This window comes from Anoxybacillus tengchongensis (genome assembly GCF_014201585.1).
GTDB lineage: Bacteria > Bacillota > Bacilli > Bacillales > Anoxybacillaceae > Anoxybacillus > Anoxybacillus tengchongensis.
On the sequence record NZ_JACHES010000016.1, the window covers coordinates 1 to 45232 of the forward strand.

Here is a 45232-nt window from a genome sequence, read left to right on the forward strand (position 1 = left end):
CCCGTTCCCATCCCGAACACGGAAGTTAAGCTCTCCAGCGCCGATGGTAGTTGGCGGGACACCGCCTGCGAGAGTAGGACGTTGCCGGGCAAATAAAAAGACCAAGACTAAATTGTCTTGGTCTTTTTGTTTTTTGTTTTATTGAATAAACGCAATGGGTAAAATATATGAGAAAAAGAAGGGAATCCTTGCATTTTTGAAGAAATCCGTATATATTAAAATTAAAGTCAAATATAGTCAAAGTCAACTGGCAGAGGAGGGGTTATGTGAGGAATATCTCTGATGTCATTGAGCAATATTTAAAGCAAGTATTAAATATGAGCGGAAAAGATATCGTTGAGATTAAACGAAGCGAAATTGCAGATAAGTTTCAGTGTGTTCCTTCTCAAATTAACTATGTCATTAATACACGGTTTACATTAGAAAGAGGGTACATTGTTGAGAGTAAGCGAGGTGGCGGTGGCTATATCCGTATAATGAAAGTAAAAACTCAAAGTGCCCCCCAGCTTATTGACCATTTATTGTCTCTTGTTCAAGACCGGATTAGCCAGACAAATGGAGAACATATTATTCAACGCTTATTAGATGAAAAGGTAATTTCAAAACGAGAAGCGAATATGATGTTAAACATTATTGATCGCACGGTTCTATCTCTTGACCTTCCCCATCGTGATGAACTGCGTGCGCGCATATTAAAAGCGATGCTGACATCGTTAAAGTATATGTAGAGAGGGTGAATGCTTTGATATGTCAAGAGTGTAATCAACGTCCAGCAACGCTTCATTTCACTAAAATTGTTAATGGGGAAAAAACAGAAATTCATCTTTGTGAGCAATGCGCTCACGAAAAAGGTGAAATGTTTATGTTCCCACATCAAGGCGCTTTTTCAATCAATAATTTAATTGCGGGACTATTAAATATGGATGCATCGCTAAAAGAACCGAAAGCCCCCTCTTTTCACAATGAACATATATTACAATGTGAGCGTTGCAAAATGACATATGCTCAATTCGTTAAAGTCGGTCGTTTTGGTTGTGCGAGTTGCTATGAAACATTTCGTAGCTATTTACCACCTATTTTTCGGAAGTTACATGGAGGACATGTAGCACATGAAGGAAAAATCCCGAAGCGAGTGGGGGGTACATTGTACGTTCGTAAGCAAATCGGCCAGTTAAAACAAATGCTACAGGAGCTTATTGCTAAAGAACAGTTTGAGAAAGCTGCTGAAGTGCGTGATCAAATTCGAGAACTCGAAGCAAAATTAAATACGGAAGGGGGCGCTTCATTACATGAATGAACATTTGTTTTTCCAACGCGCTCTCAGTCCATGGATGAACGAAGAGGGACCAGATTCTGATATTGTGTTAAGTAGTCGTATTCGTTTAGCGAGAAATATGAAACAATATTCGTTTCCGACCGTATTTACAAATGAAGAGGCTATACAAATTGTTCAATTATTTGAACATTTGTTTTCGCAAAAGCGTTTCGGTAATCTTGGTCCTTTCGTCTTATTAAAAATGAATGAATTACAAACTATTGACAAGCGTGTATTAGTTGAAAAACACTTGATCAGCCCTCACTTAGCTGAGGATTGTACATTTGGTGCATGCTTATTATCAGAGCAAGAAGAAGCAAGCATTATGATCAACGAGGAAGATCATATTCGTATTCAATGTTTGTTTGCTGGTTTTCAGTTGAGAGAAGCATTAAAATTGGCAAATGCTTTAGATGATTGGATTGAACAACACATCGATTATGCTTTTGATGAAAAGTACGGTTATTTGACGAGTTGCCCTACAAATGTCGGAACAGGACTGCGCGCATCCGTTATGATGCATTTGCCAGGCCTTGTGTTAACGCAGCAAATGAATCAAATTATTCCTGCAATTAATCAGCTCGGTTTAGTTGTTCGTGGCACGTATGGAGAAGGTAGCGAAGCGTTAGGAAACATTTTTCAAATTTCGAATCAAGTTACATTAGGAAAAAGTGAAGAGGATATTGTTGAAGACTTAACAGGTGTTGTTCGTCAATTAATTGAACAAGAACGAATGGCACGTGAGGCATTAGTCAAAACTTCTAACATACAATTAGAAGATAGGGTATATCGTTCTTACGGTGTGTTAACGAACAGTCGGATCATCGGTTCAAAAGAAGCTGCCCAATGTTTATCTGATGTACGGTTAGGCATTGATCTCGGATATATTACGAACGTGCCAAAAACAATTTTAACAGAGCTCATGATTTTGACACAGCCCGGCTTTTTACAAAAATATGCTGGTGGCGCATTACGCCCACAAGAACGGGATATTCGCCGTGCATCGCTCATTCGTGAACGATTATACCAATGGAAGTGAATAAAAGGAGGTTGATGAAAATGATGTTCGGACGTTTTACAGAACGAGCACAAAAGGTGTTAGCATTAGCACAAGAAGAAGCTGTTCGATTAGGACATAACAATATTGGTACAGAGCACATTTTGCTTGGTCTTATTCGAGAGGGGGAAGGAATTGCAGCAAAAGCGCTTATGGCGCTCGGGTTAGGACCAGATAAAATCCAAAAAGAGGTAGAATCGCTTATTGGGCGTGGAAATGAAGTTGGGCAAACGATCCACTATACACCACGTGCCAAAAAAGTGATTGAATTGTCAATGGATGAAGCTGGGAAACTTGGACATTCTTACGTTGGTACAGAACATATTTTGCTTGGTCTTATTCGAGAAGGAGAAGGTGTAGCCGCTCGCGTTTTAAATAATTTAGGAGTAAGCTTAAATAAAGCTCGCCAACAAGTACTTCAATTATTAGGAAGCAATGAGTCTGCCTCAGGACATCATGGGGGAACAACGCACGCGAATACCCCAACGTTAGACAGTTTAGCCCGCGATTTAACAGCGATCGCACGTGAAGGAGGTTTAGATCCTGTCATCGGAAGAAGTAAAGAAATCCAACGTGTGATCGAAGTATTAAGCCGTAGAACGAAAAATAACCCTGTTTTAATTGGGGAACCAGGGGTAGGAAAAACAGCCATTGCCGAAGGACTAGCTCAACAAATTGTCAATAACGAAGTGCCAGAGACGCTTCGTGATAAGCGTGTAATGACGCTCGATATGGGCACGGTCGTTGCAGGTACGAAATATCGTGGTGAGTTTGAAGATCGTTTGAAAAAAGTGATGGATGAAATTCGCCAAGCAGGCAACATCATTTTGTTTATTGACGAATTGCACACCCTCATAGGAGCTGGCGGTGCAGAAGGAGCTATTGATGCATCAAATATTTTAAAACCGTCCCTTGCTCGTGGCGAACTACAATGTATTGGGGCAACAACGTTAGATGAATACCGAAAATATATTGAAAAAGATGCTGCGTTAGAAAGACGTTTCCAACCCATTCATGTTGGCGAACCAACGGTTGAAGAATCGATCCAAATCTTAAAAGGACTACGCGATCGTTACGAAGCTCATCATCGTGTTTCTATTTCGGATGAGGCAATTGAGCAAGCTGTGAAGCTTTCAGATCGTTACATCTCGGATCGATTTTTACCAGATAAAGCGATTGATTTAATTGACGAAGCTTGTTCAAAAGTACGTTTACGTTCGTTTACGACACCACCAAATTTAAAAGAGCTCGAACAAAAACTGGAGGAAATTCGCAAAGAAAAAGATGCAGCTGTGCAAAGCCAAGAGTTTGAAAAAGCTGCATCATTACGAGATGCGGAACAAAAATTGCGCGAACAACTTGAAGAAACGAAACGGGCTTGGAAAGAGAAACAAGGTCAAGAAAACTCAGAAGTGACTGTTGAGGATATTGCAGCCGTCGTATCAAGTTGGACGGGGATCCCAGTCTCTAAATTAGCTCAAACAGAAACCGAACGATTATTAAAGCTAGAAGAAATTCTGCATTCCCGTGTTATCGGACAAGAAGAAGCTGTCAAAGCAGTTGCAAAAGCAGTGCGTCGCGCCCGTGCAGGATTAAAAGATCCAAAACGCCCAATCGGCTCGTTTATTTTTCTCGGACCGACGGGTGTAGGGAAAACGGAACTGGCACGTGCGCTTGCGGAAGCGATGTTTGGTGATGAAGATGCGATGATTCGGATCGACATGTCTGAGTATATGGAGAAACATTCGACATCACGTCTTGTCGGTTCGCCTCCGGGATATGTTGGTTACGAAGAAGGTGGACAATTAACAGAAAAAGTGCGTCGCAAACCGTATTCAGTCATTTTATTAGATGAGATTGAAAAAGCGCATCCAGATGTGTTTAACATTTTATTGCAAGTGTTAGAGGATGGACGTCTAACGGATTCGAAAGGACGGACAGTTGATTTCCGAAATACGATCATTATTATGACATCAAACGTTGGCGCTGACGCCTTGAAGAGAAATAAATATGTTGGTTTTAATGTACAAGATGAGAGTCAACAGTATAAAGATATGAAAGGGAAAGTGATGGACGAGTTGAAAAAAGCGTTTCGTCCGGAATTTTTAAACCGAATTGATGAAATCATTGTGTTCCATTCCCTTGAGAAGAAACATTTGAAGGAAATTGTATCATTAATGGTTGAGCAATTGAAAAAACGTCTACAAGAACAACAAATTGATTTAGAGTTAACCGATGCAGCAATTGAGAAATTAGCGGAAGAAGGTTATGACTTAGAATACGGCGCGCGTCCATTGCGTCGAGCGATTCAAAAACATGTTGAAGACCGTTTATCTGAAGAATTGTTAAAAGGAACGATTAACAGCGGACAAAAAGTTGTCATGGATGTAAAAGACGGTCAGTTTGTTGTGTTAACAAAAGAGACAGTAAAATAACAAAAAACAAGGTATGCTTACACGCATACCTTGTTTTTCATCATGAAAGGAATGGAATCATGGTTAAACGGAAAACGAAATTCGTTTGTCAACATTGTGGATATGAAACGGCGAAGTGGATGGGAAAATGCCCAGGGTGCCACTCGTGGAATACAATGGTTGAAGAAACGGAGATTGTGAAACCACATAGCCGAGCACTATTTGTGCATACAGAGGGGATAGTAGCTAAACCTGTATCGATTACGACAGTAGAAACGACGCAGGAACCGAGAATTGACACGAAGTTTACGGAGTTTAATCGCGTGTTAGGGGGTGGAATTGTTCGTGGTTCCCTCGTTTTGATCGGTGGCGATCCAGGTATTGGGAAATCGACATTGTTGTTACAAATTTGTGCTCAGCTCGCAAGCGATACCCACCCTGTATTATATATTTCCGGGGAAGAATCGGTAAAACAAACGAAGTTGCGTGCTGAACGGTTACATGTGGCAGCTGAACATTTATATGTTTTATCTGAGACAAATTTAGAACATATTATCCAAACGATAGATGAAATGAAGCCATCGTTCGTTGTCATCGACTCGATTCAAACGATATATCGCTCAGAAATTACATCGGCCCCAGGGAGTGTTTCACAAGTTCGTGAATGTACAGCAGAGTTGATGCGAGTAGCTAAAACGAAAGGTATTGCGATTTTTATTGTTGGGCATGTTACGAAAGAAGGGGCGCTGGCAGGGCCACGCATTTTAGAACATATGGTTGATACTGTATTATATTTTGAGGGAGAGCGTCATCATACGTATCGCATTTTACGGGCGGTGAAAAATCGATTTGGTTCCACAAATGAAATCGGTATTTTCGAAATGAAAGAAATAGGGCTTACAGAAGTCAAAAACCCATCAGAAATTTTTTTGGAAGAGCGTTCGAAAGGTGCTTCAGGGTCAACGGTGGTCGCTTCTATGGAAGGGACGAGACCTGTGTTAGTGGAAATTCAAGCATTAGTATCGCCGACTAGTTTCGGAACGCCACGTCGAATGGCAACAGGAATAGATCATAATCGTGTATCTTTACTAATGGCGGTGCTTGAAAAGAGGGTCGGCCTACTTCTTCAAAACCAGGATGCCTATTTAAAAGTGGCTGGTGGAATTAAGTTAGATGAACCTGCGATTGACTTAGCAATTGTGGTAAGCATTGCATCTAGTTTTCGTGATCAACCAACAAATCATACGGATGTTGTGATCGGAGAAGTTGGATTGACAGGTGAAGTACGTCGTGTATCCCGCATTGAACAGCGTGTGCAAGAAGCTGCGAAGCTCGGTTTTCAACGCATCATTATTCCGAAAAGCAACATCGGTGGCTGGAACATTCCAAAAGGTGTTGAAGTCATTGGAGTAACTAATGTAGAAGAAGCGCTATATTACGCATTAGGGGAAGGGAAAAATCGCCCAATATTTTAACAAAACCATTAAAAAATGATTAAAAATGATGTTCAGATTGGTTTCAAACATTGGAAACTGTTTATAATGTAATAGAGGAGGTGAAAAACGTGTTAAAACGAATTGTGCAAGCATCTTTTTTAATTACTGGGGGAATGTTAGGAATTATTTTCTTTCCTACTTTGTTAAAACTATTGCACCTAAACGATCTTCCTTATGTCGATAGCCCATATGTAGCCGCCCCAGTTGGTGCGATCATCGTATTCCTTCTCACGTTTTGGTTAGTTGATCATGTGGTTGGACTGATTCATTGGATGGAAGAAACGTTAGTCAAAGCACCTGTAACAGACTTATTATTCGGGAGTCTCGGTTTAATTTTCGGATTGATTGTAGCCTTTTTAGTCGTTATTCCATTAAACTCTATTCAAATTCCGCTTGTTAATACGATATTGCCGATTTTTCTTACGCTATTGTTAGGCTACTTAGGATTTCAAGTCGGATTTAAAAAACGCGATGAACTAATGAACCTATTTTCTTTACCGAATCGAAGTGGAAAGAAAAAAGGTAGCGAGGAAGAAGAAAAAAAGGGGAAATCGCTAAAAATTTTAGATACGAGTGTCATCATTGACGGTCGTATTGCGGATATTTGTCAAACGGGCTTTTTGGAAGGGACGATTGTCATTCCGCGGTTTGTTCTTGAAGAATTGCAACATATCGCTGACTCTTCTGATGCTTTAAAGAGAAATCGTGGACGGAGAGGACTAGATATTTTAAACCGCATTCAAAAAGAACTAGCAATTAACGTGGAAATATATGAGGGCGATTTTGAAGGAATTCAAGAAGTCGACAGCAAGCTTGTAAAATTGGCTCAATTGACATCAGGCGTTGTTGTGACAAATGACTTTAATTTAAATAAAGTATGCGAGTTGCAAAATGTTCCCGTACTAAATATTAACGACTTAGCGAACGCAGTAAAACCGATCGTTCTTCCAGGGGAAGAATTAAATGTTCACGTCATTAAAGACGGAAAAGAACAAAATCAAGGTGTTGCTTATTTAGATGATGGGACGATGATCGTTGTAGAGGACGGAAAAGACTACATCGGAAAACGAGTCGATGTGCTTGTGACGAGCGTCTTACAAACTTCGGCTGGAAGAATGATTTTTGCTAAATTAAAATTACTTGAAAAAGCATTATGAGCTGTTAGGAGATAGGAAAATGAATTATCATGTCGTTATACCGGCAGCTGGCCAAGGAAAACGAATGAACGCAGGAATGAACAAACAATTTATTGAGCTTGAAGGAATACCTGTTATTATTCATACGTTACGTGTATTTGAACGAGATGTTTTGTGTCAAGGCATTGTGTTAGTCATTAACGATCAAGAACGCGAACAGTTTGCTCATATGCTTCATCGCTTTGGAATAAAAAAAGTAAATGTCCTCGTTTCAGGGGGGGAAGAGCGGCAACAAAGCGTCTACAACGGGTTGAAAGCTTTGAATGATGCTGACATCGTGCTTATTCACGATGGTGCTCGTCCATTTGTGACGGTAAAAAAAATTCATGAACTCGTTCAAGTAACAGCAGAAACGGGAGCAGCTGTGCTAGCTGTTCCTGTGAAAGATACGATGAAACAAGTGATCGATGGCCACATTCAAAAAACGGTCGATCGATCGAGCTTGTGGGCTGTACAAACGCCACAAGCTTTTTCCATGCCATTAATTCTCGACGCTCATGAACGCGCAAAAAAAGAACAGTTTATTGGAACAGATGATGCAAGTCTTGTTGAGCGGATCGGTCAACGTGTCGCCATTGTAGAAGGCGAGTATACAAACATTAAATTAACAACACCAGAAGATTTATTATTTGCAGAGGCTATTTTACGTGCGAGAGGGGATCAATGATGTATCGAATTGGACAAGGGTTTGATGTCCATCAGTTTGCTGAAGGACGTCCGCTTATTATTGGTGGAATCCATATTCCGTATGAGAAAGGACTGCTTGGACATTCTGATGCGGATGTGTTGTTACATGCAATTGCTGATGCTTGTTTAGGAGCCATTGGTGAAGGAGACATTGGAAAGCATTTCCCTGATACAGATGAAGCATACAAGGATGCTGATTCTGCGCTTCTTCTACAACGGGTATGGAATCTTGTGCAGCAACATGGATATACACTTGTTAATGTGGACTGCACAATTATTGCTCAAAAACCAAAAATGGCTCCATATATCCCAAACATGCAAAAACGAATTGCTGAATTATTAGAAGGAAACGTTTCACAAGTCAACGTAAAGGCGACGACGACAGAAAAGCTCGGCTTTACAGGGAGAGAAGAAGGAATTGCTGCACAAGCCGTCGTTTTGTTACAAAAAAATAATGAATGATGGATTTTGTATGGCGTTTACGGTACAATGGGGTACAGAAATTAGGTAGATGGAGGTCATGACATGTCACAGGAAGTAAGGGTGCGTTACGCGCCGAGTCCGACGGGTCATTTACATATTGGTGGTGCGCGCACAGCGTTGTTTAACTATTTGTTTGCTCGCCATCATCATGGGAAATTTATCGTTCGTATTGAAGATACAGATATTGAGCGGAATGTAGAAGGTGGCGAACAGTCACAACTTGAAAATTTAAAATGGCTCGGTATTGAATATGACGAATCTGTCGATAAAGATGGAGGATATGGTCCTTATCGTCAAACGGAGCGTCTGCACATATATCGCCAATATACAAACGAATTGTTAGAAAAAGGCTATGCTTATAAATGTTTTTGTACACCTGAGGAACTAGAACAAGAGCGTGAGGCGCAAAAAGCGGCAGGTATTGCGGCGCCACAATACAGCGGAAAATGCCGTCAGTTGACACTAGAACAAGTCAAACAGCTTGAAGCAGAAGGCAAGCCCTATACGATCCGTTTAAAAGTACCGGAAGGAAAAGTATATGAATTTGAAGACATGGTGCGCGGTCGCGTATCGTTTGAATCGAAAGACATTGGCGATTGGGTGATCGTCAAAGCAAACGGTATCCCAACGTATAACTTTGCTGTTGTGATCGACGATCATTTAATGAAAATTACACATGTATTTCGCGGTGAAGAGCATTTATCAAACACACCGAAGCAGCTAATGGTGTATGAATATTTTGGTTGGGAGCCACCAAAATATGCACATTTAACGTTGATTGTAAATGAAAATCGTAAAAAGTTATCGAAGCGCGATGAGTCAATTATTCAATTCGTTTCTCAATATAAAGAACTTGGATATTTACCAGAAGCGATGTTTAACTTTTTTGCACTATTAGGTTGGTCGCCAGAAGGAGAAGAAGAAATTTTCACGAAAGAAGAGCTTATTCGCATGTTTGATGTTTCCCGTTTATCAAAATCGCCATCGATGTTTGATAAACAAAAGCTCACATGGATGAACAACCAATATATCAAAAAACTTGATCTGGATCGGTTAGTTGAACTATCGCTCCCTCATCTAATTCGAGCAGGGCGTTTGCCGGAGCAAATGACCGATCAACAAAAGCAATGGGCGCGTGATCTAATTGCACTATATCAAGAGCAAATGAGTTACGGTGCTGAAATTGTTGAGCTATCAGAGTTGTTCTTTAAACAGGAAATCGAGTATGATGAAGAGGCAAAAGCTGTTTTAGCAGGTGAGCAAGTACCGATTGTGTTAAAAGCATTTTATGAGCAAGTGGAGCAGCTTGCAACGTTTGATAGTGACCACATTAAAATGGCGATTAAAGCGGTACAAAAAGAAACGGGACAAAAAGGGAAAAACTTATTTATGCCAATTCGCGTAGCGGTTACAGGGCAAACGCATGGACCAGAACTTCCAGAGGCGATTCGTTTGCTCGGAAAAGAAACGGTGCTGTCCCGATTAACTCAATTCATTCGTTAACATTTCCTTGTTTATATAATAGAATAGGTGTAAGTCATATCGGTGAAAGCGTTGATGAGGAGAAGTAAAAAGAATCAGCATGTCAGAGAGAACCACCTTGGCTGGAAGTGGTTTATGTTTGATTCTTTTGAAATGCACCTCGGAGTCTCCTTTCGAACCAGAGACGTTCTGTAGTAGAATGGAGCGGATTCCCTTCCGTTATAAGGGCAAGAGTGAGCCTTAAAGGCTAAACAGAGTGGAACCGCGCAACGAAGCGTCTCTGTGTCATTGTACACAGAGACGTTTTTTTATTTGAAAGATAACAAAGGGGGAATGATGGTGTTTAAAACATTAAAAGAGGACATTGAAGTTATTTTTGAACAAGATCCGGCAGCAAGAAGTTATTTAGAAGTCATTTTAACGTATTCAGGGTTGCACGCCATTTGGGCACATCGCATTGCCCATGCACTTTATAAGCGGAAATTTTATTTTTTAGCACGCCTCATTTCACAAATTAGTCGCTTTTTTACGGGCATTGAAATTCATCCAGGGGCAAAAATTGGTCGCCGCTTTTTCATCGATCATGGCATGGGAGTCGTCATCGGGGAAACATGTGAGATCGGTGACAATGTGACGGTGTATCAAGGCGTCACACTCGGTGGAACAGGAAAAGAGAAGGGGAAGCGCCATCCAACAATTAAAGATAATTGTTTGATTGCTACCGGTGCAAAGGTGCTTGGTTCGATTACGGTTGGGGAAAATAGTAAAATTGGGGCAGGATCGGTCGTGTTGAAAGATGTGCCGCCGAACTCAACCGTTGTCGGCATTCCAGGTCGTGTTGTTGTACAAAATGGCGTGCGTGTGAATAAAGATTTAAATCATTGTGATTTGCCGGATCCGATTGCAGATCGCTTTAAAGAGTTAGAAGCAGAAATCGAGCAACTAAAAGCACAATTAGAAGAACTAAAGAAAGGAACGGTGAACCATGAGCATTCAAGTGTATAATACGTTAACGCGAAAAAAGGAACCATTTGTCCCATTAGAACCAAATAAAGTGAAAATGTATGTATGCGGTCCAACAGTATACAACTACATTCACATTGGCAACGCTCGCCCTGCTATTGTGTTTGATACGATTCGACGCTATTTACAATTTCGTGGATATGAAGTGCAATACGTTTCGAATTTCACAGATGTAGACGATAAACTCATTCGCGCAGCAAAAGAATTAGGAGAAGATGTACCAACCATTGCAGAACGGTTCATCGAAGCGTACTTTGAAGATATTACAGCGCTTGGTTGCAAAAAAGCAGACGTTCATCCACGAGTGACAGAAAACATGGATACGATCATCCAATTTATTGAACAACTCATTGAAAAAGGATATGCCTATGAAGTTGACGGTGATGTATATTATCGAACGCGCCGCTTTTCTGATTATGGTAAATTGTCCCATCAATCGATTGATGAACTAAAATTAGGTGCTCGGATTGAGATTGGTGAGAAAAAAGAAGATCCTCTTGACTTTGCGCTATGGAAAGCAGCAAAAGAAGGTGAAATTTACTGGGATAGCCCATGGGGGAAAGGACGTCCGGGCTGGCATATTGAATGCTCTGCTATGGTACGTAAATATTTAGGGGATACGATTGATATTCATGCTGGGGGACAAGATTTAACGTTCCCGCACCATGAAAATGAAATTGCTCAGTCTGAAGCGCTAACAGGAAAGCCTTTTGCGAAATATTGGTTGCATAACGGCTACATTAATATCGATAATGAAAAAATGTCGAAATCGCTCGGGAACTTTATTTTAGTGCACGACATTATTAAGCAAGTTGATCCGCAAGTGTTACGTTTCTTTATGCTTTCAGTTCACTATCGTCATCCAATCAACTATAGCCAACCGTTACTTGAAAGTGCAAAAAGCGGATTAGAACGCTTAAAAACAGCTTATGCGAACTTAAAACATCGTTTAGAAAGCAGCACGAATTTAACGACGAATGATGAACAATGGCTAGCGAAAATTGAAGGATTAAGAGGCGAGTTTATTAGCGAAATGGATGATGATTTTAATACAGCAAACGGGATCGCTGTTCTGTTTGAATTAGCGAAACAAGCCAATGTATACTTAATGGAAAAGCATACATCGAAACAGGTCATTCAAGCATTTTTACAACAATTTGAACAGATTTTTGATGTGCTTGGCCTTTCTTTACAACACGATGAATTACTTGATGAAGAAATTGAAGCACTTATCCAACAGCGAATTGAAGCGCGGAAAAATCGCGATTTCGCTTTAGCTGATCGGATTCGTGATGAATTAAAGGCAAAAAACATTATTTTAGAAGATACACCACAAGGAACGAGATGGAGAAGAGGATAAGACGATGTTACATTTGTTTAACAAAATTAAGGATTTTGAACAGTTAAACGGTTTAACGTTAGCTTATATTGGTGATGCCGTATACGAATTATTCGTACGGCATCACCTCCTTACCTTAGGGAAAGTAAAACCAAACGATTTACACAACTTAGCAAAAACATACGTTTGTGCTAAAGCGCAATCACAAGTATTGCAATGGTTGCTCAATCATAACCAGCTTTCTGAACAGGAAGTAGCTATTGTTCGAAGAGGTCGTAATGCAAAATCGGGGAGTACACCGAAAAATACAGATGTACAAACGTACCGTCAAAGCACAGGATTTGAAGCGTTAGTTGGTTACCATTTTTTAAGCGGAAATGAAGAACGTCTCCATCAATTAATACGTTGGGCGTTAGATGTACATCGCAACGATGAAGAAAGGGGGATGTGATCATGGATCTCATTATCGGTAAAAATCCCGTGTTAGAAGCGTTAAAATCCGGACGAGAAATGAATAAAATATGGATTGCTGAAGGCTCGCAACGTGGTCAAATGCAGTCGATCATTCAGCTCGCCAAAGAGATGGGTATTACAGTACAGTATGTCCCTAAAAAAAAGATGGATCAATTAAGTGACGGCAATCATCAGGGAGTCATTGCACAAGTTGCTGCATATCGATACTATGATATAGACGATTTATTTAAAAAGGCAGAAGCGCAAGGGGAAGCACCATTTTTTATTATTCTAGATGAACTTGAAGATCCACACAATTTAGGTTCGATTATGCGAACAGCTGATGCGGTAGGTGCTCATGGCATTATTATCCCGAAACGGCGCTCGGTCGCTTTAACCGCAACGGTGGCAAAAGCGTCAACGGGTGCGATTGAATATGTGCCTGTTGCGCGTGTAACGAACTTAGCGCGAACGGTAGATGAATTAAAAGAGCGAGGGGTTTGGGTTTTTGGAACAGATGCAAAAGGAAGCCAAGATTATCGTCAACTTGATGGGGTTATTCCGTTAGCCTTAGTTATCGGTAGTGAAGGGAAAGGAATAAGTCGTTTATTACGAGATAAATGCGATGTGCTCGTTCGCTTGCCGATGATTGGACATGTTACATCGTTAAATGCTTCTGTTGCGGCGAGCTTGTTAATGTATGAGGTGTACCGAAAGCGTCATCCATTAGGTGAGTAAAATGGACATTTTAATCGTTGATGGCTACAACATCATCGGTGCCTGGCCAGAACTACGCGAGTTGCGCGATACAGATTTATCGTTAGCTCGTGACCGACTTGTCGAGAAAATGGCGGAATATCAAGCATTTACTGGTTGTAAAGTCATTATTGTTTTTGACGCACACCTCGTACAAGGAACAACAAAAAAATATGTCGATCATCAAGTAGAGGTCATTTTCACGAAGGAAAACGAAACGGCTGATGAACATATCGAGAAATTGGCGAAATCGCTCCAGCAATTTCGGACAAAAGTATATGTTGCTACGTCAGATTATACGGAACAATGGGCGATTTTCGGCCAAGGAGCGTTACGTAAATCCGCTCGGGAGCTACTCATTGAAGTGGATGCGGTGCAACGAAATATTTCGACGAACGTTAAGCACATTCAACAAAAGAAGCCGATATCAAAAATTCCCCTGACAGATGAAGTCGCAAAAATTTTCGAAAAATGGCGCAGAGGGGAAAAATGAACGATTGACCCTGTAAAAAAATGTACTGTATAATACTTTTATCCATGTGCAGGGCGGGGGGATCGGCGTGAGCGCAAATGCAAATGAAAAGCAACAAAGCCGTTACGAACAACTAGACGATGAAATGATTGTAGAACTCGTACATCAAGGTGATAGTGAGGCGCTTGATTATTTGATTCATAAGTATAAAAATTTTGTCCGAGCGAAAGCACGTTCATATTTTTTAGTCGGTGCAGATCGCGAAGATATTGTGCAAGAAGGAATGATTGGGTTATACAAAGCAATCCGAGATTTCAAAGAAGATAAGCAGTCTTCATTTAAGGCGTTTGCGGAGTTATGTATTACTCGGCAAATGATTACAGCTATTAAAATGGCTACGCGACAAAAACACATTCCACTCAATTGTTACGTTTCATTGGACAAGCCGATTTACGAAGATGATTCTGCCCGTACATTGATGGACGTTCTTTCGGGAACGAAAATAACAAATCCTGAGGAACTAATTATTAATAGGGAAGAGTTCGATCATATTGAAGAGAAGATGACCGAACTACTTAGCGATTTAGAAAGGAAAGTGCTCCTTCTTTATTTAGAAGGTCGATCATATCAAGAAATTTCGGAAGAGCTCAATCGTCACGTGAAATCCATTGACAACGCATTGCAACGCGTGAAACGCAAACTAGAAAAGTATGTAGAAATTCAAGGAATTCGTTTATAATATTGACATAAAAAAATATTGTATGATACAGTTTTTAAGACGTAGTATGCCGGAGGAAAACGTATGCGCAAAAAAGTGATTTTAGCGTGTAGCCAATGTTTAAGTCGAAACTATTCAACGATGAAAAATGTTGCTCATCACGATGAGCGGCTAGAGATGAAAAAGTTTTGTAAAACATGCCATACGCATACGATTCACCGCGAAACGAAGTAGTTGATGATCCCGAGATGTTGGAGGGTTTCTTATGCAACGAGTAACGAAATTTTTCCGCGAAGTTGTTCGCGAGATGAAAAAAGTCAGCTGGCCGAAACGAAAAGAACTAGTAAACTATACGATCACCGTTTTAGCAACAGTGGCATTTTTTACTGTATTTTTTGCTGTTATTGATTTAGGAATTTCAGAGTTAGTTCGTTTTATACTTGAATAGTAATAGTATATCCATGGTATAATGAAAGATAACAAACAAGAAATAAAGCCCGGTAACGGGTTTTTATTTTGCCTAAAAAAAGATTTGTTTAGGGAGGGAAGGACGATATTGTCCCAGCGAATGGAAAAGAATTGGTATGTTATTCATACGTACTCGGGTTATGAAAATAAAGTGAAAACGAACTTAGAAAAGCGTGTTGAGTCGATGGGTATGCAAGATAAAATTTTTCGCGTCGTCGTGCCTGAAGAGGAAGAAACAGACACAAAAGGTGGTAAAAAGAAAGTTGTCAAAAAGAAGGTATTCCCAGGTTACGTGCTCGTCGAAATGATTATGACAGATGACTCCTGGTATGTTGTTCGCAATACACCAGGAGTAACGGGGTTTGTCGGTTCAGCTGGTGCTGGATCGAAACCGACGCCGCTTCTGGAAGAAGAAGTTTCCGCGATTTTAAAACGAATGGGCGTTGATTTGATCGAGTTAGACTTTGATTTCGAATTAAATGAAGCCGTTCGGATTAAAGAAGGTCCTTTTGCGAATTTTGTTGGAACGATCCAAGAAATCGAAATAGATAAACAAAAAGTAACTGTTCTTGTTGACATGTTTGGACGTGAAACACCAGTAGAGCTTGACTTTTCGCAAATTGAAAAAATATAATAGTAAACAACTTGCAAATGGGCAAGAAAAGTGATAATATTTTAAGGTCAGTATGTCTCAATCATTGAGACGAATGCGATGATTGTTTTCATATATGGAGTGGGAGGGAATATCCCTAATACCACATCACGGACTTAAGGAGGTGTGTCTCGTGGCTAAAAAAGTAATTAAAGTTGTCAAATTGCAAATTCCTGCAGGGAAAGCGAATCCAGCACCACCAGTCGGTCCAGCATTAGGTCAAGCTGGTGTTAACATCATGGGATTCTGTAAAGAATTCAACGCTCGTACAGCTGATCAAGCAGGTTTAATTATTCCTGTTGAAATTACGGTATACGAAGACCGTTCATTTACATTTATTACGAAAACTCCACCTGCTGCTGTGTTACTTAAGAAAGCGGCTGGTATCGAGTCTGGTTCTGGTGAGCCAAACCGTAATAAAGTGGCAACAGTAAAGCGCGACAAAGTGCGCGAGATTGCTGAAACAAAAATGCCAGACTTAAACGCGGCGAGCATTGAAGCAGCTATGCGCATGATCGAAGGAACAGCGCGCAGCATGGGTATCGTCATCGAAGACTAATGAAGATCTGGCTGGAAAAGGTTGCGGAAGCGAACTATATAGTTTTCGCAACCTTTATTCGTGGGAGGTCTTTCCGTTAAAACCACAAAAGGAGGAAATAAGAATGCCAAAAAGAGGAAAACGTTACTTAGAGGCAGCGAAGTTAATTGATCGCTCTAAAGCATACGACGTAAAAGAAGCGATCGAATTAGTGAAAAAGACAAACGTTGCAAAATTTGATGCAACAGTAGAAGTTGCTTTCCGTTTAGGAGTTGATCCGAAGAAAGCAGATCAACAAATTCGCGGTGCGGTTGTATTACCGCATGGAACAGGTAAAGTACGTCGCGTATTAGTGCTTGCAAAAGGTGAAAAAGCGAAGGAAGCAGAAGCGGCAGGCGCAGATTACGTAGGTGATACAGATTACATCAACAAAATTCAACAAGGTTGGTTTGAGTTTGATGTTATCGTTGCAACTCCTGATATGATGGGTGAAGTTGGTAAAATCGGTCGTATTTTAGGACCAAAAGGTTTAATGCCAAACCCTAAAACAGGAACAGTTACATTTGATGTTGCGAAAGCAGTCAATGAAATTAAAGCTGGTAAAGTGGAATACCGCGTTGACAAAGCAGGAAACATCCACGTGCCAATCGGTAAAGTATCATTTGATACTGAAAAATTAGTAGAAAACTTCGCGACAATTTATGAGACAATCTTAAAAGTAAAACCAGCAGCGGCGAAGGGCACATACGTGAAAAACGTAACAGTTGCTTCAACGATGGGCCCTGGCGTAAAAGTAGATCCTTCTACTGTTGCTGTTGCTCGATAATTATAGATATTGACTTTTTAGAAACGCTTTAGTATACTATCTATTGTTTGAAAAGCGAATATCATTTGTACCGTAGACAGTAGGTGCCTCATATAGGCTTAATTTCCTACCGAGGTGTTGAGACTCATAAATAAGTGCATCTTGCACTTTTCGGGGGCCTCCATGTCTGCGTTGACATGGAGGTTTTTTATTGAGCGGTATAAGTGGTGTCGAAACTCAACTTCTACAGGAGGTGTTGACATGAGCAGCGTACTTGAACAAAAGCAGCAGCTAGTAGCGGAGATTGCTGAAAAGCTTCGCGCGAGCAAATCAACGATCATCGTTGATTATCGTGGTTTAAATGTCGCACAAGTTACAGAACTTCGTAAGCAACTTCGTGAAGCAGGCATCGAGTTCAAAGTGTATAAAAACACGTTAACTCGTCGTGCTGTTGCTGAGTTAGGCTTAGAAGGTTTAGACGAAACGTTAACAGGTCCGAATGCGATTGCATTCAGCAATGAAGATGTCGTTGCTCCTGCGAAAATTTTAAACGAATTCGCGAAAAAGAACGAAGCGTTAAAAATTAAAGCAGGTATCATCGAAGGTAACGTAGCAACGTTCGAAGAAGTAAAGGCGCTTGCAGAGCTTCCATCTCGCGAAGGCTTGCTCTCTATGTTGCTTAGCGTTCTTCAAGCACCAATTCGCAACTTTGCTCTTGTTACAAAAGCAGTTGCTGAGAAGAAAGAAGAACAAGGTGCTTAATTTTCAAATTGCCTAAAACTAAAATATTAAGGAGGAAGATCGATCATGACTAAAGAACAAATCATTGAAGCGGTTAAAAATATGACTGTTTTAGAACTAAACGACTTAGTAAAAGCAATCGAAGAAGAATTTGGTGTAACTGCTGCTGCTCCTGTAGTAGTTGCTGGTGGTGCCGCTGCTGGTGCTGCTGCTGAAGAAAAAACTGAATTCGACGTTATCCTTGCAGATGGCGGCGCGCAAAAAATCAAAGTTATCAAAGTTGTACGCGAACTTACTGGTCTTGGCTTAAAAGAAGCAAAAGACTTAGTAGACAACACTCCAAAGCCAGTTAAAGAAGGCGTTTCTAAAGAAGAAGCTGAAGAAATTAAAGCGAAGCTTGAAGAAGCTGGCGCGAAAGTTGAAATCAAGTAATGATGCAAAGAAGCTCGCTCGAAGTGGCGAGCTTCTTTGTGTTTTTATGTGCGTTCGTTTACAATGAAGGAAAGAGAGGTGGGAATGATGGGTGATCACTACTATACGGAGAGACCTACGGTAGAAAGTAGGCCGTTTCAATGGACGTATATGTTGCGAGGTCATCAGTTTTTATTTACAGTCGATCAAGGTGTATTTTCGAAAAAAGAAGTCGACTTTGGTTCGCGGTTACTAATTGAAACATTTATGGAGCCAGATGTGCGTGGAAATATTCTGGATGTTGGTTGTGGATATGGACCAATCGGTTTGGCACTAGCCAAAGATTTTCCGTATCGAACTGTGCATATGATCGATGTAAATGAGCGAGCAATTGAGTTGGCTGAGAAAAATAAACAGCAAAATGGTATTGAAAATGCCCAAATTTACACAAGTAACTTATTTGACGAAGTAGAAGGGGCGTTTGCTGCGATTGTTACAAACCCGCCAATTCGTGCAGGGAAAGCAGTCGTCCATTCAATTTTTGAGCAAAGTGCGAACTACTTGCTTCCTGGTGGGCAACTATGGGTTGTCATTCAAAAAAAACAAGGTGCTCCATCTGCTTTAGAAAAGTTAAAGACAATTTTTGATCAAGTTGATGTCGTTGAAAAGAAAAAAGGTTACTTTATTATTCGGGCACAAAAAGCTTGACGCCTAATTTTGTGTATGATACCATTATAAAATGCTAAATGTGTATTTTTTTTAGTTTACGTATGCTGTGTATGTATGTATAATTTTAGGTTTAAAGGAAAAACTTATAAAATATATAATAGGTCAAACATGTGGTTTTCTTATAAGAAACCATTTCTTTTTTGTCTGATGACAAGTTATTAATGTTTGATTTGAGGGGTGAATCAGTTGACAGGTCAACTAGTTCAATACGGACGACACCGCCAACGAAGAAGTTATGCGCGCATTAGTGAAGTGTTGGAACTACCAAATTTGATTGAAATTCAAACTTCTTCTTATCAGTGGTTTCTCGACGAAGGATTGCGTGAAATGTTCCAAGATATTTCACCGATCGAAGATTTTACAGGGAATTTGTCACTAGAATTTATTGATTACAGCTTAGGAGAACCGAAGTACTCTGTCGAAGAGTCAAAAGAACGCGATGTTACATACGCAGCGCCGCTTCGAGTTAAAGTACGCCTAATCAATAAAGAAACAGGTGAAGTAAAAGAACAAGATGTGTTCATGGGAGACTTTCCATTGATGACAGAAACGGGCACATTCATCATTAATGGTGCTGAACGTGTTATCGTTTCTCAGCTTGTTCGTTCACCGAGCGTATATTACAGCGGAAAAGTAGATAAAAACGGAAAACGTGGCTTTACAGCAACCGTCATTCCAAACCGCGGTGCATGGCTCGAATACGAAACAGACGCAAAAGACGTTGTGTACGTTCGCATTGATCGTACGCGTAAGTTGCCTGTAACCGTGTTATTGCGGGCGTTAGGTTTTGGCTCAGACCAAGAGATTGTCGATTTACTTGGTGATAACGAGTATATTCGTAATACGTTAGAAAAAGACAATACAGAAAGTACAGAAAAAGCGTTGCTTGAAATTTATGAACGGTTACGTCCAGGGGAGCCGCCTACCGTTGAAAACGCAAAAAGCTTGCTCATCTCTCGTTTCTTTGATCCAAAACGATATGATCTCGCAAGTGTTGGTCGTTATAAAATTAACAAAAAGCTCCATATTAAAAACCGTTTATTTGGTCAACGTTTAGCAGAAACACTCGTTCATCCGGAAACGGGTGAAGTGATTGCTGAAAAAGGAACAGTTCTCGATCGTAGAACGCTCGACCGCATTTTACCTGAGCTTGAAAAAGGAATCGGTATACGTAAATACCAACCGCTTGGGGGCGTTGTCGAAGATGAGTTTGCTTTGCAAGCAATCAAAATTTATGCTCCAAACGATCCAGATGGCGAAAAAGTCATCACGGTCATTAGTAACGGGTATATCCCAGAAACAGTGAAACATATTACACCTGCAGATATTATTGCATCTATTAGCTACTTCTTTAACTTATTGCATGGAGTCGGTGATACAGACGATATCGACCATTTAGGAAATCGTCGACTTCGTTCTGTTGGAGAGTTGCTACAAAATCAGTTCCGAATTGGTCTTTCGCGCATGGAGCGCGTTGTTCGTGAACGGATGTCCATTCAAGATACAAACACAATTACACCACAGCAACTCATTAACATTCGTCCGGTCATTGCGGCTATTAAAGAGTTTTTCGGAAGCTCACAATTATCACAATTCATGGACCAAACAAACCCGCTTGCAGAATTGACACATAAACGCCGTCTTTCTGCGCTTGGTCCGGGCGGTTTAACGCGTGAACGCGCTGGCTTTGAAGTGCGTGACGTTCACTATTCACACTATGGTCGCATGTGTCCGATCGAAACGCCAGAAGGTCCGAACATCGGGTTAATTAACTCGCTTTCGACATACGCAAAAGTGAATAAATTTGGGTTTATTGAAACGCCTTATCGTCGTGTTGATCCTGAGACAGGAAAAGTAACGAATCAAATTGACTATTTGACAGCGGATGAAGAAGACAACTACGTTGTTGCCCAAGCAAACGTTCCGATTGCGGAAGATGGAACGTTTTTAGAAGAAAACGTTGTTGCTCGTTTCCGTGGTGAAAACATTGTCGTTAAACGGGATCGCGTGGACTATGTAGACGTTTCACCAAAACAAGTCGTGTCCGTAGCGACAGCCTGCATTCCATTCTTAGAAAACGATGACTCAAACCGTGCACTTATGGGTGCGAACATGCAACGTCAAGCTGTTCCACTTATGCAACCGGAAGCCCCAATCGTTGGTACAGGAATGGAGTATGTGGCAGCGAAAGATTCTGGTGCTGCAGTTATTTGTAAACATCGTGGAATCGTTGAGCGCGTCGAAGCGAAAGAAATTTGGGTGCGCCGTTTAATCGAAGTCGACGGAAAAGAAGTAAAAGGTGATTTAGATAAATATCGTTTATTGAAGTTTGTTCGTTCAAACCAAGGAACGTGCTACAATCAACGCCCAATCGTTAAAGCGGGTGACGTTGTAGAGAAAGGTGAGATTTTAGCTGACGGTCCATCAATGGAAAAAGGGGAGTTAGCCCTTGGTCGCAACGTGCTTGTTGCGTTTATGACATGGGATGGATACAACTACGAAGACGCGATTATTATGAGTGAGCGTCTCGTTAAAGACGATGTGTATACATCCATTCATATTGAGGAATATGAATCCGAAGCGCGTGACACGAAGCTCGGTCCAGAAGAAATTACGCGTGATATTCCAAACGTTGGTGAAGATGCGCTTCGCAATCTAGATGAACGCGGTATTGTGCGCATCGGTGCAGAAGTGAAAGACGGGGATCTGCTTGTCGGTAAAGTCACCCCAAAAGGTGTCACTGAGTTAACTGCAGAAGAGCGCCTATTGCACGCTATCTTTGGCGAGAAAGCGCGCGAAGTTCGAGATACTTCTTTACGTGTACCGCACGGTGGAGGTGGAATTGTTCTCGATGTCAAAGTGTTTACTCGCGAAGATGGTGATGAGTTACCTCCAGGTGTAAACCAACTTGTTCGTGTGTACATTGTACAAAAGCGGAAAATTTCCGAAGGTGACAAAATGGCAGGACGCCACGGAAACAAAGGGGTTATTTCCCGTATTTTACCTGAGGAAGATATGCCATTTTTACCAGATGGCACCCCGGTTGATATTATGTTAAACCCATTAGGCGTACCTTCGCGTATGAACATCGGGCAAGTGCTTGAGTTGCATCTTGGAATGGCGGCGAGAAAGCTAGGTCTTCATGTCGCTTCGCCTGTATTTGACGGCGCTCGTGAAGAAGATGTATGGGCGACGTTAGAAGAAGCAGGAATGGCACGCGATGCGAAAACTGTTCTATATGATGGGCGCACTGGAGAGCCATTTGATAATCGTGTTTCTGTCGGTATTATGTACATGATTAAGCTCGCGCACATGGTTGATGATAAGTTACATGCTCGTTCGACAGGTCCGTACTCGCTTGTTACGCAACAGCCACTTGGCGGGAAAGCGCAGTTTGGTGGTCAACGTTTCGGTGAGATGGAAGTATGGGCGCTTGAAGCATACGGCGCAGCTTATACGTTACAAGAAATTTTAACTGTCAAATCAGACGATGTGGTTGGTCGTGTAAAAACATATGAGGCGATCGTAAAAGGTGAAAACGTTCCAGAACCAGGTGTTCCTGAGTCGTTCAAAGTATTAATTAAAGAGCTACAAAGCTTAGGTATGGACGTAACAGTTTTATCAAGTGATGAAAAAGAAATTAGCATGGAAAACTTCGGGGAAGATGATGACGTTCAACCAGTTGACATCATCCCACCTACAGATGAGTCAGCCGAAGAAGATGAAGGCGTTGTTGTAAAAGAATAGTTTGTTGACATAAGGGTAAAACCTGGATATTAAAAGGGAGGTAGGCCCCTTGTTAGATGTGAATAAGTTTGAATATATGAAGATCGGACTCGCTTCACCCGAGAAAATTCGTTCTTGGTCGTATGGTGAAGTTAAAAAACCAGAAACGATTAACTATCGAACATTAAAACCAGAAAAAGATGGACTGTTTTGCGAACGCATTTTTGGTCCGACAAAAGACTGGGAATGTCATTGTGGAAAGTATAAGCGCGTTCGTTATAAAGGTGTCGTTTGTGACCGATGCGGTGTAGAAGTTACACGTGCAAAAGTTCGCCGTGAGCGCATGGGTCATATTGAACTAGCAGCCCCTGTTTCACATATTTGGTACTTTAAAGGAATTCCTAGCCGCATGGGACTTGTCTTAGACATGTCCCCTCGCGCGCTAGAGGAAGTCATTTACTTCGCATCTTATGTTGTGACGGATCCAGGCGATACGCCGTTAGAAAAGAAACAATTGCTTTCTGAAAAAGAATATCGTGCGTATCGCGAGAAGTACGGAAACTCGTTTCAAGCTTCAATGGGTGCGGAAGCGATTAAAAAGTTGTTACAAGACATTGACCTTGAAAAAGAAGTAGAAACGTTAAAAGAAGAATTGAAAACAGCACAAGGACAGCGTCGTGCTCGTACAATTAAGCGTCTTGAAGTGCTTGAAGCGTTCCGTAACTCTGGTAACGATCCATCTTGGATGGTTTTGGATGTGCTACCTGTTATTCCGCCAGAGTTGCGTCCGATGGTGCAGTTAGACGGTGGACGTTTTGCGACATCTGACTTAAACGATTTATATCGTCGCGTCATTAATCGAAACAACCGTTTAAAGCGTTTATTAGACCTTGGTGCCCCGAACATTATTGTGCAAAATGAAAAGCGGATGCTTCAAGAAGCTGTCGATGCGTTAATTGATAACGGTCGTCGTGGTCGTCCTGTTACAGGACCAGGAAATCGTCCGCTGAAGTCGCTTTCCCATATGTTAAAAGGAAAGCAAGGTCGTTTCCGCCAAAACTTGCTCGGTAAGCGTGTTGACTATTCTGGTCGTTCTGTTATCGTTGTCGGTCCGAATTTGAAAATGTATCAATGCGGCTTACCAAAAGAAATGGCGCTGGAGTTGTTTAAACCGTTCGTTATGAAAGAATTAGTAGAACGTGGCTTAGCGCACAACATTAAGAGTGCAAAGCGAAAAATTGAGCGTGTTCATCCAGAAGTTTGGGATGTTTTAGAATCTGTCATCAAAGAGCATCCGGTGCTATTAAACCGAGCACCGACGCTTCACCGTCTTGGTATTCAGGCGTTTGAACCGACGCTTGTAGAAGGTCGTGCGATCCGCTTGCATCCACTTGTTTGTACGGCGTACAATGCGGACTTCGACGGTGACCAAATGGCTGTGCACGTACCGCTTTCAGCAGAAGCGCAAGCAGAAGCACGTCTACTGATGCTTGCTGCACAAAACATTTTGAACCCAAAAGACGGAAAGCCAGTCGTTACACCTTCACAAGACATGGTTTTAGGAAACTACTATTTAACGATGGAACGTGAAGGTGCTGTTGGGGAAGGAATGGTATTTAAAGATACGGACGAGGCGTTGTTAGCTTACCATAACGGTTATGTTCATTTGCATACACGCATCGCTGTTCATGCCGGTTCGTTGAAAAACGAAACGTTTACAGCAGAGCAAAATAATAAATTGCTTATCACAACAGTTGGAAAGTTAATCTTCAATGAGATCTTGCCGAAGTCATTCCCGTATATTAATGAACCGACGCAAGAAAACATTGAAGAACGAACACCAGATAAGTATTTCTTAGATAAAGGTGTGAACGTGAAAGAAGAAATCCGTAAGCGTCCACTCGTTCCACCGTTTAAGAAAAAAATTCTCGGTAATATCATTGCCGAGGTATTTAAACGTTTCAAAATTACGGAAACGTCTAAAATGCTTGACCGCATGAAAGATCTCGGCTTTAAGTACTCAACAAAAGCCGGTATTACAATTGGTGTAGCGGACATCGTTGTCTTGCCTGAAAAACAAGAAATTTTAGAAGAAGCGCAAGCAAAAGTTGATACGGTATTAAAACAATTTAGACGCGGTTTAATTACTGATGAAGAGCGTTATGAACGCGTTATTTCGATTTGGAGTGCGGCAAAAGATAAAATTCAAGGTCGCTTAATGGAGTCGCTTGATAAGCGAAATCCAATTTTCATGATGAGTGACTCTGGAGCCCGCGGTAACGCATCGAACTTTACGCAACTTGCAGGTATGCGTGGATTAATGGCGAACCCAGCTGGACGTATTATCGAGCTTCCAATTAAATCTTCGTTCCGTGAGGGTTTAACAGTACTTGAGTACTTCATTTCAACACACGGAGCGCGTAAAGGTCTTGCGGATACAGCGTTAAAAACAGCGGACTCTGGTTATTTAACACGTCGTCTTGTTGACGTTGCACAAGACGTCATTATTCGTGAAGATGACTGTGGTACAGATCGTGGTACGTTAATCCGTGCGTTAAAAGACGGAACAGAAGTGATCGTGAAGCTTGAAGATCGCCTCATTGGACGTTATGCGCGTAAGACGGTGAAACATCCGGAAACAGGCGAAGTGCTTGTACGTGAAAATGAAATGATTACAGAAGACATCGCGAATGCGATTGTCAAAGCTGGTATTGAAGAAGTATGGATTCGTTCGGCATTTACATGTAACACGCGTCATGGTGTATGTAAAAAATGTTACGGACGTAACTTGGCAACCGGTGCGGAAGTTGAAGTTGGTGAAGCGGTTGGTATTATCGCCGCTCAATCGATCGGTGAGCCGGGCACACAGCTCACAATGCGTACGTTCCATACAGGTGGGGTAGCAGGAGACGATATCACACAAGGTTTACCGCGCGTACAAGAGTTATTTGAAGCGCGTAATCCAAAAGGTCAAGCCGTCATTTCAGAAATTGATGGTGTTGTTGTGGCGATTAACGAAACGCGTGACCGTCAACGTGAAATTGTCATCCAAGGCGAAGTCGAGACACGTACGTATACAGCCCCTTACAGTGCGCGCCTGAAAGTGCAAGAAGGGCAGAAAGTTGAGCGTGGTCAAGAGTTAACAGAAGGTTCAATCGATCCGAAAGAGTTGTTGAGAGTTAAAGATATGAACGCTGTACAAGAATACTTGTTGCGCGAAGTACAAAAAGTATACCGCATGCAAGGGGTAGAAATTAGCGATAAACATATCGAAGTTATGGTTCGTCAAATGCTTCGTAAAGTGCGTGTCATTGATGCGGGCGATACAGACTTGTTGCCTGGTACATTACTTGATATCCATCAATTTACGGATGCAAACGCGAAAGTGTTAATGGAAGGCAAACGACCAGCAACGGCTCGTCCAGTATTACTTGGAATTACGAAAGCATCGCTTGAAACAGATTCATTCTTATCTGCAGCATCATTCCAAGAAACGACACGCGTTTTAACGGATGCAGCAATCAAAGGAAAACGTGACGAATTACTTGGATTAAAAGAAAACGTCATTATCGGTAAACTTGTTCCGGCAGGGACAGGAATGGCTCGCTATCGCAAAGTAAAGCCGGTAATTAAAACAACGAAGGACGAAGATGCTGTTACAACGAAATAATTCATGAACCTATTGCTAGCACCGTTCGCTAGCAATAGGTTCAAAAATAATAGTTGACACAGAACTCAGAAAGTGATAGCATAATAAAGGTGTTCCGAAAACCTGTCACTTTGGAGGATATGTTACATGTCTTATGAAAAAGTCGCACAGGCAAAACAAATTGTTGTAGGAACGAAACAAACAGTGCGAGCTCTGAAAGATGGAAAGGTGCATGAGATCGTCATTGCTGAAGATGCGGATGCAACAATTATCGATAAAGTGCTAGAAGTAGCAAGAGAGGCGAATGTACCTGTTTGTAAAGTGGACTCGATGAAAAAACTCGGGAAAACATGTCAAATCGACGTAGGAGCGGCTGTTGTTGCGATCATTCGTTAAAAACTGTTTTTGTGGGTTTACTACAAAAACTTTGTTTTTGCATAAAAATGAGCCACCTGGATGTGTGGGCTTGAATTTAATTGTGAAGGGAGGAAATTTACCATGCCTACAATTAACCAGCTTGTACGTAAAGGTCGTACAAAAAAGGTAGTGAAATCTAAATCACCTGCGTTAAATAAAGGGTATAACAGCTTCAAAAAAGTTCAAACAACTGTTTACTCTCCGCAAAAACGTGGAGTATGTACACGTGTAGGTACAATGACACCAAAGAAGCCAAACTCTGCGCTTCGTAAATATGCTCGTGTACGTCTATCTAACGGTATTGAGGTAACTGCTTATATCCCAGGTATCGGTCATAACTTACAAGAACACAGCGTTGTATTAATTCGCGGTGGACGTGTAAAAGACTTACCAGGGGTACGTTACCACATCGTTCGCGGTGCTTTAGATACAGCAGGTGTAGCAAACCGTATGCAAGGTCGTTCAAAATACGGTGCGAAAAAACCAAAAGCAGCTAAGAAATAACATTGAACATTTCTCGCTGATTTTCACTGAAAGGAGGAAAAACTATGCCACGTAAAGGTCCGGTTCCTAAACGAGATGTGTTACCAGATCCAATTTACAATTCAAAGCTAGTTACACGTTTAATCAATAAAATTATGATTGACGGTAAAAAAGGTAAAGCGCAAAAAATTCTTTACACAGCTTTCGATATTATTCGTGAGCGCACAGGTAAAGATCCAATGGAAGTGTTTGAGCAAGCGTTGAAAAACGTTATGCCAGTTCTTGAAGTTCGCGCACGCCGTGTTGGTGGTGCAAACTATCAAGTTCCTGTTGAGGTGCGTCCAGAGCGCCGCACAACATTAGGTCTTCGCTGGCTTGTGAACTACGCTCGTCTTCGTGGAGAAAAAACGATGGAAGAGCGTTTAGCAAACGAAATCATGGATGCAGCAAACAACACAGGTGCAGCTGTGAAAAAACGCGAAGATACACACAAAATGGCAGAAGCAAACAAAGCGTTTGCACACTATCGTTGGTAATTTTTTCGTTCAATTAAGAATAGGTGAGAGCGATGCGGTTGAAACTAAAAAAGCATGCCCATCGCTCATTCGCCTATATTCCTATATGCAAATTAAATTACGATACTTCATTTAAGGAAGGAGAAAAAATCCATATGGCAAGACAGTTCTCCTTGGAAAACACTCGCAATATTGGAATCATGGCCCATATTGACGCCGGTAAAACAACTACAACAGAGCGTATTCTTTTCTACACAGGACGCGTTCATAAAATCGGTGAAGTGCATGAGGGCGCAGCAACGATGGACTGGATGGAGCAAGAACAAGAGCGCGGAATTACGATTACATCCGCAGCGACAACTGCTCAATGGAAAAATCATCGTATTAACATCATCGATACACCTGGACACGTCGACTTCACAGTAGAGGTTGAGCGTTCATTGCGTGTATTAGACGGTGCAGTAGCTGTATTAGACGCGCAGTCAGGTGTAGAACCACAAACAGAAACAGTATGGCGCCAAGCGACTACATACGGTGTTCCACGTATCGTTTTCGTAAACAAAATGGACAAAATTGGCGCAGACTTCCTATACTCTGTAAAAACGCTTCATGAACGTTTACAAGCGAATGCGCATCCTGTTCAATTACCGATTGGTGCAGAAGATCAATTCACAGGCATCATTGACCTTGTTGAAATGTGCGCATACCACTATCACGATGAGTTAGGAAAAAACATCGAGCGCATCGAGATTCCTGAAGACTATCGTGATATGGCAGAAGAATATCGTGGGAAATTAATTGAAGCAGTTGCAGAGCTTGACGAAGAATTAATGATGAAATATTTAGAAGGGGAAGAAATTACGAAAGAAGAATTAAAAGCTGCAATTCGTAAAGCAACAGTTTCTGTTCAATTCTTCCCAGTATTCTGTGGTTCTGCATTCAAAAACAAAGGTGTTCAATTAATGCTTGACGGAGTTGTTGACTACTTACCATCACCAGTCGACATTCCTGCGATCAAAGGAACTGTTCCTGATACAGAGGAAGAAACAGTTCGTGAAGCGCGTGACGATGCTCCTTTTGCAGCGTTAGCGTTTAAAATTATGACAGACCCTTACGTTGGTAAGTTGACGTTCTTCCGCGTATACTCTGGTACATTGAACTCTGGTTCTTACGTGTTGAATTCAACAAAACGTAAGCGTGAACGTATCGGTCGTATTCTACAAATGCACGCAAACCACCGCGAAGAAATTGCACAAGTTTACGCTGGTGACATTGCGGCAGCTGTAGGTTTAAAAGATACAACAACTGGTGATACGCTGTGTGATGAAAAAGACCCAGTAATTTTAGAGTCTATGCAATTCCCAGAGCCAGTTATTCAAATCGCGATCGAGCCGAAGTCAAAAGCTGACCAAGATAAGATGAGTACAGCATTGCAAAAACTTCAAGAAGAAGACCCAACATTCCGTGCATGGACAGACCAAGAAACTGGTCAAACAATCATCGCGGGTATGGGTGAGCTTCACCTTGACATTATCGTTGACCGTATGCGTCGCGAGTTTAAGGTAGAAGCAAACGTTGGTGCTCCACAAGTTGCATACCGTGAAACATTCCGCAAATCTGCACAAGTTGAAGGTAAATTTGTGCGTCAATCTGGTGGTCGCGGTCAATACGGTCACGTTTGGATCGAGTTCTCACCAAACGAGGAAGGAAAAGGATTTGAATTCGAAAACGCGATCGTCGGTGGGGTTGTTCCGAGAGAATACATTCCTGCAATTCAAGCAGGTCTTGAAGATGCAATGCAAAATGGTGTTCTTGCTGGATACCCAGTTGTTGACATCAAAGCGAAGTTATTTGATGGTTCTTACCACGATGTTGACTCAAGCGAAATGGCGTTCAAAATTGCTGCTTCTATGGCGTTGAAAAACGCAGCAGCAAAATGTGACCCAGTGTTACTTGAGCCGATCATGAAAGTAGAAGTTATCGTCCCTGAAGAATATTTAGGTGACATCATGGGTGATATTACTTCTCGTCGTGGTCGCGTCGAAGGTATGGAAGCTCGTGGTAACGCACAAGTTGTTCGTGCGATGGTTCCACTTTCTGAAATGTTTGGGTACGCAACTTCATTGCGTTCAAATACACAAGGTCGCGGAACATTCACAATGGTATTTGACCATTATGAAGAAGTTCCGAAGAGCATTGCTGAGGAAATCATCAAAAAAAATAAAGGTGAATAATTGATTTTCTAGCATTGTTCAAGTATAAATACTTATGTAAGACTTGGAAGTGGACGTGCCTGTGCACTTTCACTTCCGAGCATTCTATACTTAATAAAAAACACTAAGGAGGATATTATAATGGCTAAAGCGAAATTCGAACGCACGAAACCACACGTCAACATTGGTACAATCGGCCACGTTGACCACGGTAAAACAACTTTAACAGCTGCAATCACAACAGTTCTTGCGAAACAAGGTAAAGCAGAAGCACGCGCATATGATCAAATCGACGCTGCTCCAGAAGAGCGTGAGCGCGGAATTACAATCTCAACTGCACACGTTGAGTACGAAACTGACAACCGTCACTATGCACACGTTGACTGCCCAGGTCACGCAGACTACGTGAAAAACATGATCACAGGTGCTGCGCAAATGGACGGCGCGATCCTTGTTGTATCTGCTGCTGACGGTCCAATGCCACAAACTCGTGAGCACATTCTTCTTTCTCGCCAAGTAGGCGTACCTTACATCGTTGTATTCTTAAACAAATGCGACATGGTAGACGACGAAGAGCTTTTAGAGCTTGTTGAAATGGAAGTTCGTGACTTATTATCTGAATACGACTTCCCTGGAGACGAAGTTCCTGTTATTAAAGGTTCTGCGTTAAAAGCGCTTGAAGGAGATCCAGCTTGGGAAGGAAAAATCATCGAACTTATGAACGCTGTTGATGAGTACATCCCAACTCCACAACGTGAAGTTGACAAACCATTCATGATGCCAGTTGAGGACGTATTCTCAATCACTGGTCGTGGTACAGTTGCTACTGGTCGTGTTGAGCGCGGTATCTTAAAAGTTGGTGACCAAGTAGAAATCATCGGTCTTTCTGAAGAGCCAAAAGCAACAACTGTTACAGGTGTTGAAATGTTCCGTAAGCTTCTTGACCAAGCTGAAGCTGGTGACAACATCGGTGCACTTCTTCGCGGTGTTTCTCGTGACGAAGTACAACGCGGTCAAGTATTAGCAAAACCAGGAACAATCACTCCACACACAAAATTTAAAGCGCAAGTTTACGTATTAACAAAAGAAGAAGGTGGACGTCATACTCCATTCTTCTCTAACTACCGTCCACAATTCTACTTCCGTACAACGGACGTAACAGGTATCATCCAACTTCCAGAAGGTGTTGAGATGGTAATGCCTGGAGACAATATCGAAATGACAGTAGAATTAATCGCGCCAATCGCGATCGAAGAAGGTACAAAATTCTCGATCCGCGAAGGTGGACGTACAGTAGGTGCAGGTTCTGTATCTGAAATCATCGAGTAATCGATGGGAGTGGTCTAGCGGTCAGCTAGACCACTTATTTTTTTACTCCATTGAAAATGCATGACGAAATATGTATAATAGGAAAGGCAGTTTGCAAAGAAAAGAAATAAAAAACTTGCATTGAATATAAAAATTATATATAATAATAAACGTTGGTCTTTGACTGCGATGAAGTGGAAGGTTGCTGACACACCCGGCCGCTTTGCCATGGCGAGTGTGAAGGAAATTTCCATGGAGAATGTCTATTTTGAAAATAGGCGAAGAAGGAGGGAAAATAATGGCAAAAGAAAAAATTCGTATTCGTTTAAAAGCATATGATCATCGAATTCTTGATCAATCTGCTGAGAAAATTGTGGAAACTGCAAAGCGTTCAGGCGCAACTGTATCTGGACCGATTCCGTTACCAACTGAAAAAACGGTATACACGATCTTACGTGCGGTTCATAAGTACAAAGACTCTCGTGAGCAGTTCGAAATGCGCACACATAAACGCTTAATTGATATCGTTAATCCGACTCCACAAACAGTAGATTCTTTAATGCGTTTAGACTTACCGTCTGGTGTCGATATTGAAATCAAGCTGTAATTGCGATATAGGAGGTGTGAAAGATGAAAGGAATCTTAGGAAGAAAAATCGGCATGACTCAAGTGTTCGCTGAAAACGGAGATCTTATTCCTGTAACGGTTATTCAAGCGACTCCAAACGTAGTTCTTCAGAAGAAAACGATTGAAAACGACGGTTATGAAGCGATTCAATTAGGTTTTGAAGATTTACGTGAGAAGTTAGCGAACAAGCCTCAAAAAGGTCATGCTGCGAAGGCAAACACCACACCTAAGCGCTTCATTCGTGAAATTCGTGGTGTGAATCTTGCAGAATATGAAGTAGGTCAAGAAGTAAAAGTGGACATTTTCAACGAAGGTGAAATCGTTGATGTAACAGGTACGTCAAAAGGTAAAGGTTTCCAAGGTGTAATTAAACGCCACGGACAATCTCGTGGACCAATGGCTCACGGTTCTCGTTACCATCGTCGTCCTGGTTCAATGGGTCCGATCGCTCCAAACCGTGTATTTAAATCAAAAGAGCTTCCAGGTCGCATGGGTGGCGAGCGTGTAACAGTACAAAACTTAAAAGTTGTTAAAGTGGATCCAGAACGCAACTTAATTTTAATTAAAGGAAATGTACCAGGTCCAAACAAAGGACTTGTGATCATTAAAAGCGCGGTTAAAGCGAAATAATTTCTTTAAGAAAGGAGGAAACACCCAATGCCAAAAGTAGCATTGTACAACCAAAACGGAGAAAACATCGGTGAAATCGAATTAAACGATGCCGTATTTGGTATTGAACCGAACAAACATGTGTTATTTGAAGCGGTAATTATGCAACGTGCTTCCTTGCGTCAAGGAACTCATAAAACAAAAAATCGTGCAGAAGTGAGCGGCGGTGGCCGTAAACCATGGCGTCAAAAAGGTACTGGACGCGCTCGCCAAGGATCGATCCGTTCTCCACAATGGCGTGGCGGTGGTATTGTATTTGGTCCAGTTCCACGCAGCTACAGCTACAAACTTCCGAAAAAAGTTCGTCGCTTAGCAATTAAATCAGCTTTATCTTCAAAAGTGCTTGAAAACAGCATTGTTGTATTAGACAATTTAACGCTTGAAGCACCGAAAACAAAAGAAATGGTTAAAATTTTAAACAATCTTTCTGTTGATCGCAAAGCGTTAATTGTAACGGCAGATGCAAATGAGAACGTTATTCTTTCAGCTCGCAACATTCCAGGAGTCACAGTTGTGACAGCAAGCGGAATTAACGTTCTTGATGTACTCAATCACGACAAGCTTATCATTACGAAAGCTGCTGTGGAAAAAGTAGAGGAGGTGCTTGCATAATGAAAGATCCTCGCGATATTATTAAGCGCCCCGTCATTACTGAACGTTCAACAGAGTTAATGACTGAGAAAAAATATACGTTCGAAGTTGATGTGAAAGCGAACAAAACAGAAGTAAAAGACGCGATCGAAGCGATTTTCGGCGTGAAAGTAGCGAAAGTCAACATTATGAACTATAAAGGAAAGTTCAAACGTGTTGGTCGCTATAGCGGCTTAACAAATCGTCGTCGTAAAGCGATTGTTACGTTAACGCCAGACAGCAAAGAGATCGAACTATTTGAAGTATAAGTTTAAAAGTGAAGGAGGGAAACGGACATGGCGATTAAAAAATATAAGCCAACGTCTAACGGTCGTCGTGGTATGACGGTTTTAGACTTCTCTGAGCTTACAACAGATAAGCCAGAAAAATCGTTGCTTGCGCCTTTAAAGAAAAAGGGCGGTCGTAACAACCAAGGTAAATTAACAGTTCGTCACCAAGGTGGCGGTCATAAGCGTCAATATCGTATTATTGACTTTAAGCGCGATAAAGATGGCATTCCAGGACGCGTTGCTACAATCGAATACGATCCAAACCGTTCTGCGAACATCGCGTTAATTCATTACGCTGATGGTGAAAAACGTTACATCATCGCACCGAAAAACTTAGAAGTTGGCATGGAAATCATGTCAGGTCCAGATGCGGACATTAAAGTAGGTAACGCATTACCTTTAGCAAATATTCCAGTTGGTACAGTTATTCATAACATCGAATTAAAACCTGGTAAAGGCGGACAGTTAGTGCGCGCTGCAGGTACATCTGCACAAGTACTTGGTAAAGAAGGTAAGTACGTACTCGTTCGTTTATCTTCAGGTGAAGTTCGTATGATTTTAGCAACTTGCCGTGCAACAGTCGGTCAAGTTGGTAACGAACAACATGAGCTTGTGAACATCGGTAAAGCTGGACGCGCTCGTTGGTTAGGCATTCGTCCAACTGTTCGTGGTTCTGTTATGAACCCAGTAGATCACCCACATGGTGGTGGTGAAGGTAAAGCACCAATCGGACGTAAGTCTCCAATGACTCCATGGGGTAAACCAACGCTTGGATTCAAAACGCGTAAGAAGAAAAACAAATCCGATAAATTTATCGTACGTCGTCGTAAAAAATAACGGGGTTGAGCTACGGTTCACAAGAACCGTAGAGCAATCACGAAAGGAGGTTCACTTATGGGTCGCAGCTTGAAAAAAGGTCCTTTTTGTGATGATCATTTAATGAAAAAAATCGAGAAGTTGAATGAAACTGGGCAAAAACAAGTGATCAAAACATGGTCTCGTCGTTCGACAATTTTTCCACAATTCATTGGTCACACAATCGCTGTTTACGATGGTCGTAAACACGTTCCAGTTTACATCACAGAGGACATGGTCGGTCATAAGCTCGGTGAGTTCGCGCCAACGCGCACGTACAAAGGTCACGCTGCTGATGACAAGAAAACAAAACGTTAATATGAGAGGAGGCTTCATTTATGCAAGCTAAAGCTGTTGCTAGAACGGTTCGAATTGCTCCTCGTAAAGCTCGTTTAGTGATTGATTTAATTCGAGGAAAGCAAGTGAGTGAAGCAGTTGCGATTCTTCGCCATACGCCAAAAGCTGCTTCTCCAATTATCGAGAAAGTATTAAAATCTGCAGTGGCAAACGCAGAACATAACTATGACATGGACGTGAATAAACTTGTTGTTACAGAGGCTTATGTGAACGAAGGACCAACATTGAAACGTTTCCGTCCTCGTGCACAAGGTCGTGCGAGCGCAATTAACAAACGCACAAGCCATATCACGATCGTTGTTTCAGAAAAGAAGGAGGGATAATCAGTGGGTCAAAAGGTAAATCCAATCGGTCTTCGCATTGGTATTATCCGTGATTGGGAATCAAGATGGTACGCTGAAAAAGATTACGCAGACCTTTTACACGAAGATCTTAAAATTCGTGAGTACCTCACAAAGCGCTTAAGCGATGCAGCTGTTTCTCGCATTGAAATCGAGCGTGCAGCAAACCGTGTAAATATTACAATCCATACAGCGAAACCAGGTATGGTAATCGGTAAAGGTGGATCTGAAGTTGAGGCGCTTCGTAAAGCGTTGAACGAATTAACTGGCAAACGTGTTCATATTAACATCGTTGAAATTAAAAAGCCAGACTTAGAAGCAAAACTTGTTGCGGAAAATATCGCGCGTCAAATTGAAAACCGCGTATCATTCCGTCGTGCGCAAAAACAAGCCATTCAACGCACAATGCGCGCAGGTGCTAAAGGAATTAAAACGATGGTATCTGGTCGTTTAGGTGGAGCAGATATCGCTCGCTCAGAACATTACAGCGAAGGAACAGTTCCACTTCATACTCTTCGCGCTGACATTGATTATGCAACAGCAGAAGCGGACACAACATATGGAAAAATCGGCGTGAAAGTATGGATTTATCGTGGAGAGGTCCTTCCTACGAAAAAGAAAACTGAGGAAGGAGGAAATTAATCATGTTAATGCCAAAACGCGTAAAATATCGTCGTGAACATCGCGGTCGCATGAAAGGTCGCGCAAAAGGCGGTACGGAAGTACATTTTGGTGAGTACGGCTTACAAGCGTTAGAGCCAGCATGGATTACAAACCGTCAAATCGAGGCTGCTCGTCGTGCGATGACTCGTTACATGAGACGTGGCGGTAAAGTATGGATTAAAATTTTCCCTTCAAAACCATATACAGCAAAACCACTTGAAGTGCGCATGGGTTCCGGTAAAGGTGCTCCTGAAGGTTGGGTAGCTGTAGTTAAACCTGGTAAAGTGATGTTTGAAATCGCGGGAGTTTCTGAAGAAGTAGCTCGCGAAGCGTTACGTCTTGCTTCTCATAAACTTCCAATCAAATGTAAATTTGTAAAACGTGAAGAAATTGGTGGTGAATCAAATGAAAGCTAAAGAAATTCGTGAACTTACCACTGCCGAGATTGAACAAAAAATTAAAGCGTTGAAAGAAGAGTTATTCAACCTTCGCTTCCAATTGGCAACAGGTCAATTAGAGAATACTGCTCGTATTCGTGAAGTACGCAAAGCGATTGCGCGTATGAAAACTGTTATTCGCGAAAGAGAGATCGCTGCTAATAAATAATTGATATCGAGAGGAGGTTCGCACAATGAGTGAACGCAACAATCGTAAAGTTCTCGTCGGCCGTGTTGTTTCCGATAAAATGGATAAAACAATTACGGTTCTTGTAGAAACTTATAAAAAGCATCCTCTTTACGGCAAGCGCGTAAAGTATTCGAAAAAATATAAGGCACATGACGAAAACAATGTAGCAAAAGTGGGCGATATCGTAAAAATTATGGAAACACGTCCTCTTTCTGCGACAAAACGTTTCCGTCTTGTTGAAGTAGTCGAGAAAGCTGTTATTGTTTAATGAATATGTTCGGAATGATGGATACAAATCCGAAAGGAGGTTTCGTCAATGATTCAACAAGAAACTCGTATGAAAGTTGCTGATAACTCTGGTGCACGTGAAGTGCTTGTCATTAAAGTGCTAGGTGGTTCTGGTCGTCGCTATGCGAACGTTGGCGACATTGTTGTGGCGACAGTTAAAGATGCAACACCAGGTGGCGTTGTTAAAAAAGGTCAAGTTGTTAAAGCGGTTGTCGTTCGTACGAAACGTGGCGTGCGCCGTACAGACGGTTCTTACATCCGTTTTGATGAAAATGCTTGCGTAATCATTCGTGATGACAAGAGCCCACGTGGTACACGTATTTTCGGACCAGTTGCCCGTGAATTACGTGAAAAAGACTTTATGAAAATCGTTTCTTTAGCTCCAGAAGTGATTTAATGAAAAGGAAAAGCCTTTTAAGGAGGTGCGATTCAGATGCATGTAAAAAAAGGTGATAAAGTACAAGTAATCTCTGGTAAAGATAAAGGCAAACAAGGCGTTATTCTCGCTGCGTTTCCGAAGAAAAACCGAGTGCTTGTTGAAGGTGTAAATATCGTGAAAAAACACGTGAAACCTTCCCAAGCAAATCCACAAGGCGGCATCATCAGCCAAGAGGCGCCAATCCACGTATCAAACGTAATGCCTCTTGATCCAAAAACAGGATTACCAACTCGTGTTGGATACAAAGTAGTTGACGGTAAAAAAGTTCGCTATGCGAAACGTTCTGGTGAAATTTTAGACAAATAATGAAGTGATCGAGGAAGGGAGGTACTCAAATGAACCGCCTTAAAGAAAAGTATGTAAAAGAAGTTGTTCCTGCTCTGATGAGCAAGTTTAACTATAAATCTGTGATGCAAGTTCCAAAAATCGAGAAAATTGTCATCAACATGGGTGTTGGTGATGCGGTACAAAACGCAAAAGCGTTAGATAACGCAGTAGAAGAACTCGCATTAATTTCCGGTCAAAAACCAGTTGTTACACGCGCAAAAAAATCAATCGCTGGTTTCCGTCTTCGTGAAGGAATGCCAATCGGTGCGAAAGTAACGCTTCGCGGTGAGCGTATGTACGAGTTTTTCGATAAGCTCGTGTCTGTTTCTTTACCGCGTGTTCGCGACTTCCGTGGTGTTTCTAAAAAATCTTTCGACGGACGCGGCAACTACACATTAGGTGTAAAAGAGCAATTAATTTTCCCTGAAATTGACTACGATAAAGTAAACAAAGTTCGCGGTATGGACATCGTCATCGTTACAACTGCGAAAACAGATGAGGAAGCTCGTGAATTACTTACGTTGCTCGGTATGCCATTCCAAAAATAATCATTCCCATTCGTAAAAAGAGGGAGGCGAAAACGTGGCTAAAAAATCAATGATCGCGAAACAAAAACGCACACCAAAGTTTAAAGTGCAAGCGTACACTCGTTGTGAGCGTTGTGGACGTCCACACTCTGTATATCGCAAATTTAAACTTTGCCGTATTTGTTTCCGTGAATTAGCGTATAAAGGTCAAATTCCTGGTGTGAAAAAAGCAAGCTGGTAATAAACCCATGAGTTGGGAAGGAGGTAAAACATAATGGTGATGACAGATCCAATTGCAGATATGCTTACTCGCATTCGTAATGCGAACATGGTGCGTCACGAGAAACTTGAAGTTCCTGCTTCAAAAATTAAAAGAGAAATCGCTGAAATTTTAAAGCGTGAAGGTTTCATTCGTGATGTCGAATACATTGAAGATAACAAACAAGGTATTCTTCGAATTTTCTTAAAGTACGGTCCAAACAACGAGCGCGTAATTACAGGTCTTAAACGTATTAGCAAACCTGGTTTGCGCGTATATGCAAAAGCTGATGAAGTACCACGCGTATTGAACGGTTTAGGAATCGCAATTCTTTCAACATCTCAAGGTATTTTAACTGACAAAGAAGCACGTCAAAAACGTACTGGCGGCGAAGTGTTAGCATACATTTGGTAATTATTTTGCAACGAATGGAGGTGTAGTACATGTCACGTGTTGGTAAAAAACCATTGGAAATTCCAGCTGGTGTTACAGTTACATTAAACGGTAACACAGTTACTGTAAAAGGTCCGAAAGGTGAACTTACTCGTACGTTCCATCCAGATATGGTCATTAAATTAGAAGGCAACGTTTTAACAGTTGAGCGTCCAAGCGATGAAAAGCATCATCGTGCGCTTCACGGAACGACTCGCAGCTTACTTGCGAACATGGTTGAAGGTGTTTCAAAAGGTTATGAGCGTGCGCTTGAGCTTGTTGGTGTCGGTTATCGTGCGACAAAACAAGGTAAAAAGCTTGTGTTAAGCGTAGGATACTCTCATCCTGTTGAAATCGAACCAGAAGAAGGCCTTGAAATCGAAGTTCCTTCACAAACAAAAATCATCGTTAAAGGTGCGGACAAACAACGTGTTGGTGAATTAGCAGCAAACATTCGTGCCGTTCGTTCACCAGAGCCTTATAAAGGAAAAGGTATTCGCTACGAAGGCGAAGTTGTACGTCGTAAAGAAGGTAAAACAGGTAAGAAATAATGCTGCTTAGGTAAATGAAAGGAGTGACACGAATGATCACTAAGCTTGATAAAAATGCAGTTCGCAAAAAAAGACACGCTCGTGTTCGTCGTAAAGTAGTAGGAACTGCGGAACGTCCACGCTTAAATGTGTTCCGTTCAAACAAACACATTTACGCGCAAATTATTGACGATATGAAAGCTGTGACGCTCGTTAGCGCGTCAACGTTAGATAAAGAATTCAACTTAGAATCAACAGGTAATGTTGAAGCAGCTCAAAAAGTGGGCGAATTAATTGCTAAACGTGCGCTTGAAAAAGGAATTACATCGGTTGTATTTGACCGTGGCGGATATTTATATCATGGACGTGTTAAAGCACTTGCAGACGCTGCTCGTGAAGCTGGATTACAATTCTAATTAAGAAGGAGGGACAGAGATGCGTCGCATTGATCCAAATAAACTTGAACTAGAAGAACGCGTTGTTGCCGTTAACCGCGTAGCTAAAGTCGTAAAAGGTGGACGTCGCTTCCGTTTCGCTGCGTTAGTCGTTGTTGGTGACAAAAACGGTCATGTCGGCTTTGGAACAGGAAAAGCTCAAGAAGTTCCAGATGCTATTCGCAAAGCGATTGAAGACGCGAAGAAAAACTTAATTACTGTACCGATTGTTGGTACAACAATTCCACATGAAGTCATTGGACATTTCGGTGCAGGTGAAATCATTTTAAAACCAGCATCTGAAGGTACTGGGGTTATCGCTGGAGGTCCTGCGCGTGCGGTATTAGAGTTAGCAGGTGTTAGCGATATTTTATCGAAGTCAATCGGTTCCAACACGCCAATCAACATGGTACGCGCAACAATCGACGGTTTGAAGCAATTGAAACGTGCTGAAGAGGTAGCAAAATTGCGCGGTAAAACAGTTGAGGAACTGTTAGGATAAGGGAGGGAAAAATGATGGCGAAAAAATTAGCAATTACCCTCACTCGCAGCGTAATTGGTCGTCCGCAAGACCAACGCGTGACGGTTAAAACATTAGGTTTACGAAAATTGCATCAAACAGTTGTTCATAACGACAATCCAGCCATTCGTGGAATGATTAATAAAGTTTCTCACCTTGTAACAGTAAAAGAATTAGAAGAATAAGGAGGTGCCTAGGCATGAAGCTACATGAATTACAACCAGCACCGGGTTCCCGTAAAGAACGCAACCGTGTTGGTCGTGGTATCGGCTCTGGTAACGGAAAAACTTCTGGTAAAGGACACAAAGGGCAAAATGCTCGCTCTGGTGGCGGTGTACGCATCGGCTTTGAAGGTGGTCAAACACCTTTATTCCGTCGTTTACCAAAACGCGGCTTTACAAACATCCATCGTAAAGAATATGCGATCGTTAACCTCGAAGCGTTAAATCGCTTTGAAGACGGTACGGAAGTGACACCAGAATTGTTGCTTGAAACAGGCGTAGTAAGCAAGTTAAAAGCAGGCATCAAAGTTCTTGGAAACGGTGAGCTTACGAAAAAGTTAACAGTAAAAGCTCATAAATTCTCTGCTTCTGCAAAAGAAGCGATCGAAGCTGCTGGCGGTACAACTGAGGTGATTTAATGTTTCGAACAATCTCCAATTTTATGCGCGTGGGTGATATAAGAAGAAAAATTATGTTCACCCTTCTTATGCTCATTGTATTTCGCATCGGTACGTTTATTCCTGTGCCGGGCGTAAATGCAGACGTCTTGAAAATGCAGGATCAGTTCAATGCCTTTGGCGTATTGAACACATTCGGCGGTGGCGCCTTGAAAAATTTCTCTATTTTTGCGATGGGCGTCATGCCATACATTACGGCATCCATCATTGTACAACTATTGCAGATGGATGTTGTTCCTAAATTTACGGAATGGTCGAAACAAGGAGAGGTAGGCCGCCGTAAACTCGCCCAGTTTACTCGCTATTTCACGATTGTGCTTGGTTTTATCCAAGCGTTCGCTATGTCATACGGGTTTCATAATATGTCTGGTGGTGTACTCATTAAAAACCCAGGCATTCCGACATATTTGCTTATTGCGCTCGTTTTAACAGCAGGCACAGCTTTTTTAATGTGGCTCGGTGAGCAAATTACAGCTAAAGGTGTTGGGAACGGCATTTCTGTTTTGATTTTTGCAGGGATTGTTTCAGGTATCCCAACAACGCTCAATCAAATTTACGTGCAGCAGTTTGAAAATGCTGGCGATCAGTTATTTTTACGCATCGTCACAGTACTGTTAGTCGCTTTAGCAGTTGTTGCAGTCATCGTTGGTGTCATTTATATGCAACAAGCTTTTCGGAAAATTCCAATTCAGTATGCGAAGCGATTAGAAGGACGTAGTCCAGTAGGTGGTCATTCGACACACATTCCGTTAAAAGTCAATCCGGCAGGTGTTATTCCGGTTATTTTTGCGGTGTCGTTTATTATTACTCCACCGACGATTGCATCGTTTTTCGGCTCGAATGATGTAACATTGTGGATTAAAAAAGTTTTTGACTACACACAACCAGTTGGGATGATTATATACATCGCTTTAATTGTTGCCTTTACGTATTTTTATGCGTTTGTTCAAGTTAATCCGGAACAAATGGCGGACAATTTGAAAAAGCAAGGTGGTTACATTCCAGGCATTCGTCCAGGAAAGAACACGCAAGAATTCATTACACGCGTTTTGTATCGGTTAACTTTCGTCGGAGCTCTATTTTTAGCAGCAATCGCTGTTCTTCCTGTCTTCTTTATCGAGTTCGCTAAACTACCGCCTTCTGCTCAAATTGGAGGAACGAGTTTGCTGATCGTCGTCGGTGTTGCTTTAGAGACGATGAAACAGCTAGAAAGCCAATTAGTAAAGCGCCATTATAAAGGCTTTATTAAATAAAAAGAGGTGTTGGGAATTTTATTCCCTCTACCTCATATAGAGCTGAGGGGGAGAAATTGATGAATTTAGTATTAATGGGTCTGCCGGGCGCCGGAAAAGGCACGCAGGCAGAGAAAATCGTTGAGAAATACAAAATTCCTCACATTTCTACTGGGGATATGTTTCGAGCAGCGATCAAAGAAGGAACAGAGCTCGGTTTACAGGCGAAGTCATATATGGATCGCGGTGATCTTGTTCCAGACGAAGTGACTATTGGCATTGTTCGTGAACGATTGAGTAAGGACGATTGCCAAAACGGATTTTTGCTTGACGGTTTCCCGCGGACAGTCGCTCAAGCAGAAGCGTTAGAAACACTTCTTCAACAATTGAACCGTTCCATCGATTATGTCATTAACATCGAAGTAGATAAGAGCATTTTAATGGAACGTTTAACAGGCAGACGTATTTGCAAAGAATGTGGCGCAACGTATCATCTCGTATTTAATCCACCAGCCCAAGCAGGTGTTTGCGATAAATGCGGTGGAGAGTTGTATCAACGTGCAGATGATAACGAAGCGACCGTAGCAAATCGTCTTGAAGTCAATATGAAGCAAGCGCAACCGTTGCTTGATTTTTATGCAGCAAAAGGATACTTGCGCAACATTAACGGACAACAACATATTGATCAAGTGTTTGCTGACATTTGTGAATTACTTGGGGGCTTACAATAATGATCATTTGCAAAACCCCACGCGAAATTGAAATTATGCGTGAAGCTGGCCGAATTGTTGCCTTAACTCATCAAGAATTACAAAAATATATCGAACCAGGCATAACGACAAGAGAGCTCGATCATATTGCCGAAACGTTCATTCGTAAACATGATGCAATTCCTTCGTTTAAAGGATATAATGGATTCCAAGGGAGCATTTGTACGTCCGTAAATGAAGAGCTCGTTCACGGCGTTCCGGGAGACCGTGTGCTTCGCGAAGGAGATATTATTAGCATCGATATTGGCGCAAAATATAATGGATATCATGGCGATTCAGCTTGGACATATCCGGTCGGGGTCATCTCCGAAGAGGCAAAAAAACTGTTAGAAGTGACAGAACAGTCATTGTATCGCGGATTGGAAGAAGCGAAACCTGGCGCACGGTTAACGAACATTTCCCATGCGATCCAAACATACGTTGAGGCACATAACTTTTCTGTTGTGCGTGAGTATGTTGGACATGGAATTGGTCAAGACTTACATGAAGATCCGCAAATTCCACATTACGGTCCGCCAAACAAAGGACCGCGGTTAAAGCCAGGCATGGTTCTTTGCATTGAACCGATGGTAAATGCAGGAACTCGTTATGTTCGTACGTTAGAAGATAATTGGACGGTCGTCACAGTAGATGGCAAGCTTTGTGCTCATTTTGAGCATACGATCGCTATTACTGAGACGGGATATGAAATTTTAACAACACTTTGAACGCTTTAACCTTCTTTGCGGATGCGCATCGTAAGCTTTAAACTGGTCGTGTTAGTTGAACATGTTACTCATTTCAAAAAAGAAGGGAGAGCCGTTCAATGGCGAAAGACGATGTAATTGAAGTGGAAGGTACAGTCGTTGAAACGTTACCTAATGCGATGTTCCGAGTGGAACTTGAAAACGGTCATACTGTTTTAGCTCACGTTTCAGGTAAAATTCGTATGCATTTTATTCGGATTTTACCAGGTGATAAAGTGACAGTGGAACTATCACCTTACGATTTAACACGTGGAAGAATTACGTATCGATATAAATAACACTCCGCACGAACAAGGAGGTAAGTTCACATGAAGGTTAGACCATCTGTAAAACCGATTTGCGAAAAATGCAAAGTCATTCGCAGACGCGGAAAAGTTATGGTTATTTGTGAAAATCCAAAGCATAAGCAAAAACAAGGATAAAACTTGAGGAGGTGTACAAATCATGGCACGTATTGCAGGTGTAGATATTCCTCGTGACAAACGTGTAGTCATTTCATTAACATACATTTACGGAATCGGTAAAGCAACTGCACAAAAAATCTTAGCAGAAGCTGGCGTATCTGAAGACACTCGTGTTCGCGATTTAACAGAAGAAGAATTAGGAAAAATTCGCGAAATCGTAGATCGCTTAAAAGTAGAAGGAGATCTTCGTCGTGAAGTATCTTTAAACATTAAACGTTTAATGGAGATCGGTTGCTACCGTGGTCTTCGTCATCGTCGCGGATTGCCAGTTCGTGGCCAAAATACGAAAAACAATGCTCGTACACGTAAAGGTCCACGTCGTACAGTAGCCAATAAGAAAAAATAATTAAGTAAAGGAGGTTCGTGAACGAATGGCACGTAAAACGAATACGCGTAAACGTCGTGTAAAAAAGAATATTGAATCTGGTATCGCTCATATCCGTTCGACTTTTAACAACACAATCGTCACAATTACAGACGTTCATGGAAATGCAATTTCTTGGTCAAGTGCAGGTGCATTAGGCTTCAAAGGTTCTCGTAAGTCTACTCCGTTTGCTGCGCAAATGGCTGCAGAAGCTGCTGCAAAAGCGTCAATGGAGCATGGTATGAAAACTGTTGAAGTAAACGTAAAGGGTCCGGGTGCTGGTCGTGAAGCAGCAATTCGTGCACTTCAAGCGGCTGGATTAGAAATTACAGCAATTAAAGATGTTACACCGGTTCCACATAACGGATGCCGTCCGCCAAAACGTCGTCGTGTTTAATTTCTCTGTATAGAATTTGCGTATGTGTCAATAATGGGATATAGTCATTGTTACAGGGAAATAAAAAACAGTTGTTGTGCACATTCGGGAACTTATTCATGGGGGAATTTCGATTGAGCTGTCATCGGTTTAATCGGGGTTTCGACGTTTTGAAGGAGGGTTAAAGGAATGCTGGAAATCGAAAAGCCGAAAATCGAAACGGTTGAAATCAGCGAGGAT

Annotated in this window: 58 protein-coding genes, 1 rRNA gene and 2 other annotated features; all 59 genes read left to right on the forward strand. The window is 41.7% G+C overall.

From position 1 onward, the window contains the following. Positions 1-90, forward strand: a 5S ribosomal RNA gene (rrf, locus tag HNQ82_RS13325); the annotation flags it as partial. 227 nt (positions 91-317) lie between these two features. Beyond that, on the forward strand, positions 318-728 hold the full coding sequence (locus tag HNQ82_RS13330) for a CtsR family transcriptional regulator (RefSeq protein WP_221261177.1): 411 nt from the start codon (positions 318-320) through the stop codon (positions 726-728). Positions 729-742: 14 nt separating this feature from the next. Then, a complete protein-coding gene (gene mcsA / locus HNQ82_RS13335) occupies positions 743-1297 on the forward strand; it encodes a protein-arginine kinase activator protein McsA (RefSeq protein ID WP_055441992.1) in 555 nt (184 codons plus the stop codon). Beyond that, complete coding sequence (gene mcsB / locus HNQ82_RS13340; RefSeq protein ID WP_183250230.1) at positions 1290-2354, forward strand: protein-arginine kinase McsB; 1065 nt, start codon at positions 1290-1292, stop codon at positions 2352-2354. The genes mcsA and mcsB overlap by 8 nt, the downstream gene beginning before the upstream one ends. Before the next feature lie 20 nt (positions 2355-2374). Next, positions 2375-4807 carry an ATP-dependent protease ATP-binding subunit ClpC gene (gene clpC, locus HNQ82_RS13345; protein ID WP_183250232.1) on the forward strand — a complete coding sequence of 811 codons (2433 nt, stop codon included), beginning with the start codon at positions 2375-2377 and terminating at the stop codon, positions 4805-4807. A gap of 59 nt (positions 4808-4866) precedes the next feature. Continuing rightward, positions 4867-6261 (forward strand): DNA repair protein RadA, encoded by a 1395-nt coding sequence (radA, locus tag HNQ82_RS13350; RefSeq protein WP_183250234.1) that lies wholly within the window; start codon positions 4867-4869, stop codon positions 6259-6261. A gap of 89 nt (positions 6262-6350) precedes the next feature. Further along, complete coding sequence (locus HNQ82_RS13355) at positions 6351-7439, forward strand: PIN domain-containing protein (protein WP_032101443.1); 1089 nt, start codon at positions 6351-6353, stop codon at positions 7437-7439. Positions 7440-7458: 19 nt separating this feature from the next. After that, positions 7459-8145, forward strand: coding sequence for a 2-C-methyl-D-erythritol 4-phosphate cytidylyltransferase (ispD, locus tag HNQ82_RS13360; protein ID WP_183250236.1), 687 nt, complete (start codon positions 7459-7461; stop codon positions 8143-8145). After that, positions 8145-8627 carry a 2-C-methyl-D-erythritol 2,4-cyclodiphosphate synthase gene (gene ispF / locus HNQ82_RS13365; protein ID WP_183250238.1) on the forward strand — a complete coding sequence of 161 codons (483 nt, stop codon included), beginning with the start codon at positions 8145-8147 and terminating at the stop codon, positions 8625-8627. Before ispD ends, ispF begins: the two co-directional genes overlap by 1 nt. Positions 8628-8690: 63 nt before the next feature. Continuing rightward, complete coding sequence (gene gltX, locus HNQ82_RS13370; protein ID WP_183250240.1) at positions 8691-10151, forward strand: glutamate--tRNA ligase; 1461 nt, start codon at positions 8691-8693, stop codon at positions 10149-10151. 42 nt (positions 10152-10193) lie between these two features. Further along, positions 10194-10415: a binding site (T-box leader), on the forward strand. A 54-nt stretch (positions 10416-10469) separates the two neighbouring features. Beyond that, positions 10470-11135 (forward strand): serine O-acetyltransferase, encoded by a 666-nt coding sequence (cysE, locus tag HNQ82_RS13375; protein WP_183250242.1) that lies wholly within the window; start codon positions 10470-10472, stop codon positions 11133-11135. Beyond that, the gene (gene cysS / locus HNQ82_RS13380; protein WP_183250244.1) at positions 11116-12513 is read left to right on the forward strand and encodes a cysteine--tRNA ligase; all 1398 of its coding nucleotides are present in this window, start codon (positions 11116-11118) and stop codon (positions 12511-12513) included. The genes cysE and cysS overlap by 20 nt, the downstream gene beginning before the upstream one ends. Positions 12514-12517: 4 nt before the next feature. Next, entirely contained in the window at positions 12518-12943 is a 426-nt protein-coding gene (locus tag HNQ82_RS13385; RefSeq protein ID WP_183250246.1) for a Mini-ribonuclease 3, read from the forward strand. A gap of 2 nt (positions 12944-12945) precedes the next feature. Next, complete coding sequence (gene rlmB, locus HNQ82_RS13390) at positions 12946-13683, forward strand: 23S rRNA (guanosine(2251)-2'-O)-methyltransferase RlmB (RefSeq protein ID WP_183250249.1); 738 nt, start codon at positions 12946-12948, stop codon at positions 13681-13683. Position 13684: 1 nt separating this feature from the next. Further along, positions 13685-14194 carry an NYN domain-containing protein gene (locus tag HNQ82_RS13395; RefSeq protein WP_183250251.1) on the forward strand — a complete coding sequence of 170 codons (510 nt, stop codon included), beginning with the start codon at positions 13685-13687 and terminating at the stop codon, positions 14192-14194. Positions 14195-14261: 67 nt separating this feature from the next. Continuing rightward, positions 14262-14912, forward strand: a complete 651-nt coding sequence (gene sigH, locus HNQ82_RS13400) for an RNA polymerase sporulation sigma factor SigH (RefSeq protein ID WP_183250253.1) — start codon at positions 14262-14264, stop codon at positions 14910-14912. A gap of 63 nt (positions 14913-14975) precedes the next feature. Beyond that, positions 14976-15125 carry a 50S ribosomal protein L33 gene (rpmG, locus tag HNQ82_RS13405; protein ID WP_183250255.1) on the forward strand — a complete coding sequence of 50 codons (150 nt, stop codon included), beginning with the start codon at positions 14976-14978 and terminating at the stop codon, positions 15123-15125. 31 nt (positions 15126-15156) lie between these two features. Next, positions 15157-15339 carry a preprotein translocase subunit SecE gene (gene secE / locus HNQ82_RS13410; protein ID WP_032101432.1) on the forward strand — a complete coding sequence of 61 codons (183 nt, stop codon included), beginning with the start codon at positions 15157-15159 and terminating at the stop codon, positions 15337-15339. Positions 15340-15459: 120 nt separating this feature from the next. Further along, positions 15460-15993 (forward strand): transcription termination/antitermination protein NusG, encoded by a 534-nt coding sequence (nusG, locus tag HNQ82_RS13415; RefSeq protein ID WP_019418665.1) that lies wholly within the window; start codon positions 15460-15462, stop codon positions 15991-15993. 151 nt (positions 15994-16144) lie between these two features. Beyond that, positions 16145-16570, forward strand: a complete 426-nt coding sequence (rplK, locus tag HNQ82_RS13420) for a 50S ribosomal protein L11 (RefSeq protein ID WP_003397643.1) — start codon at positions 16145-16147, stop codon at positions 16568-16570. A gap of 103 nt (positions 16571-16673) precedes the next feature. Further along, on the forward strand, positions 16674-17375 hold the full coding sequence (gene rplA, locus HNQ82_RS13425; RefSeq protein WP_055441981.1) for a 50S ribosomal protein L1: 702 nt from the start codon (positions 16674-16676) through the stop codon (positions 17373-17375). A 52-nt stretch (positions 17376-17427) separates the two neighbouring features. Then, positions 17428-17573, forward strand: a sequence feature (ribosomal protein L10 leader region). Between the two features lie 42 nt (positions 17574-17615). Beyond that, complete coding sequence (gene rplJ, locus HNQ82_RS13430; RefSeq protein WP_003397646.1) at positions 17616-18116, forward strand: 50S ribosomal protein L10; 501 nt, start codon at positions 17616-17618, stop codon at positions 18114-18116. Between the two features lie 45 nt (positions 18117-18161). Continuing rightward, on the forward strand, positions 18162-18527 hold the full coding sequence (gene rplL, locus HNQ82_RS13435; protein ID WP_003397647.1) for a 50S ribosomal protein L7/L12: 366 nt from the start codon (positions 18162-18164) through the stop codon (positions 18525-18527). 87 nt (positions 18528-18614) lie between these two features. After that, the gene (locus HNQ82_RS13440) at positions 18615-19214 is read left to right on the forward strand and encodes a class I SAM-dependent methyltransferase (RefSeq protein WP_183250257.1); all 600 of its coding nucleotides are present in this window, start codon (positions 18615-18617) and stop codon (positions 19212-19214) included. Positions 19215-19421: 207 nt separating this feature from the next. After that, positions 19422-22982 carry a DNA-directed RNA polymerase subunit beta gene (rpoB, locus tag HNQ82_RS13445; protein ID WP_183250259.1) on the forward strand — a complete coding sequence of 1187 codons (3561 nt, stop codon included), beginning with the start codon at positions 19422-19424 and terminating at the stop codon, positions 22980-22982. A 49-nt stretch (positions 22983-23031) separates the two neighbouring features. Beyond that, positions 23032-26631, forward strand: a complete 3600-nt coding sequence (gene rpoC / locus HNQ82_RS13450; RefSeq protein WP_183250262.1) for a DNA-directed RNA polymerase subunit beta' — start codon at positions 23032-23034, stop codon at positions 26629-26631. A 126-nt stretch (positions 26632-26757) separates the two neighbouring features. Beyond that, positions 26758-27006: a 50S ribosomal protein L7ae-like protein gene (locus tag HNQ82_RS13455; protein ID WP_032101427.1), complete on the forward strand. Its 249-nt coding sequence runs from the start codon at positions 26758-26760 to the stop codon at positions 27004-27006. A 102-nt stretch (positions 27007-27108) separates the two neighbouring features. After that, positions 27109-27531, forward strand: a complete 423-nt coding sequence (gene rpsL / locus HNQ82_RS13460) for a 30S ribosomal protein S12 (RefSeq protein WP_003397652.1) — start codon at positions 27109-27111, stop codon at positions 27529-27531. Between the two features lie 44 nt (positions 27532-27575). Further along, positions 27576-28046, forward strand: coding sequence for a 30S ribosomal protein S7 (gene rpsG / locus HNQ82_RS13465; protein ID WP_004888658.1), 471 nt, complete (start codon positions 27576-27578; stop codon positions 28044-28046). A gap of 134 nt (positions 28047-28180) precedes the next feature. Next, positions 28181-30259, forward strand: coding sequence for an elongation factor G (gene fusA, locus HNQ82_RS13470; RefSeq protein ID WP_055441978.1), 2079 nt, complete (start codon positions 28181-28183; stop codon positions 30257-30259). A 120-nt stretch (positions 30260-30379) separates the two neighbouring features. Next, positions 30380-31567 carry an elongation factor Tu gene (gene tuf / locus HNQ82_RS13475; RefSeq protein WP_032101424.1) on the forward strand — a complete coding sequence of 396 codons (1188 nt, stop codon included), beginning with the start codon at positions 30380-30382 and terminating at the stop codon, positions 31565-31567. Between the two features lie 277 nt (positions 31568-31844). Next, positions 31845-32153: a 30S ribosomal protein S10 gene (gene rpsJ / locus HNQ82_RS13480; protein WP_021095335.1), complete on the forward strand. Its 309-nt coding sequence runs from the start codon at positions 31845-31847 to the stop codon at positions 32151-32153. Between the two features lie 23 nt (positions 32154-32176). Next, the gene (rplC, locus tag HNQ82_RS13485) at positions 32177-32803 is read left to right on the forward strand and encodes a 50S ribosomal protein L3 (protein WP_004888665.1); all 627 of its coding nucleotides are present in this window, start codon (positions 32177-32179) and stop codon (positions 32801-32803) included. A gap of 27 nt (positions 32804-32830) precedes the next feature. Next, positions 32831-33454, forward strand: a complete 624-nt coding sequence (gene rplD, locus HNQ82_RS13490) for a 50S ribosomal protein L4 (RefSeq protein ID WP_032101422.1) — start codon at positions 32831-32833, stop codon at positions 33452-33454. Next, positions 33454-33741: a 50S ribosomal protein L23 gene (gene rplW, locus HNQ82_RS13495; protein ID WP_003397660.1), complete on the forward strand. Its 288-nt coding sequence runs from the start codon at positions 33454-33456 to the stop codon at positions 33739-33741. The genes rplD and rplW overlap by 1 nt, the downstream gene beginning before the upstream one ends. Before the next feature lie 27 nt (positions 33742-33768). After that, positions 33769-34599 carry a 50S ribosomal protein L2 gene (rplB, locus tag HNQ82_RS13500; RefSeq protein WP_003397662.1) on the forward strand — a complete coding sequence of 277 codons (831 nt, stop codon included), beginning with the start codon at positions 33769-33771 and terminating at the stop codon, positions 34597-34599. Between the two features lie 57 nt (positions 34600-34656). Beyond that, complete coding sequence (gene rpsS / locus HNQ82_RS13505; protein WP_004888674.1) at positions 34657-34935, forward strand: 30S ribosomal protein S19; 279 nt, start codon at positions 34657-34659, stop codon at positions 34933-34935. A 20-nt stretch (positions 34936-34955) separates the two neighbouring features. Further along, a complete protein-coding gene (rplV, locus tag HNQ82_RS13510) occupies positions 34956-35297 on the forward strand; it encodes a 50S ribosomal protein L22 (RefSeq protein ID WP_006322652.1) in 342 nt (113 codons plus the stop codon). Positions 35298-35300: 3 nt separating this feature from the next. After that, positions 35301-35957 carry a 30S ribosomal protein S3 gene (gene rpsC, locus HNQ82_RS13515; RefSeq protein WP_003397666.1) on the forward strand — a complete coding sequence of 219 codons (657 nt, stop codon included), beginning with the start codon at positions 35301-35303 and terminating at the stop codon, positions 35955-35957. 2 nt (positions 35958-35959) lie between these two features. Beyond that, on the forward strand, positions 35960-36394 hold the full coding sequence (rplP, locus tag HNQ82_RS13520; protein ID WP_003397670.1) for a 50S ribosomal protein L16: 435 nt from the start codon (positions 35960-35962) through the stop codon (positions 36392-36394). After that, on the forward strand, positions 36384-36584 hold the full coding sequence (rpmC, locus tag HNQ82_RS13525) for a 50S ribosomal protein L29 (protein ID WP_003397671.1): 201 nt from the start codon (positions 36384-36386) through the stop codon (positions 36582-36584). The genes rplP and rpmC overlap by 11 nt, the downstream gene beginning before the upstream one ends. Positions 36585-36609: 25 nt before the next feature. After that, positions 36610-36873, forward strand: a complete 264-nt coding sequence (rpsQ, locus tag HNQ82_RS13530) for a 30S ribosomal protein S17 (protein WP_003397674.1) — start codon at positions 36610-36612, stop codon at positions 36871-36873. A gap of 48 nt (positions 36874-36921) precedes the next feature. Further along, on the forward strand, positions 36922-37290 hold the full coding sequence (gene rplN / locus HNQ82_RS13535) for a 50S ribosomal protein L14 (RefSeq protein WP_003397675.1): 369 nt from the start codon (positions 36922-36924) through the stop codon (positions 37288-37290). Between the two features lie 36 nt (positions 37291-37326). Beyond that, positions 37327-37638, forward strand: a complete 312-nt coding sequence (gene rplX / locus HNQ82_RS13540) for a 50S ribosomal protein L24 (RefSeq protein ID WP_003397676.1) — start codon at positions 37327-37329, stop codon at positions 37636-37638. Between the two features lie 29 nt (positions 37639-37667). Continuing rightward, a complete protein-coding gene (gene rplE, locus HNQ82_RS13545; protein WP_032101421.1) occupies positions 37668-38207 on the forward strand; it encodes a 50S ribosomal protein L5 in 540 nt (179 codons plus the stop codon). A gap of 34 nt (positions 38208-38241) precedes the next feature. Further along, on the forward strand, positions 38242-38427 hold the full coding sequence (gene rpsN, locus HNQ82_RS13550) for a 30S ribosomal protein S14 (protein WP_003397678.1): 186 nt from the start codon (positions 38242-38244) through the stop codon (positions 38425-38427). Positions 38428-38460: 33 nt separating this feature from the next. Next, positions 38461-38859, forward strand: a complete 399-nt coding sequence (rpsH, locus tag HNQ82_RS13555) for a 30S ribosomal protein S8 (protein WP_003397680.1) — start codon at positions 38461-38463, stop codon at positions 38857-38859. 29 nt (positions 38860-38888) lie between these two features. Continuing rightward, positions 38889-39428, forward strand: a complete 540-nt coding sequence (rplF, locus tag HNQ82_RS13560; RefSeq protein ID WP_006322642.1) for a 50S ribosomal protein L6 — start codon at positions 38889-38891, stop codon at positions 39426-39428. A 32-nt stretch (positions 39429-39460) separates the two neighbouring features. Beyond that, positions 39461-39823 carry a 50S ribosomal protein L18 gene (gene rplR, locus HNQ82_RS13565; protein ID WP_183250264.1) on the forward strand — a complete coding sequence of 121 codons (363 nt, stop codon included), beginning with the start codon at positions 39461-39463 and terminating at the stop codon, positions 39821-39823. Between the two features lie 19 nt (positions 39824-39842). Further along, positions 39843-40343: a 30S ribosomal protein S5 gene (gene rpsE, locus HNQ82_RS13570; protein ID WP_055442040.1), complete on the forward strand. Its 501-nt coding sequence runs from the start codon at positions 39843-39845 to the stop codon at positions 40341-40343. A 14-nt stretch (positions 40344-40357) separates the two neighbouring features. After that, positions 40358-40546, forward strand: a complete 189-nt coding sequence (gene rpmD, locus HNQ82_RS13575; RefSeq protein WP_003397685.1) for a 50S ribosomal protein L30 — start codon at positions 40358-40360, stop codon at positions 40544-40546. Positions 40547-40560: 14 nt separating this feature from the next. Beyond that, positions 40561-41001 (forward strand): 50S ribosomal protein L15, encoded by a 441-nt coding sequence (gene rplO / locus HNQ82_RS13580; protein WP_032101416.1) that lies wholly within the window; start codon positions 40561-40563, stop codon positions 40999-41001. Next, complete coding sequence (secY, locus tag HNQ82_RS13585) at positions 41001-42293, forward strand: preprotein translocase subunit SecY (protein WP_032101415.1); 1293 nt, start codon at positions 41001-41003, stop codon at positions 42291-42293. Before rplO ends, secY begins: the two co-directional genes overlap by 1 nt. A 59-nt stretch (positions 42294-42352) precedes the next feature. Then, on the forward strand, positions 42353-43003 hold the full coding sequence (locus HNQ82_RS13590) for an adenylate kinase (RefSeq protein WP_183250266.1): 651 nt from the start codon (positions 42353-42355) through the stop codon (positions 43001-43003). After that, positions 43003-43749 (forward strand): type I methionyl aminopeptidase, encoded by a 747-nt coding sequence (gene map / locus HNQ82_RS13595; protein WP_006322635.1) that lies wholly within the window; start codon positions 43003-43005, stop codon positions 43747-43749. Before HNQ82_RS13590 ends, map begins: the two co-directional genes overlap by 1 nt. Positions 43750-43847: 98 nt before the next feature. Continuing rightward, positions 43848-44066 (forward strand): translation initiation factor IF-1, encoded by a 219-nt coding sequence (infA, locus tag HNQ82_RS13600; RefSeq protein ID WP_003247618.1) that lies wholly within the window; start codon positions 43848-43850, stop codon positions 44064-44066. A 30-nt stretch (positions 44067-44096) separates the two neighbouring features. After that, the gene (gene rpmJ, locus HNQ82_RS13605; RefSeq protein ID WP_000868344.1) at positions 44097-44210 is read left to right on the forward strand and encodes a 50S ribosomal protein L36; all 114 of its coding nucleotides are present in this window, start codon (positions 44097-44099) and stop codon (positions 44208-44210) included. A gap of 22 nt (positions 44211-44232) precedes the next feature. Beyond that, on the forward strand, positions 44233-44598 hold the full coding sequence (rpsM, locus tag HNQ82_RS13610; protein ID WP_003397691.1) for a 30S ribosomal protein S13: 366 nt from the start codon (positions 44233-44235) through the stop codon (positions 44596-44598). A gap of 25 nt (positions 44599-44623) precedes the next feature. Then, positions 44624-45013, forward strand: coding sequence for a 30S ribosomal protein S11 (gene rpsK, locus HNQ82_RS13615; protein WP_003397692.1), 390 nt, complete (start codon positions 44624-44626; stop codon positions 45011-45013). Positions 45014-45232 lie beyond the last annotated feature (219 nt).

What these genes read in the sequence shown, in the direction of transcription:
- HNQ82_RS13330 (WP_221261177.1), top strand. Translation starts at nt 318, where the DNA reads ATGAGCGGAAAAGATATCGTTGAGATTAAACGAAGCGAAATTGCAGAT.
- mcsB (WP_183250230.1), top strand. Translation starts at nt 1,290, where the DNA reads ATGAATGAACATTTGTTTTTCCAACGCGCTCTCAGTCCATGGATGAAC.
- clpC (WP_183250232.1), top strand. Translation starts at nt 2,375, where the DNA reads ATGATGTTCGGACGTTTTACAGAACGAGCACAAAAGGTGTTAGCATTA.
- radA (WP_183250234.1), top strand. Translation starts at nt 4,867, where the DNA reads ATGGTTAAACGGAAAACGAAATTCGTTTGTCAACATTGTGGATATGAA.
- ispD (WP_183250236.1), top strand. Translation starts at nt 7,459, where the DNA reads ATGAATTATCATGTCGTTATACCGGCAGCTGGCCAAGGAAAACGAATG.
- ispF (WP_183250238.1), top strand. Translation starts at nt 8,145, where the DNA reads ATGTATCGAATTGGACAAGGGTTTGATGTCCATCAGTTTGCTGAAGGA.
- gltX (WP_183250240.1), top strand. Translation starts at nt 8,691, where the DNA reads ATGTCACAGGAAGTAAGGGTGCGTTACGCGCCGAGTCCGACGGGTCAT.
- cysS (WP_183250244.1), top strand. Translation starts at nt 11,116, where the DNA reads ATGAGCATTCAAGTGTATAATACGTTAACGCGAAAAAAGGAACCATTT.
- HNQ82_RS13385 (WP_183250246.1), top strand. Translation starts at nt 12,518, where the DNA reads ATGTTACATTTGTTTAACAAAATTAAGGATTTTGAACAGTTAAACGGT.
- rlmB (WP_183250249.1), top strand. Translation starts at nt 12,946, where the DNA reads ATGGATCTCATTATCGGTAAAAATCCCGTGTTAGAAGCGTTAAAATCC.
- HNQ82_RS13395 (WP_183250251.1), top strand. Translation starts at nt 13,685, where the DNA reads ATGGACATTTTAATCGTTGATGGCTACAACATCATCGGTGCCTGGCCA.
- rpmG (WP_183250255.1), top strand. Translation starts at nt 14,976, where the DNA reads ATGCGCAAAAAAGTGATTTTAGCGTGTAGCCAATGTTTAAGTCGAAAC.
- secE (WP_032101432.1), top strand. Translation starts at nt 15,157, where the DNA reads ATGCAACGAGTAACGAAATTTTTCCGCGAAGTTGTTCGCGAGATGAAA.
- nusG (WP_019418665.1), top strand. Translation starts at nt 15,460, where the DNA reads ATGGAAAAGAATTGGTATGTTATTCATACGTACTCGGGTTATGAAAAT.
- rplA (WP_055441981.1), top strand. Translation starts at nt 16,674, where the DNA reads ATGCCAAAAAGAGGAAAACGTTACTTAGAGGCAGCGAAGTTAATTGAT.
- rplJ (WP_003397646.1), top strand. Translation starts at nt 17,616, where the DNA reads ATGAGCAGCGTACTTGAACAAAAGCAGCAGCTAGTAGCGGAGATTGCT.
- rplL (WP_003397647.1), top strand. Translation starts at nt 18,162, where the DNA reads ATGACTAAAGAACAAATCATTGAAGCGGTTAAAAATATGACTGTTTTA.
- HNQ82_RS13440 (WP_183250257.1), top strand. Translation starts at nt 18,615, where the DNA reads ATGGGTGATCACTACTATACGGAGAGACCTACGGTAGAAAGTAGGCCG.
- HNQ82_RS13455 (WP_032101427.1), top strand. Translation starts at nt 26,758, where the DNA reads ATGTCTTATGAAAAAGTCGCACAGGCAAAACAAATTGTTGTAGGAACG.
- rpsL (WP_003397652.1), top strand. Translation starts at nt 27,109, where the DNA reads ATGCCTACAATTAACCAGCTTGTACGTAAAGGTCGTACAAAAAAGGTA.
- rpsG (WP_004888658.1), top strand. Translation starts at nt 27,576, where the DNA reads ATGCCACGTAAAGGTCCGGTTCCTAAACGAGATGTGTTACCAGATCCA.
- fusA (WP_055441978.1), top strand. Translation starts at nt 28,181, where the DNA reads ATGGCAAGACAGTTCTCCTTGGAAAACACTCGCAATATTGGAATCATG.
- tuf (WP_032101424.1), top strand. Translation starts at nt 30,380, where the DNA reads ATGGCTAAAGCGAAATTCGAACGCACGAAACCACACGTCAACATTGGT.
- rpsJ (WP_021095335.1), top strand. Translation starts at nt 31,845, where the DNA reads ATGGCAAAAGAAAAAATTCGTATTCGTTTAAAAGCATATGATCATCGA.
- rplC (WP_004888665.1), top strand. Translation starts at nt 32,177, where the DNA reads ATGAAAGGAATCTTAGGAAGAAAAATCGGCATGACTCAAGTGTTCGCT.
- rplD (WP_032101422.1), top strand. Translation starts at nt 32,831, where the DNA reads ATGCCAAAAGTAGCATTGTACAACCAAAACGGAGAAAACATCGGTGAA.
- rplW (WP_003397660.1), top strand. Translation starts at nt 33,454, where the DNA reads ATGAAAGATCCTCGCGATATTATTAAGCGCCCCGTCATTACTGAACGT.
- rplB (WP_003397662.1), top strand. Translation starts at nt 33,769, where the DNA reads ATGGCGATTAAAAAATATAAGCCAACGTCTAACGGTCGTCGTGGTATG.
- rpsS (WP_004888674.1), top strand. Translation starts at nt 34,657, where the DNA reads ATGGGTCGCAGCTTGAAAAAAGGTCCTTTTTGTGATGATCATTTAATG.
- rplV (WP_006322652.1), top strand. Translation starts at nt 34,956, where the DNA reads ATGCAAGCTAAAGCTGTTGCTAGAACGGTTCGAATTGCTCCTCGTAAA.
- rplP (WP_003397670.1), top strand. Translation starts at nt 35,960, where the DNA reads ATGTTAATGCCAAAACGCGTAAAATATCGTCGTGAACATCGCGGTCGC.
- rpmC (WP_003397671.1), top strand. Translation starts at nt 36,384, where the DNA reads ATGAAAGCTAAAGAAATTCGTGAACTTACCACTGCCGAGATTGAACAA.
- rpsQ (WP_003397674.1), top strand. Translation starts at nt 36,610, where the DNA reads ATGAGTGAACGCAACAATCGTAAAGTTCTCGTCGGCCGTGTTGTTTCC.
- rplN (WP_003397675.1), top strand. Translation starts at nt 36,922, where the DNA reads ATGATTCAACAAGAAACTCGTATGAAAGTTGCTGATAACTCTGGTGCA.
- rplX (WP_003397676.1), top strand. Translation starts at nt 37,327, where the DNA reads ATGCATGTAAAAAAAGGTGATAAAGTACAAGTAATCTCTGGTAAAGAT.
- rplE (WP_032101421.1), top strand. Translation starts at nt 37,668, where the DNA reads ATGAACCGCCTTAAAGAAAAGTATGTAAAAGAAGTTGTTCCTGCTCTG.
- rpsH (WP_003397680.1), top strand. Translation starts at nt 38,461, where the DNA reads ATGGTGATGACAGATCCAATTGCAGATATGCTTACTCGCATTCGTAAT.
- rplF (WP_006322642.1), top strand. Translation starts at nt 38,889, where the DNA reads ATGTCACGTGTTGGTAAAAAACCATTGGAAATTCCAGCTGGTGTTACA.
- rplR (WP_183250264.1), top strand. Translation starts at nt 39,461, where the DNA reads ATGATCACTAAGCTTGATAAAAATGCAGTTCGCAAAAAAAGACACGCT.
- rpsE (WP_055442040.1), top strand. Translation starts at nt 39,843, where the DNA reads ATGCGTCGCATTGATCCAAATAAACTTGAACTAGAAGAACGCGTTGTT.
- rpmD (WP_003397685.1), top strand. Translation starts at nt 40,358, where the DNA reads ATGGCGAAAAAATTAGCAATTACCCTCACTCGCAGCGTAATTGGTCGT.
- rplO (WP_032101416.1), top strand. Translation starts at nt 40,561, where the DNA reads ATGAAGCTACATGAATTACAACCAGCACCGGGTTCCCGTAAAGAACGC.
- secY (WP_032101415.1), top strand. Translation starts at nt 41,001, where the DNA reads ATGTTTCGAACAATCTCCAATTTTATGCGCGTGGGTGATATAAGAAGA.
- HNQ82_RS13590 (WP_183250266.1), top strand. Translation starts at nt 42,353, where the DNA reads ATGAATTTAGTATTAATGGGTCTGCCGGGCGCCGGAAAAGGCACGCAG.
- map (WP_006322635.1), top strand. Translation starts at nt 43,003, where the DNA reads ATGATCATTTGCAAAACCCCACGCGAAATTGAAATTATGCGTGAAGCT.
- infA (WP_003247618.1), top strand. Translation starts at nt 43,848, where the DNA reads ATGGCGAAAGACGATGTAATTGAAGTGGAAGGTACAGTCGTTGAAACG.
- rpmJ (WP_000868344.1), top strand. Translation starts at nt 44,097, where the DNA reads ATGAAGGTTAGACCATCTGTAAAACCGATTTGCGAAAAATGCAAAGTC.
- rpsM (WP_003397691.1), top strand. Translation starts at nt 44,233, where the DNA reads ATGGCACGTATTGCAGGTGTAGATATTCCTCGTGACAAACGTGTAGTC.
- rpsK (WP_003397692.1), top strand. Translation starts at nt 44,624, where the DNA reads ATGGCACGTAAAACGAATACGCGTAAACGTCGTGTAAAAAAGAATATT.